44 protein-coding genes and 1 tRNA gene (2 of these 45 only partly in view) are annotated in these 57671 nt (G+C 59.5%); 16 read left to right on the forward strand and 29 right to left on the reverse strand.

Translation table 11 applies throughout. The annotated features are described in order from the left end of the window. From bioC to CAF65_RS12170, 4 genes are all read left to right on the forward strand, one after another. Window positions 1-246, forward strand: the end of a protein-coding gene (gene bioC, locus CAF65_RS12155) for a malonyl-ACP O-methyltransferase BioC (RefSeq protein WP_085716493.1). The gene continues 567 nt to the left of window position 1, outside the view; the window shows 246 of its 813 coding nt (coding positions 568-813); its start codon lies beyond the left edge, outside the window; its stop codon occupies window positions 244-246. After that, window positions 243-923, forward strand: coding sequence for a dethiobiotin synthase (bioD, locus tag CAF65_RS12160; RefSeq protein ID WP_085716494.1), 681 nt, complete (start codon window positions 243-245; stop codon window positions 921-923). Before bioC ends, bioD begins: the two co-directional genes overlap by 4 nt. Window positions 924-1046: 123 nt before the next feature. Next, window positions 1047-1343 carry a pyrroloquinoline quinone biosynthesis protein PqqE gene (locus CAF65_RS12165; RefSeq protein WP_085716495.1) on the forward strand — a complete coding sequence of 99 codons (297 nt, stop codon included), beginning with the start codon at window positions 1047-1049 and terminating at the stop codon, window positions 1341-1343. A 278-nt stretch (window positions 1344-1621) separates the two neighbouring features. Next, window positions 1622-3427: a phenylacyl-CoA dehydrogenase gene (locus CAF65_RS12170; protein ID WP_085716496.1), complete on the forward strand. Its 1806-nt coding sequence runs from the start codon at window positions 1622-1624 to the stop codon at window positions 3425-3427. A 71-nt stretch (window positions 3428-3498) separates the two neighbouring features. Here CAF65_RS12170 and CAF65_RS12175 read toward each other — a convergent pair whose 3' ends face one another. After that, the gene (locus tag CAF65_RS12175; protein WP_085716497.1) at window positions 3499-5238 is read right to left on the reverse strand and encodes a hypothetical protein; all 1740 of its coding nucleotides are present in this window, start codon (window positions 5236-5238) and stop codon (window positions 3499-3501) included. 1107 nt (window positions 5239-6345) lie between these two features. Between CAF65_RS12175 and CAF65_RS12180 the strand changes: the two genes are divergently transcribed. The 4 genes from CAF65_RS12180 (at window position 6346) to CAF65_RS12195 (ending at window position 13764) form a co-directional block, all read left to right on the forward strand. Further along, complete coding sequence (locus CAF65_RS12180; RefSeq protein ID WP_178076681.1) at window positions 6346-8484, forward strand: cytochrome-c peroxidase; 2139 nt, start codon at window positions 6346-6348, stop codon at window positions 8482-8484. 151 nt (window positions 8485-8635) lie between these two features. After that, on the forward strand, window positions 8636-9928 hold the full coding sequence (locus CAF65_RS12185) for a GGDEF domain-containing protein (RefSeq protein ID WP_085716498.1): 1293 nt from the start codon (window positions 8636-8638) through the stop codon (window positions 9926-9928). A gap of 85 nt (window positions 9929-10013) precedes the next feature. Further along, window positions 10014-11810, forward strand: a complete 1797-nt coding sequence (locus CAF65_RS12190) for an acyl-CoA dehydrogenase C-terminal domain-containing protein (protein WP_085716499.1) — start codon at window positions 10014-10016, stop codon at window positions 11808-11810. Window positions 11811-11985: 175 nt separating this feature from the next. Beyond that, window positions 11986-13764, forward strand: a complete 1779-nt coding sequence (locus CAF65_RS12195) for an acyl-CoA dehydrogenase C-terminal domain-containing protein (protein ID WP_085716500.1) — start codon at window positions 11986-11988, stop codon at window positions 13762-13764. A gap of 227 nt (window positions 13765-13991) precedes the next feature. Here the strand turns inward: CAF65_RS12195 and CAF65_RS12200 are convergent, their stop codons facing one another. After that, window positions 13992-14921, reverse strand: coding sequence for a LysR family transcriptional regulator (locus CAF65_RS12200; RefSeq protein ID WP_085716501.1), 930 nt, complete (start codon window positions 14919-14921; stop codon window positions 13992-13994). A 169-nt stretch (window positions 14922-15090) separates the two neighbouring features. On the opposite strand from CAF65_RS12200, the gene CAF65_RS12205 reads away from it, so the two are divergent. Together CAF65_RS12205 and CAF65_RS12210 are read left to right on the forward strand one after the other, a co-directional pair. Continuing rightward, window positions 15091-16374, forward strand: a complete 1284-nt coding sequence (locus CAF65_RS12205) for an aspartate aminotransferase family protein (protein WP_085716502.1) — start codon at window positions 15091-15093, stop codon at window positions 16372-16374. A gap of 205 nt (window positions 16375-16579) precedes the next feature. Continuing rightward, window positions 16580-16738, forward strand: coding sequence for a YqaE/Pmp3 family membrane protein (locus CAF65_RS12210; RefSeq protein WP_003228885.1), 159 nt, complete (start codon window positions 16580-16582; stop codon window positions 16736-16738). A 132-nt stretch (window positions 16739-16870) separates the two neighbouring features. On the opposite strand, the gene CAF65_RS12215 is transcribed toward CAF65_RS12210, so the two are convergent. The 10 genes from CAF65_RS12215 to CAF65_RS12260 all read right to left on the reverse strand — a co-directional run bounded on the left by CAF65_RS12215 (window position 16871) and on the right by CAF65_RS12260 (window position 27774). Continuing rightward, window positions 16871-18697, reverse strand: a complete 1827-nt coding sequence (locus CAF65_RS12215) for a S9 family peptidase (protein WP_085716503.1) — start codon at window positions 18695-18697, stop codon at window positions 16871-16873. Next, window positions 18663-19835 (reverse strand): pyrroloquinoline quinone biosynthesis protein PqqE, encoded by a 1173-nt coding sequence (gene pqqE, locus CAF65_RS12220; RefSeq protein ID WP_085716504.1) that lies wholly within the window; start codon window positions 19833-19835, stop codon window positions 18663-18665. The genes CAF65_RS12215 and pqqE overlap by 35 nt, the downstream gene beginning before the upstream one ends. Beyond that, the gene (gene pqqD / locus CAF65_RS12225; protein WP_007980311.1) at window positions 19807-20082 is read right to left on the reverse strand and encodes a pyrroloquinoline quinone biosynthesis peptide chaperone PqqD; all 276 of its coding nucleotides are present in this window, start codon (window positions 20080-20082) and stop codon (window positions 19807-19809) included. The genes pqqE and pqqD overlap by 29 nt, the downstream gene beginning before the upstream one ends. Next, window positions 20079-20831, reverse strand: coding sequence for a pyrroloquinoline-quinone synthase PqqC (pqqC, locus tag CAF65_RS12230; protein WP_085716505.1), 753 nt, complete (start codon window positions 20829-20831; stop codon window positions 20079-20081). The genes pqqD and pqqC overlap by 4 nt, the downstream gene beginning before the upstream one ends. 127 nt (window positions 20832-20958) lie before the next feature. After that, window positions 20959-21870 carry a pyrroloquinoline quinone biosynthesis protein PqqB gene (gene pqqB / locus CAF65_RS12235; protein WP_085716506.1) on the reverse strand — a complete coding sequence of 304 codons (912 nt, stop codon included), beginning with the start codon at window positions 21868-21870 and terminating at the stop codon, window positions 20959-20961. Window positions 21871-21951: 81 nt separating this feature from the next. Further along, entirely contained in the window at window positions 21952-22026 is a 75-nt protein-coding gene (gene pqqA, locus CAF65_RS12240; RefSeq protein ID WP_003444522.1) for a pyrroloquinoline quinone precursor peptide PqqA, read from the reverse strand. 158 nt (window positions 22027-22184) lie between these two features. Then, window positions 22185-24614 carry a pyrroloquinoline quinone biosynthesis protein PqqF gene (pqqF, locus tag CAF65_RS12245; RefSeq protein ID WP_085716507.1) on the reverse strand — a complete coding sequence of 810 codons (2430 nt, stop codon included), beginning with the start codon at window positions 24612-24614 and terminating at the stop codon, window positions 22185-22187. Window positions 24615-24652: 38 nt separating this feature from the next. After that, entirely contained in the window at window positions 24653-25447 is a 795-nt protein-coding gene (locus tag CAF65_RS12250; RefSeq protein ID WP_085716508.1) for a carbon-nitrogen hydrolase family protein, read from the reverse strand. Between the two features lie 12 nt (window positions 25448-25459). After that, window positions 25460-27142, reverse strand: a complete 1683-nt coding sequence (locus CAF65_RS12255) for an NAD(P)/FAD-dependent oxidoreductase (RefSeq protein WP_085716509.1) — start codon at window positions 27140-27142, stop codon at window positions 25460-25462. A 170-nt stretch (window positions 27143-27312) separates the two neighbouring features. Further along, entirely contained in the window at window positions 27313-27774 is a 462-nt protein-coding gene (locus CAF65_RS12260) for an Lrp/AsnC family transcriptional regulator (RefSeq protein WP_085716510.1), read from the reverse strand. 185 nt (window positions 27775-27959) lie between these two features. Between CAF65_RS12260 and CAF65_RS12265 the strand changes: the two genes are divergently transcribed. Next, a complete protein-coding gene (locus CAF65_RS12265) occupies window positions 27960-30311 on the forward strand; it encodes a glucose/quinate/shikimate family membrane-bound PQQ-dependent dehydrogenase (RefSeq protein WP_085716559.1) in 2352 nt (783 codons plus the stop codon). 165 nt (window positions 30312-30476) lie between these two features. Then, on the forward strand, window positions 30477-31109 hold the full coding sequence (locus CAF65_RS12270) for a peptidase M41 (protein WP_085716560.1): 633 nt from the start codon (window positions 30477-30479) through the stop codon (window positions 31107-31109). Window positions 31110-31242: 133 nt separating this feature from the next. Here the strand turns inward: CAF65_RS12270 and CAF65_RS12275 are convergent. From CAF65_RS12275 to rpsU, 5 genes are all read right to left on the reverse strand, one after another. Continuing rightward, window positions 31243-31319: transfer RNA gene (locus CAF65_RS12275), tRNA-Ile, on the reverse strand. 15 nt (window positions 31320-31334) lie between these two features. After that, the gene (locus CAF65_RS12280) at window positions 31335-35081 is read right to left on the reverse strand and encodes a bifunctional diguanylate cyclase/phosphodiesterase (protein ID WP_085716511.1); all 3747 of its coding nucleotides are present in this window, start codon (window positions 35079-35081) and stop codon (window positions 31335-31337) included. Window positions 35082-35206: 125 nt separating this feature from the next. Continuing rightward, the gene (rpoD, locus tag CAF65_RS12285) at window positions 35207-37054 is read right to left on the reverse strand and encodes an RNA polymerase sigma factor RpoD (RefSeq protein ID WP_085716512.1); all 1848 of its coding nucleotides are present in this window, start codon (window positions 37052-37054) and stop codon (window positions 35207-35209) included. A 67-nt stretch (window positions 37055-37121) separates the two neighbouring features. Continuing rightward, the gene (dnaG, locus tag CAF65_RS12295) at window positions 37122-39089 is read right to left on the reverse strand and encodes a DNA primase (protein WP_085716513.1); all 1968 of its coding nucleotides are present in this window, start codon (window positions 39087-39089) and stop codon (window positions 37122-37124) included. 480 nt (window positions 39090-39569) lie between these two features. Next, window positions 39570-39785 carry a 30S ribosomal protein S21 gene (rpsU, locus tag CAF65_RS12300; RefSeq protein WP_002551877.1) on the reverse strand — a complete coding sequence of 72 codons (216 nt, stop codon included), beginning with the start codon at window positions 39783-39785 and terminating at the stop codon, window positions 39570-39572. 199 nt (window positions 39786-39984) lie between these two features. Here rpsU and tsaD point away from each other — a divergent pair, with 199 nt between their 5' ends. Then, a complete protein-coding gene (gene tsaD, locus CAF65_RS12305; RefSeq protein WP_085716514.1) occupies window positions 39985-41010 on the forward strand; it encodes a tRNA (adenosine(37)-N6)-threonylcarbamoyltransferase complex transferase subunit TsaD in 1026 nt (341 codons plus the stop codon). Window positions 41011-41033: 23 nt separating this feature from the next. Here the strand turns inward: tsaD and plsY are convergent, their stop codons facing one another. After that, on the reverse strand, window positions 41034-41603 hold the full coding sequence (gene plsY, locus CAF65_RS12310) for a glycerol-3-phosphate 1-O-acyltransferase PlsY (RefSeq protein WP_007993197.1): 570 nt from the start codon (window positions 41601-41603) through the stop codon (window positions 41034-41036). Between the two features lie 74 nt (window positions 41604-41677). Here plsY and folB point away from each other — a divergent pair, with 74 nt between their 5' ends. Next, the gene (folB, locus tag CAF65_RS12315) at window positions 41678-42034 is read left to right on the forward strand and encodes a dihydroneopterin aldolase (protein WP_008051601.1); all 357 of its coding nucleotides are present in this window, start codon (window positions 41678-41680) and stop codon (window positions 42032-42034) included. Beyond that, on the forward strand, window positions 42025-42552 hold the full coding sequence (gene folK / locus CAF65_RS12320; protein ID WP_085716515.1) for a 2-amino-4-hydroxy-6-hydroxymethyldihydropteridine diphosphokinase: 528 nt from the start codon (window positions 42025-42027) through the stop codon (window positions 42550-42552). The genes folB and folK overlap by 10 nt, the downstream gene beginning before the upstream one ends. A 103-nt stretch (window positions 42553-42655) precedes the next feature. Here folK and CAF65_RS12325 read toward each other — a convergent pair whose 3' ends face one another. From CAF65_RS12325 to CAF65_RS12375, 11 genes are all read right to left on the reverse strand, one after another. Beyond that, window positions 42656-43885, reverse strand: a complete 1230-nt coding sequence (locus CAF65_RS12325) for a multifunctional CCA addition/repair protein (protein ID WP_085716516.1) — start codon at window positions 43883-43885, stop codon at window positions 42656-42658. Between the two features lie 63 nt (window positions 43886-43948). Continuing rightward, entirely contained in the window at window positions 43949-45511 is a 1563-nt protein-coding gene (locus tag CAF65_RS12330) for a SpoVR family protein (RefSeq protein WP_085716517.1), read from the reverse strand. Further along, on the reverse strand, window positions 45508-46779 hold the full coding sequence (locus CAF65_RS12335) for a YeaH/YhbH family protein (RefSeq protein WP_008017412.1): 1272 nt from the start codon (window positions 46777-46779) through the stop codon (window positions 45508-45510). Before CAF65_RS12335 ends, CAF65_RS12330 begins: the two co-directional genes overlap by 4 nt. Before the next feature lie 204 nt (window positions 46780-46983). Then, entirely contained in the window at window positions 46984-48906 is a 1923-nt protein-coding gene (locus CAF65_RS12340) for a PrkA family serine protein kinase (protein WP_008017413.1), read from the reverse strand. 297 nt (window positions 48907-49203) lie between these two features. Next, the gene (gene glpE, locus CAF65_RS12345) at window positions 49204-49533 is read right to left on the reverse strand and encodes a thiosulfate sulfurtransferase GlpE (protein ID WP_007982657.1); all 330 of its coding nucleotides are present in this window, start codon (window positions 49531-49533) and stop codon (window positions 49204-49206) included. A gap of 33 nt (window positions 49534-49566) precedes the next feature. Further along, window positions 49567-50448, reverse strand: coding sequence for a symmetrical bis(5'-nucleosyl)-tetraphosphatase (locus CAF65_RS12350; protein ID WP_085716518.1), 882 nt, complete (start codon window positions 50446-50448; stop codon window positions 49567-49569). Further along, window positions 50448-50828 carry a Co2+/Mg2+ efflux protein ApaG gene (gene apaG, locus CAF65_RS12355; RefSeq protein WP_085716519.1) on the reverse strand — a complete coding sequence of 127 codons (381 nt, stop codon included), beginning with the start codon at window positions 50826-50828 and terminating at the stop codon, window positions 50448-50450. The genes CAF65_RS12350 and apaG overlap by 1 nt, the downstream gene beginning before the upstream one ends. 115 nt (window positions 50829-50943) lie before the next feature. Continuing rightward, on the reverse strand, window positions 50944-51762 hold the full coding sequence (gene rsmA / locus CAF65_RS12360) for a 16S rRNA (adenine(1518)-N(6)/adenine(1519)-N(6))-dimethyltransferase RsmA (RefSeq protein ID WP_085716520.1): 819 nt from the start codon (window positions 51760-51762) through the stop codon (window positions 50944-50946). After that, window positions 51759-52748, reverse strand: coding sequence for a 4-hydroxythreonine-4-phosphate dehydrogenase PdxA (pdxA, locus tag CAF65_RS12365; protein ID WP_085716521.1), 990 nt, complete (start codon window positions 52746-52748; stop codon window positions 51759-51761). Before pdxA ends, rsmA begins: the two co-directional genes overlap by 4 nt. Next, window positions 52745-54061 carry a peptidylprolyl isomerase SurA gene (surA, locus tag CAF65_RS12370; protein WP_143492098.1) on the reverse strand — a complete coding sequence of 439 codons (1317 nt, stop codon included), beginning with the start codon at window positions 54059-54061 and terminating at the stop codon, window positions 52745-52747. The genes pdxA and surA overlap by 4 nt, the downstream gene beginning before the upstream one ends. After that, window positions 54042-56855, reverse strand: coding sequence for an LPS-assembly protein LptD (locus CAF65_RS12375; RefSeq protein WP_085716523.1), 2814 nt, complete (start codon window positions 56853-56855; stop codon window positions 54042-54044). Before CAF65_RS12375 ends, surA begins: the two co-directional genes overlap by 20 nt. Window positions 56856-56985: 130 nt before the next feature. Between CAF65_RS12375 and CAF65_RS12380 the strand changes: the two genes are divergently transcribed. Continuing rightward, window positions 56986-57671: the 5' portion of an aminoglycoside phosphotransferase family protein gene (locus tag CAF65_RS12380; RefSeq protein ID WP_085716524.1), read on the forward strand. 334 nt of this gene lie beyond the right edge of the window; 686 of the gene's 1020 nt are visible here — the first part of the coding sequence; it begins with the start codon at window positions 56986-56988; the stop codon falls past the right edge of the window.

The raw sequence follows: 57671 nt of genomic DNA on the forward strand, positions 1-57671 counted from the left end.
GGCAGCGGCTTGAGAACTGTCAGTCTGCAAAACCTTGCGCATGTTCTGCATTACCCGGATGTGCGCAGCCTGACCCATGAGCTCAAGGCGCTGGGCGCGCACAACCTCAATCCCGGTCGACCAGGTGGCTTGACCGGCCGGGCGCGGATTTTGGGTTTGATTGAGGCTTACGAGCAGTTTCGTCAGGCCCGGGGCCTGCCGGCGACTTATCAAGTGGTGTACGCCGTTTTGGAGAAATCCTTATGAGCGCAGCCTATTTCATCACCGGCACGGATACCGATGTCGGTAAGACCACGGTCGCTGCGGGGCTGCTGCACGCGGCACGCTCGGCAGGCTTGAGCACGGCGGCGGGCAAGCCGGTCGCTTCCGGTTGCGATGTGACACCCAAAGGCTTGCGCAATGCCGATGCGCTGGCCTTGCTGGCAGAGTGTTCGCTGCCGCTAACCTATGCACAGGTCAATCCGGTGGCCTTCGAACCGGCCATTGCCCCGCACCTGGCTGCGCGGGAGGCGGGCGTGGCGCTGACGGTGCAGTCGCTGCTGGCGCCGATGCGGCAGATTCTGGCCATGCAGGCCGATTTCACTTTGATCGAAGGCGCAGGAGGCTGGCGCGTGCCGCTGGCGGACCAGGACAATCTGTCTGACCTGGCCATTGCTCTGAAGCTTCCGGTCATTCTCGTCGTCGGCGTGCGTCTGGGGTGCATCAGCCATGCATTGCTGACGGCCGAAGCGATTGCCCGGGACGGCCTGCAACTGGCCGGCTGGGTGGCCAACATCATCGATCCGAAGACCTCGCGTCTCGAAGAAAATCTTGCCACTCTCGCCGAGCGCCTGCCAGCGCCGTGCCTGGGGCGTGTACCCAAACTCAAGGCCGTCACGGCCGAAGCGGTGGCCGAGCACTTGCAACTGGACCTGTTGGACTGACGTTTTTGCAATGCGGGCTTTGCCTATGACAAGGCACTGTGCCATTAGTGTTTTTGTCGGGTGTTTTGCCGGCCACTCTGCTTCAATGGCCGCTGTTGATCCTTTGCAAGGACGAGTCCTCCCGTGGAAATCTCAGGAAGCAGCGCTTTTTATGCCGGTCTGAGCACTATTCAGACAGGGCAGAACCGTTTCGATCAAGCCGCCGGGCAGATCGCCAACATGACGATCGAGCGTTCGGTCATCAGCCAGTCCTCCGAGGCGCAGGTCGATCGTCTGCGTTCAGTCGATCGCAGTCAGCAATCGGACCTGGCCAGCAACGTGGTCGAAATGTCTCAAGGCAAATTTCAGACGGAGCTTGGCGTGAAAGTCGCCAAGGCAGCCGATGAAGTGCTTGGAACCCTGATCGATACCTTCGCTTGATTTTTTACTGAATCCGCACCTTCCAGCGCCGCGCCTGTTCGCGGCGTTTTTCTGCGTAAGTCTTTCTTGCTCAACTAATCTTTCCTGTGAGGCGGGCTGCTTCGAAAGCGCGGCGGCGTTGTCGTGTGCCTGTGTGTCCAGACCTGCGATGACGAATGGCAAAAGATCGACGCTTGACAAGATTTGGGCGTAAACGTATGTTTCAAACAACTGTTTGACCGCCACAGCAAATCAACGCGGTCGTTCATTCCCGGTTACATCAGCAGAGGTTTATCGCTATGCCTGACTACAAGGCCCCCTTGCGTGATATTCGCTTCGTACGTGACGAACTGCTCGGCTACGAAGCGCACTATCAGAGCCTGCCGGCTTGTGCGGACGCAACTCCGGACATGGTTGACGCCATTCTCGAAGAGGGCGCCAAGTTTTGTGAGCAGGTGCTGGCTCCGCTGAACCGCGTGGGCGACCTCGAAGGCTGCACCTGGAGCGAATCCGGCGTTAAGACCCCGACTGGCTTCAAAGAAGCCTACAAGCAATTCGTTGAAGGCGGCTGGCCAAGCCTGGCCCATGACGTAGCGCACGGCGGCCAGGGCCTGCCGGAGTCTCTGGGTCTGGCCATCAGTGAAATGGTTGGCGAGTCCAACTGGTCGTGGGGCATGTACCCAGGCCTGTCGCACGGTGCGATGAACACCATCTCCGAGCACGGCACCCCTGAGCAGCAAGAGGCTTACCTGACCAAGCTGGTTTCCGGTGAGTGGACCGGCACCATGTGCCTGACCGAGCCGCACTGTGGCACCGACCTGGGCATGCTGCGCACCAAAGCCGAGCCTCAGGCCGACGGTTCCTACAAGGTTTCCGGCACCAAGATCTTCATCTCGGCCGGTGAACACGACATGGCCGACAACATCGTCCACATCGTACTGGCCCGCCTGCCGGATGCACCGGCTGGCACCAAAGGCATCTCCCTGTTCATCGTGCCGAAGTTCCTGCCGAACGCCGATGGCTCGGTTGGCACGCGTAACGCCGTGTCTTGCGGTTCCCTGGAACACAAGATGGGCATCCACGGCAACGCCACCTGCGTGATGAACTTCGACGGCGCTACCGGTTTCCTGATCGGCCCGGCGAACAAAGGCCTGAACTGCATGTTCACCTTCATGAACACCGCACGTCTGGGTACCGCGCTGCAAGGTCTGGCTCACGCCGAAGTCGGTTTCCAGGGCGGCCTGAAATACGCTCGCGACCGTCTGCAAATGCGCTCACTGACTGGCCCGAAAGCGCCGGACAAAGCCGCTGATCCGATCATCGTTCACCCTGACGTACGCCGCATGTTGTTGACCATGAAGGCATTCGCCGAAGGCAACCGTGCGATGGTTTACTTCACCGCCAAGCAAGTCGACATCGTCAAGTACGGTGTGGACGAAGAAGAGAAGAAGAAAGCCGACGCATTGCTGGCTTTCATGACGCCAATCGCCAAGGCGTTCATGACCGAAGTCGGTTTTGAATCGGCCAACCACGGCGTGCAGATCTATGGCGGCCATGGTTTCATCGCCGAGTGGGGCATGGAACAGAACGTTCGCGACAGCCGCATTTCGATGCTGTACGAAGGCACCACCGGTATCCAGGCACTCGACCTGCTGGGCCGCAAAGTGCTGATGACCCAAGGCGAGGCTCTGAAAGGCTTCACCAAGATCGTCCACAAGTTCTGCCAGACCAACGAAGGCAACGAAGCGGTTCAAGAGTTCATCGCTCCGCTGGCTGCACTGAACAAGGAATGGGGCGAACTGACCATGAAGGTCGGTATGGCCGCCATGAAAGATCGCGAAGAAGTCGGCGCGGCCTCCGTGGACTACCTGATGTACTCCGGTTACGCCTGCCTGGCCTACTTCTGGGCTGATATGGCGCGCCTGGCTGCCGAGAAACTGGCTGCCGGCACTACCGAAGAGGCGTTCTACACCGCCAAGCTGCAGACTGCGCGCTTCTACTTCCAGCGTATCCTGCCGCGTACCCGCACTCACGTCGCAACCATGTTGTCGGGCGCCAACAACCTGATGGACATGAAAGAAGAGAACTTCGACCTGGGCTACTAAGTCTTAATTCAAAAGAACCGCCGCTTCCTCCGGGAGCGGCGGTTTTTTTTTGCGCTGTGTTCAGGCCTTGATCACCATGGCGTCGGGTCCAGGGGGCCTACGCCTGTTGGAGTGCTCGCGCCTTCTCCGTTACGTATGAACGGCAGGTGCCAGAAGTCGTTCGGCACCACCGGATCACCAGGCTTGACGCCTTCCGGAAAGATGAACTCGAACACCGGCGCCACATACTGTCCGGCAATCAGCCCGTTGGCGACGGTCAACCTGCTCGCATTCTGGATGCAACTGTCCACGGCGGTCTGGGACAAGCTTTGCTGTGGAACGCAAAGTGACCGCGCAACGACACGCAAGGTACGTGTCGGCTGGCTGAGAAGCCCGGTGGGAGCCTTGGTTGCACGTATTCTGGCACGTTGTGGCTGAGGACCCGTGTTCTGGGTCGTGATACCACCCGAGGCCCCCAGGCAACTGGTCGGCAGGGTCTGGGCAGGGTTGCATTCACCTGTCATCTCGTACGGTGTGACCCAGCGATTGGTTTGCACGCCCGTCGATGGATTGACATCTATCAGATAAATGTCGACCGGGGTCTTGATGTCGGTGGTGGAGGCTTCAAGGAAAATCCGGTCCTGCGTCTCCTGGGCTACTCCGCTGATGGCCGTTGCTGCCGGGTCAGCCGTGCCGATGCCAAATTCCCCGATAGACAGGTAGCTGGGCTGCGAACCGGGCTGAGTGTAGATCCCGACGTTAGCCTCGATCGTGTGCGCAGAAATGAAGTCCGGGGCCCCCGTTGTCGCGGACTTGAACAGGGTGCCGGACCAACTGATGAAGTCGCCGACTTCGAAGGGGGCCTGTTGTGTCGGGTCGGGGTCCGTCGCGGTGCGTGTAGCATCGCTGAAGCTCTTCATGACGTACTGGCTGCAATAGACCTGCCCCACGGCTGGACCTGAGAGTTCTCCACTGGCTGGAGGCGTTACGCCGGCCTGGCTGAAATTGCGGCAGTTGTTGGTCGTGGTCGGGGTGACCACTTTTGGCCGGTTTTTTTGCGGGCAGAGTGTATCGTCCCCGGAAATCGTACGTGGCACGCACATCGGGTAGCCGGTGGCGGCATGGATGGTCGGGTTGGCATCATCGACGGAGAAGCGTGGGTCGGGGCTTTGGGCGCGGCCAAAACGGCCATTCGGATCGTTGATCTGAATGATCGTGGGTTGCGTCGGGGTTCCGCTGTCAACTTCGAGATTGCCATTGGTGTAGTCGATCCGGGTGATGACACCGCTGCCCACGTTGGCGGATTGCTGGGAGACAAAGATCAGCCCGGCAATCTGCTTGTTGGAGACGGTATTGCCTACCACATGGATCTCGAACGAGGGATAGGCTGCCGGTGATTTCCCGAGCGCCAGGGTTCCACCCCTGACGAAGTCAGCCCAGGTCAAAGTGTTGGCCGGCATCTGCATAACGGTGTTGCAAGGAACGATAATCGTGACGCCGTTCAACTGGACGGTACCCCCAAAGCGGCCCGGGTCACTGGTATTGGGGCAATTCGCATTGGTGGAGTCCAGAGTCATGTTCTGGATAAAGCCGGTAACGTCGAAGCCATGTATCGCATTCGGGTTGGTGAATACCGGGTCGGGTAATGTGGGAGTCGTGAACGGCGAGGGTGCACCCTTGGGAGGTTTGGCCGTTCCACCTTGGGCAAATGCATAACCGCCGGCAACAGCCAGCGCAACGGCGACGACACTGGCAAGCAGTGTATGGCGACCGAATTTGCCGGGGTGCGGTGGTATGCCGAGCGATTTTTCGTGTACTGCAGATGAAGTCATGGTTCTCTCCAATCGTTTCAGGAACAGTTGCCGGTCAATCGACTTGCAGACCCGTTAATGCGCTGAATCCCGCGAAAGAGAAGCGCAGAGGTGAGAGCGTCGAATGGAGGCTCGATCCAGGGAGAGGTGAGGTAGTAGATCATCGACACCCACCCGCGGATGCTTTCAATCTGCGTTGCACAGGCCGGTTCCGGATGCAATCGCAATAGACATTTCCTTGAGCCTGAGGGGCACTTAGCAGTAGTCGTGCCTGATTGGCACAAACGCTTGTCAGCCAGCAAAAATGCGGGCTGCGCTGATGTTGGTGATATGCACAAAGTTATAATTCTGTGATTGTCGCCAAAGTAGGTGGGGATATATGCCCAAGTTTGGAGTGGTGTAAAAAGTTTTAGTAGGTGTGTCCCCAGTAGTAATGGTTGAGAAGTGTTGTCTTTTAATTACGACTAAAGTCGGAGGTGTTCAAGAGGGAGTATTGAAGCAGGTGGTGAGGAGGTCGTCTTGAGTGGGAGGTATAAATAAAAAGGCAATAGCTGGCGCAGTGCAACTTGCGCACGAATGGATTTTATATGTCTGATGGATGTTTTTATTGGCTGGCGATGTAGATTTTCAGGTGTTTTTTAAAGCGCCGTTTACACCGCGGTGTTTGGGTTAGCAAATACTCTGCCAGCTTCAGAAAAAAACCAGTCTGGTGGCGTGGCACCCTTTAAATGCTGGCGTTTATAGGTCGTCGGTGATCGCCTGTCACGGGCTGTTTGGGGAGTGGAACCCAATAATGGGGGAGGTTTAACCAGAACTGAGGAATAGTGCGCAGTTGCTGTTGTTAGTAAGGGTCATTGAATTGGTCTGAATAAAAAAATATTGAAAATTTTTGTTGAATTGTTTTGTTGCAGCTAGAGTTACCTCAAGCGCCACTCGGTGGTGCGAAATATCATTTTTTAAAAAAGTCCTGGGGCGTGAGAGTGCTTTGCCAGTCAGGTCTCGGCTTGCCCGTGCAATTTAAAGTTGATGCGGCTATTCGAACGGGCAACAAGACTCATGACGATGAGTATATCTCGCAACGGGGCAATCACGGAGTTGATGACTCCATACTGAATCGGGAACGCTGTCATGTTTGAGTATTTGAACACGTTGCGAACCACCTGCCTGGCCCGTGCAATGGCGATGGCTCTTTTCGCCACCGGCCTGCCAGGTATGAACGTTTGGGCCGCAGACCCGGTCCAGGTCGTTCCGGCCGTGCCGGATGTGCCCAGCCTGCAGTCTCTGCGCGGCCTGACACCACCCGACCCTTCGGGAACCGAAGGCGGGCGCAAAGTCGACCTGATGACCGACTACGTGCTCAATCGTTCGGCGGCAGTGCTCCTGGGCAAGGCACTGTTCTGGGACATGGAGATCGGCAGCGATGGTTCCACCGCTTGTGCGTCCTGCCACTTTCACGCTGGCGCCGATCACCGCACCACCAACCAGATCAACCCGGGACAGGCGAACACCAATGCGAACGTCTCGTCGATCTTCAACAAACCGTTCACCGCCTCCGACATCCCGGGCGACGTGCCGACCTACACCACCAGGTCCGGTGGCAAGGGCGGTCCGAACTACCTGTTGAAGAAAGGCGATTTCCCGACCCATGTGCTGGCTGATCCGCTGGATCGCAACTCGGCGATTCTTTACTCGACTGACGATGTGATCGGCTCTCAAGGCGTGTTCGACGCCAACTTCGTCAAGCCCCATCAGTCGCGGTTCGACAAGTGCATCCAGCAGCCGGACGGCATCTTCCAGGTGGGTGGCATCAATGTTCGCCGCAGCACCGGACGCAACGCGCCAACGGTGATCAACGCCGCGTTCAACGTGCGTAACTTCTGGGATGGCCGGGCCAATAACGTCTTCAACGGCTTCTCTCCATTCGGCAATCGCGACCCTGACGCCGGGATTTTCGTGACCAGCGATGGCAGTGGTGTGGCGACCAAAGTCAGGCTGGCGCTCAAGGATGCTTCCGCCGCCTCGCAAGCGGTAGGGCCTCCCGGCAGCCCGGTGGAAATGTCCTGCGGCGGTCGAACCTTCGCCGATATTGGCCGACGCATGCTCGACACCATGATGCTCAAGCAGCAGCGGATTTCGTCTACCGATTCGGTACTGGGGCCAGTCTCCGCCCACCGGCCGACCTACCGTGAGCTAATCAAGAACGCGTTCCAGCCGCGCCTGTGGAATGCCACGCAGCAGGTCTCGCTGGGCGGCGCACCCTACACCCAGATGGAAGCGAACTTCCCGCTGTTCTTCGGGCTGGCGATTCAGATGTATGAGTCCACGCTGATCTCGGATCAGGCACCGCTGGATGCCTACTTGCAGGGCGATCATACGGCCATGAACGAACAGCTGGTCCAGGGCATGAACCTGTTCCTGGGCAAGGGCAAATGCATCAGTTGCCACGGCGGTGCGGAATTGACCAACGCCGGCAGCCGTTTGCTGTTCCATCCTCGGGAACGGATCGAACGCATGGTCATGGCCGACAACCTGACCACGCTGTATGACAACGGTTTCTATAACACCGGTGTGCGTCCGACGTCGGAAGACCTGGCAGTCGGTGGCTCGGATGCCTGGGGCAATCCGTTGTCCTTCACTCGTCAGTACAACACCGTACTTCAGGGCGGCCAGATTCCTGACCCGCTGGAAGTTGATGTGTGCACCTTCGAAGTGCCCTTGAGCCCGGCCATCCCTTGCGATCCGACGCTCAAACCCAATGTCGGTTTCCGCGATGCGGTCGATGGTGCCTTCAAGACGCCGACCTTGCGCAACATCGCGCTGACCGGGCCGTATTTCCACAACGGCAGTCGCGCAACGCTGCAACAGGTCATGGAATTCTATAACCGCGGCGGCGACCGGCGTGGCGAGGATGCCAGCAACACCAGTGGCTTCGAGCACCCGGCGGTCAATCAGCACAACGGCTCGAACCTCGATCCGGACATGACCCGGTTGAACCTGACCCCGGATGAAGTGGATGCATTGGTCAAATTCATGGAAGTCGGCCTGACCGACCCTCGGGTAGCGTGGGAGCGGGCGCCGTTTGACCATCCGTCGCTGGTACTGCCCCAGGGCGAAAAGGGTGATGAAAACTCGGTCGGGCAAAAACCGGCCAGTCCGAAGATCACTAGCCGGCAGGCACAGGACGCTGACTTCCAGCTCAAGCCGGTCGGTGCTGAAGGTCGTACTGCGCTGGAAGGACCGCTGCAACCGTTCAATAACGACCTGTAACAGGTTTTGCCCTTGCGTCACTGGTGACCGATGGACGCCAGTGACGCTTTTTTACAAATACCACAGTATTTCACTCAGCAAATCGGGGGTTCTGCCGTTACAGTGGTTGGCATATTGCCATCAATTGATTTGACCGGTCGGAGCTTTACCCTTGCCGCGTTCTTCCGCTGTGCGTTTCAGTCACTTCCTGCCGTCATTGTTGCTGTTGCTGGCGGGGCTTGCGGCTGCATACATCAAGGATCTGAACGTCTTTTTCACCTCGCTGTTCAACGTGCTGCCCACTCTGGTGCTGTTGCTCGGTGGCGCCTATTGCGCGGTATACCGACGTCAGCGTGAACTGTTTCTGATGGTCACGGTGTACATCGCCTACTTCCTGCTCGACACCCAGACTGACTATTACCGCGACAACGGCAAGGTGCGCGACGATGCCGCCGTGGTCTTTCATTTGTGTTGCCTGCTGCTGCCGCTGCTGTTTGGCATCTTCGCGGCATGGCAGGAGCGCACCCATCTGTTCCAGGACATGGTGGCGCGTTTCGCCGTATTGCTGGCGGTCGGCAGCGTGGCGCTGGGACTTGAGCAAAGCTATCCGCACGCGCTGCTGATCTGGCTGTCGGAGATTCGCTGGCCTGCCTTGCATGGTGCCTGGATGAGCCTGATCCAGTTGTCCTATCCGGTGTTCATGGCTGCGTTTGTGCTGCTGGCCTGGCAATACTGGCGTAGCCCGCGACCGCTGCATGCCGCGCAATGGGTGGGGCTGCTCGGGTTGTTCTGGATGTTGCCGAAAACCTTCATCCTGCCGTTCACGCTGAACATCATGTGCAGCCAGGTGATGCTGATGATCGCCGCCGCCGTTGCCCATGAAGCCTATCAAATGGCTTTCCGCGACGAACTGACCGGGCTGCCGGGCCGTCGAGCGCTGAATGAACGCATGCAACGGTTGGGGCGCAACTACGTGTTGGCGATGAGCGACGTCGACCACTTCAAGAAATTCAACGACACCCACGGCCACGATGTCGGCGATCAGGTGCTGCGGCTGGTGGCCAGCAAGCTGGCGAAAATCGGCGGTGGCGGTAAGGCGTATCGCTATGGCGGCGAGGAATTTGCCCTGGTGTTTGCAGGCAAGACCCTCGAAGAGTGCATGCCGCACCTGGAAGTCATCCGCGAGTCCATCGCCACTTACAACATTCAGCTGCGTAATCAGGAAAGTCGCCCGCAGGACGATAATCAGGGGCGCCAGCGGCGTGCCGGTTCCGCTGCGTCGAGCGTATCGGTGACGGTCAGTATCGGCGTTGCCGAACGGATCGATCAACGCACCCCGGAAGAGGTGCTCAAGTCCGCTGACCAGGCGCTCTACAGTGCCAAGGGCGCCGGGCGCAACTGCGTGATGGCGTTCGGGCAGAACCGCCGCGGCGCGGTGCGCATGGAGGCGGCTACGGTTGAGTGATGATGACGCATTCAGCGTCTGGACGGTGATTGTGAGGCGTGGTCGGCGGCAGTAGGTTGAAGAAATCTGCTGACGGAGAATGACCATGCCCGAGTACAAAGCTCCCTTGCGCGACATGCGCTTTCTGATCGACCACGTCTTCGACTTTCACAGTAACTACGCTGCACTGGGGGCCACCGATGCCAGCCCGGACATGGTCAATGCGATCCTCGAAGAAGGCGCGAAGTTCTGCGAAAACGTGCTGTCGCCGCTCAACCGCAGTGGCGATGAAGAAGGCTGCCATTTCGATAATGGCGTGGTGACAACGCCTGCAGGCTTCAAGCAGGCTTTCGCACAGTATGTGGAAGGTGGCTGGCATGGCCTGGCGGCCGATCCAGCGTACGGCGGCCAGGGTTTGCCCAGCTCTCTGGGGCTGGTCATCAGCGAAATGGTGGCTTCCAGCAACACCTCATGGGGCATGTACCCCGGCCTGACCCACGGTGCGATGTCGGCGGTCCACGCCCATGGCACCGAGGAGCAGAAACAGACCTATTTGAAGAAGCTCACCGCTGGCCAATGGACTGGCACCATGTGCCTGACCGAAGCCCATTGCGGCACCGACCTTGGCATCATCAAGACCCGCGCCGTACCTCAGGCCGATGGCAGTTACGCGATCTCCGGCAGCAAGATTTTCATCTCCGCCGGTGAGCACGATATGAGCGATAACATCATTCACCTGGTATTGGCCAAGTTGCCGGATGCACCGGCCGGGACCAAGGGCATTTCGCTGTTCATCGTACCCAAGTTCCTGCCCGATGCCTTGGGTGAAGCAGGCGAGCGCAATGGCGTGTCTTGCGGCTCGATCGAGCACAAAATGGGCATCAAGGCCTCGGCCACCTGCGTACTGAATTTTGATGGGGCCAAGGGTTTCCTGATCGGTGAAGCGAACAAGGGCCTGAACTGCATGTTCACCATGATGAACCACGCGCGGCTGGGCACCGGCATGCAGGGGTTGTGTCTGGGCGAGGCGAGCTTCCAGGGTGCGATCAAGTACGCCAACGAGCGATTGCAGATGCGCTCGCTGACCGGCCCGAAAGCGCCGGAAAAGGCCGCCGACCCGATTATCGTGCACCCTGATGTGCGGCGGATGTTGCTGACGATGAAAGCCTTCAACGAGGGCAATCGCGCGCTGACCTACTTCACCGCGCAGTTGCTCGACATTGCACACCTGAGCCCGGATGAAACGGCGCGTCAGGATGCCGAAGACCTGCTGGCACTCCTCACACCGATCTGCAAAGCCTTCATGACCGACACCGGGCTGGAGGTGACCAACCACGGCATGCAGGTGTTCGGCGGCCACGGGTTCATTCGCGAATGGGGTATGGAGCAGTTGGTACGCGACTGCCGTATCGCGCCGATCTATGAAGGTACCAACGGTATACAGGCGCTGGACTTGCTGGGGCGCAAGGTACTCGGCAGCCAGGGCAAGCTGCTGCGCGGGTTCACCAAAATCGTCCACAAGTTCTGTGTTGATAATGTCGGGCATCCACAACTGGCCGGGTATGTGGCGCAGCTCGATCAACTGAACCGGCAGTGGGGTGAGTTGACGACCAGAGTCGGCATGGCGGCGATGAAAAACCCTGACGAAGTCGGTGCCGCGTCGGTGGATTACCTGATGTACAGCGGTTACATCATCCTCGGCTACCTGTGGTTGCGCATGGCGCTGGTGGCTCAGGCGCAGCTCGATGCTGGTAGCGGCGATGGCGACTTCTGCCGGGGCAAATTGGCGACCAGCGAGTTTTACTTCAAGCGTCTGTTGCCACGCACTGCCGCACATCGGGCAGCCATCGAAGCGGGTAGCGATTGCCTGATGCAACTGCCAGCGGAGATGTTTGCGCTTTAGTCATGTAAATCCGTTACAAAGAAGCTCGCCTTGCGCGGGCTTTTTTGTTGGTGACTAAAAATAACAAAATAGTCATGAGATGACCCTATGTGTCACAAAAGTTGTTGAGGTACACTCCGACCCAACGAAAACACTCTTCCTGTGAATCACCTGTATAGATCTTGCGAGGTTTGCCATGGCTGACTACAAAGCGCCCCTGCGCGATATGCGCTTCGTCCTCAATGAAGTTTTCGAGGTCGCCAAACTATGGGCCGAGCTGCCTGCACTGGCCGAGACCGTCGATGCAGAAACGGTCGAGGCCATCCTGGAAGAAGCCGGCAAAGTCACCAGCAAAAGCATCGCACCGTTGAGCCGTGCCGCTGACGAAGAAGGTTGCCATTGGGTGGACGGTGCCGTCACCACGCCGGCAGGTTTCCCGCAGGCCTATCAGACCTACGCAGAAGGCGGCTGGGTCGGTGTCGGTGGCGATCCATCCTACGGCGGCATGGGCATGCCCAAGGCCGTTTCGGCCCAGGTCGAAGAAATGGTCAACTCCGCCAGCCTGGCGTTCGGTCTGTATCCGATGCTGACCGCCGGCGCGTGCCTGTCGATCAACGCCCACGCCAGCGAAGAGCTCAAAGCCGCGTACCTGCCGAACATGTATGCCGGCATCTGGGCTGGTTCCATGTGCCTGACCGAACCACACGCCGGTACCGACCTGGGGATCATCCGCACCAAGGCCGAGCCTCAGGCCGACGGTTCCTACAAAGTCAGCGGCACCAAGATCTTCATCACCGGTGGCGAACACGACCTGACCGAAAACATCATCCACCTGGTGCTGGCCAAGCTGCCGGACGCACCGGCGGGTCCGAAAGGCATTTCGCTGTTCCTGGTGCCCAAGTTCATGGTCAATGCCGATGGCAGCCTGGGCGCGCGCAACCCTGCGAACTGCGGTTCGATCGAACACAAGATGGGCATCCAGGCGTCCGCCACCTGCGTGATGAACTTCGACGAGGCCGTGGGTTATCTGGTCGGCGAGCCGAACAAGGGCCTGGCGGCGATGTTCACCATGATGAACTATGAGCGACTGGGCGTGGGTATCCAGGGCCTGGCCACTGGCGAGCGCTCGTATCAGAACGCCGTGGAATACGCACGTGATCGGCTGCAAAGCCGTGCGCCAACCGGCGCACAGAACAAGGACAAAGTGGCTGACCCGATCATCGTCCACCCGGACGTGCGTCGCATGCTGCTGACCATGAAAGCCTCGAACGAGGGTGGCCGTGCGTTCTCCACCTACGTGGCGATGCAACTGGACACCGCCAAGTTCAGCGAAGATGCCGCCACCCGCAAGCGCGCGGAAGATCTGGTGGCATTGCTGACCCCGGTGGCCAAGGCGTTCCTGACCGACCTCGGCCTGGAAACCACCGTACACGGCCAACAGATCTTTGGCGGCCACGGTTACATCCGTGAATGGGGCCAGGAGCAACTGGTGCGCGACGTGCGCATTACCCAGATCTATGAAGGCACCAACGGCATCCAGGCACTGGACCTGGTCGGGCGCAAGATTGTCGGCAGCGGCGGGGCGTTCTACAACCTGTTCGCCGACGAGATTCGTCACTTCACGGCAACCGCCAGTACGGATCTCGCCGAGTTCACCAAGCCGCTGAACGACGCCGTGACCACCCTCGATGAACTGACTACGTGGTTGCTGGATCGGGTCAAAACCAATCCGAACGAAATCGGCGCGGCGTCGGTCGAGTATCTGCAGGTGTTCGGCTACGTGGCCTACGCCTACATGTGGGCCCTGATGGCCAAGGCGGCTCTCGGCAAGGAAGCGCAAGACGATTTCTACGCCAGCAAGCTGGGCACGGCGCGGTTCTATTTCGCCCGCCTGTTGCCGCGCATTCACTCGTTGAGCGCGTCGGTGAAGGCCGGTAGCGAATCGTTGTTTCTGCTGGATCCAGGACAATTCTGAGGCAGTAGCATTTTGTAAGCATTCTCTTACATAACGTGCTGCTGTTCTCCCATAGATGCAAATTGGATCCAGAGCTAATCTATTTCACATGGACGTAGCGCAGGAAGCGCAAAGCAACAACACGGACACGTAGGATTCTGCCAGGACGGCGGAATGAAATGGATGTCAGGGAAACAGTCTGCAAAGCCCCGCTTCGGCGGGGTTTTCTTTTGCCCAAAGAAAAGTTTCTAGCTCAGCCCATCCAGGGCCTGCGCGCTGTTCATGCGCACATCCGGGCCATTTATCACCTCTTCCAGCAATGTCCGCAGCAATGCCAGAGAAGTCTGTTGCCGTTGCACATCCCGACACACCAAGCCGACTTTCAGCGGCACTCGCGGTTCGCTCAGGGGTTTCCACAGCAGTTCGTGGTTGCCATGGGTCTTTTGCGAGCGCCCGGGCAGTACCGTCGCCAGGCGCGTGTGCGGCAGGCTGTCGAGGATGCCGGCCATGTTGTTCAGTTCGGCTTGCACCTGTGGGCGACGTCCGAGGCTTGTCAGTTGTGCCTGCCAGATCTGCCTTATTTGAAATTCCTCGCCCAGCAGCAACATCGGCAGCTCGGCAGCCTGACTCATGGACACTTTTTTGAATTCACGCAGCGGATGCTCTGCCGGGATGACCAGGGTCAGTTCATCTTCGTACAGCATCACGCCATGCAAACCAGGCTGGCGGGGTGGCAGGTAGCTGATGCCGATGTCCAGAGAGCCGTTGAGTAGTCGCCGCTCGATTTCCAGGCCGGTCAGTTCATAGATCTGCACCACCAGATGCGGCTGCGCCTTGCGCACTCGCTCGAGCATCTGCGGAACGAGGCTGGTGTGCACGGTCTGCAATACACCGATGGCCAGGGTGCGCAGCGCCTGACCCTTGAAGTTGCCAAGCGCTTCCCGTGCCCGTTGCAGGCCATCGAGCAATGGCAGGGCGTGGTTGTACAGTGTGTGGGCCGCGAGCGTCGGCAACAGGCGTTTGCTACTGCGCTCGAACAGGCTCACATCGAGGTTTTGTTCCAAGTGGCGGATTTGCTGGGACAGTGCCGGCTGGGAAATGGACAGGCGCTCGGCGGCCCGGCCCACGTGGCCTTCTTCATAGACCGCGACGAAATAACGCAGTTGCTTGAAATCCATAAGTATTACTTATTGAAAATGCTGAGAAATCGAAATGGCTGAACACCCCGTCTGAGCCTAGTCTAACCGCATTCACAGGGCTTACAGGGCCATAGAGCGCGATGAATACCGTTTGTTTCGATGGTGTTTACATAGGTAAGGCAAAAAACCTCAAAAGAGGTTTTTTCAGATGAATCTGTTCAGTCTGCGTCGCAGTCCTCCCAGTCTTGATGATCTGGTCATGGACGCCTCCCTGCCATCCCAAGGCGATAACCTTTCCAGCGAGTACTTGATGCCCAGTGTCGAGCGGCCGAAACAGGTATTTGTGCGTGGCCAGGGCTCATGGTTGTGGGACAGCGATGACCGTGCATATCTGGATTTTTCCCAGGGCGGTGGGGCCAACAGCCTTGGCCACAGCCCTTCGGTACTGGTCAACGCAATCACTGCCCAGTCTCAATCGCTGATCAATCCGGGGTTCGGCCTGCATAACCGCGGCATGCTCAGCCTCGCCGAGCATCTGTGTGCCAGCACCGGCAGTGATCAAGCTTACCTGCTCAATACCGGCAGCGAAGCCTGTGAGGCGGCGATCAAACTGGCGCGCAAATGGGGCCAGCAGCATCGCGGCGGCGCATCGCGAATCATTGTGGCCAACAACGGTTGCCACGGCCGGAGCCTGGCGACGATTTCGGCGTCGGACAGTTCGACATTGATCAACCGATTCGAGCCGCAACTGCCGGGCTTCAGCCATGTCCCGTTCAACGACCTTCCGGCCTTGCATGCGGCCGTGGATGAACGGACCGTAGCGATCATGCTCGAGCCGATCCAGAGCGAAGCCGGCGTGATTCCGGCCACCGCACATTACCTCAAGGGTGCTGAACGCCTGTGCCGTGAACTCGGAATTTTGCTGATATTCGACGAAGTGCAAACCGGCATCGGCCGTTGTGGCACCTTGCTCGCGGAACAGTCCTGCGGCGTAACGGCGGATATCGTTGTGCTCGGCAAAGGGTTGGGCGGCGGTGTGCCCTTGGCTGCGCTGCTGGCGCGGGGCAAGGCTTGCTGTTTCGACATTGGCGAAGTGACGGGTACTCATCACGGCAATGCGTTGATGACCGCCGCGGGGCTTTCGGTACTCGCTACGGTGCAGGACAAGGCTTTCCTCAAGCACGTCTCGGAAACCGGTCAACACCTGCGTGAAGGCTTGGGGCGTTTGGCCCATCGTTACGATCACGGCGAGTTGCGCGGACAGGGGCTGCTTTGGGGGCTGACGCTGTCGGACGATTGCGCTGACGCGGTAGTCAAGGCCGCGCTGTACGAAGGCTTGCTGCTCAATGCCCCGCAACCCGACTGCCTGCGTTTTACCCCGGCGTTGAATGTCAGCAACGCCAACATCGATGAAATGCTCCTGCGCCTGGCGCGCGCCTTCTCCCGAGTACGCACCGCGCAATTGCAGTGCCGCAAAGGGATTGCCGTCTGATCCAACGCGCCTTGCACAACTTCCAGAACCGTCTCGCGGTAAAACGCACGCCTCACGCCTGATTCTTTTCGCGTGGGGCGTTTTTTTATTTGCCAATTTCAATGAAGGGAAGTAGTTCGGGAGCAGAAGGACTGAACCCTGACAAACGGCACAGGTCGATTGGCTGTAGGGTTCGAACAAGCCCACCCCAATCAGGAGCTGCCCCATGGACTTTATTCGCATCATCATCGCCATCCTGTTGCCGCCGCTCGGTGTGTTTCTGCAAGTAGGATTCGGCGGAGCGTTCTGGCTGAATATTCTGCTGACGTTGTGCGGTTATATTCCAGGGATCGTGCATGCGGTTTACATCATCGCCAAGCGCTGAGTTTTTGCGGCGCCAGGTAGATCGCTTTCGCGAGCAGGCTCGCTCCCACAGGGTTTTGCGTAAACCCTAGACTCTGTGGGAGCGAGCCTGCTCGCGAAGGGCGCGCCACAATTCATGTCTGTGGCGCCAATGTCAGTGCGCCAATTCCATCACCCGCTTGTAAAACAACCACTCCTGCTCCAGCGCATGGGCCTGGTTACCGGCCTTGCGAAAGCCGTGGCGTTCGTCGGCGTAATAATGCGCTTCGACCAGGATGCCGTTGTCCTGCAGCGCCGTGACCATGTCGCGGGTCTGTTGCGGGACGACCACGGCATCCAGCTCTCCCTGAAAGAAGATCATCGGCACGCGGATGTTGCTCGCATGCAGCAGCGGCGTGCGGGCCGCATAGCGTTCGGCATCCAGCTGCGGATCGCCGATCAGCCAGTCCAGATAGTCGCTTTCGAATTTATGGGTCGCACGCCCCAGCGCCACCGGGTCGCTGACCCCATACAGACTGGTGCCAGCGCGGAACACGTTGTGAAAGGCCAAGGCGCAAAGGGTGGTGTAGCCGCCGGCGCTGCCGCCGCGGATGAAGGTCTTGTCGGCGTCGATCAGGCCGCGTTCGTTGAGGTAACCGACCACGGCGCAGGCGTCTTGCACATCGACATCGCCCCAACTCAGGTGCAGTGCCTGGCGATAGGCCCGGCCATAACCGCTGCTGCCGCGATAGTTGAGGTCGGCTACGGCGAAGCCCCGCTGGGCCCAGAACTGGATACGCGGATCAAGCATCGGGTAGCACGCCGACGTCGGTCCGCCATGGATGAACACCACCAATGGCGGTTTTACATCGCCGGTCATCGCCGGGTAGAAGAAGCCGTGCGCCTCACCTGAGCCACTTGGGTAGCGCAAGGTTTGCGGGCGGCTGATCTGTTCGGGAGGAAGTGGTGCGATGCCGCCGGCCAATACATTCACTTGCCGGTTCTGGCGGTCGATGGCGATGACGGCGGTTGAACTGACGGGGGACGCCGCGATGCAATAGATGAACTGCTCATCCATGGCGAGATGGCGGAAGCGGCTGTAGTCGCCGGTGAAGTCGGCGCTGGAGTCGCCGCCTATGCCCAATCGACCAAACCCGCCTTCGGTCCAACTGGCCAGATAACTTTCTTCGTTCAGCGGCAGCCAGGTGCAGCCGCCGAGTTGCCAGGGCGCGGGACCATGGTCGGCGGTGGCACTTGGCAAGGGGCTCAGGTCTTTACCGGACTCCCTCCATGGCTGCCAGTAACCGGCGCGATCCGTCAGGCAATACAAGCGACCACCGGCATCAAACCGTGGTTGTTGCACAGACTCTTGAGCGCCGTCACCCGCCACACAACGAGCCTCGGCAAACCCGCCATTGGCATGGCGCTCGGCAACCATCAAACGGGTTGCAGTCCACGGCTGATCCGGGTGACTCCATTCGATCCAGGCCAGGCGCCGGGCATCCGGGCTCAGCGTCGGCGCGGCGTAGAAATCAGCACCCTCGGCCAGCAGATGACGTACGCCATCGTACAGATCGATTGCCACCAGCCGGTGTTGATCGCGATGCTCCTCGACCGCCAGCACCTGCCCTTGCGCAAACTGCAGATCGCCGTAACGGCACACGCCAGACGTCAGCCTTTCGGGCGCTTCACCTTGCAGTGTTTGCCGATACAACTGCTGGTCGGCCTCGTTGACAAAAACGACACCGTCGTCTGTCAGACAAAACGCTCCACCGCCATATTCGTACACACGACTGCGCACGCTGAAGCCCGGTGGCGTCAGGCATTTCGCTGCGCCGTCATGCCAATGCCAGATCCGGCACGCCGCGTCTTCGGGGCGGTACTCGTTCCAGAACAGGCCCTGTCGACCAACCTGCAGCTCGGCAAAGTCGATACCGGCCGCGACGGCTTTGGCAGCGCTGAGAGGTTCAGCTCTTGGCGATGAGGCGTGAGTTTCGTTCATTGCGAAAGGCCAGTTGGTCAATGGTCTGGGTCGTGTGTTCGGCTTCTTCGCGAGCCTTGAGGATCACGCCGTGTTGTGGCGACTTGCTGCACACCGGGTCGGCGTTGCTGGCGTCACCCGTGAGCATGAACGCCTGGCAGCGGCAGCCGCCGAAGTCTTTTTCTTTCTCGTCACAGGAGCGGCACGGTTCGGGCATCCAGTCATAACCGCGAAAGCGGTTGAAGCCGAACGAGTCGTACCAGATGTGTTGCATGCTGTGGTCGCGCACGTTGGGAAACTGTACCGGCATCTGTCGGGCACCGTGACAGGGCAGGGCGGTTCCGTCTGGCGTGACCGTCAGAAAAATACTGCCCCAGCCATTCATGCAGGCTTTCGGACGTTCTTCGTAATAGTCCGGGGTGACGAAAATCAGCTTGCACGGGTGCCCTTCGGCTTCCAGTTTGGCGCGGTATTCATTGGTGATGCGTTCGGCGCGCACCAGTTGTTCCTTGGTCGGCAACAGCCCGACGCGATTGAGCTGCGCCCAGCCGTAGAACTGGCAAGTGGCGAGCTCGACAAAGTCCGCCTCAAGGGCGATGCACAGCTCGATGATGCGGTCGATCTGGTCGATGTTGTGCCGATGGGTGACGAAGTTCAGCACCATCGGATAGCCGTGGGCCTTCACCGCCCGAGCCATTTCCAGCTTCTGCGCAAAGGCTTTTTTCGAACCGGCCAGCAGATTGTTCACCTGCTCGTCGCTGGCCTGGAAACTGATCTGGATGTGATCGAGGCCGGCCTTCTTGAAATCGCTGATTTTCTGCTCGGTCAGGCCGATGCCGGAGGTGATCAGGTTGGTGTAGAAGCCCAGTTTGCGGGCTTCGGCAATCAGTTCGGCGAGGTCCTGGCGCACCAGCGGTTCGCCACCGGAAAAGCCCAGTTGCGCCGCGCCCATTTCCCGTGCTTCGCGGAACACCTTGATCCACTGTTCGGTGCTCAGTTCCTGGCCTTGCTCGGCGAAATCCAGCGGATTGGAACAGTAGGGGCATTGCAGCGGGCAGCGGTAGGTCAGCTCGGCCAGCAGCCACAGCGGCAGGCCGACTTCAGGTTTGGGCGGCACTTGCACCGATGAATCAGGCAAGTTCGATCCAGTGCTGCGCACGGGCAACCTCCATGAATTGCTCGATGTCGTCACCAAGCTCGGGCACGCCGGGGAACTGTTGCTCGAGTTCGGCGATGATCGCCGCGACATCCCGTTCTCCGTCAATCAAACCACCGATCAGCGCGGCACTTTCGTTGAGCTTTATCATGCCTTCCGGGTACAGCAGCACATGGCCTTTTTGCGCCGGTTCGTACTGGAAGCGGTAGCCGGGGCGCCAGGTCGGGGTCTTGCTGCGATCGAAACTCATAAGGTGATTCCTTTGTGCCAGACCCGCTCCCCGGTCACGCTGTGATACGGCGGGCGTTTCAGTTCGTAGGCCATGCTCATGGCATCGAGCATGCTCCAAAGAATGTCCAGTTTGAACTGGAGAATTTCCAGCATGCGCTCCTGGCCCTCCCGAGTTGTGTAGTGCTGCAAGGTGATCGCCAGACCGTGCTCGACATCACGCCGTGCCTGGCCAAGGCGCGTGCGGAAATATTCGTAGCCGGTCGGATCGATCCACGGGTAATGCTGTGGCCAGCTGTCCAGGCGCGACTGGTGAATCTGCGGGGCGAACAGTTCGGTCAGCGAGCTGCTGGCGGCTTCCTGCCAACGGGCGCGACGGGCGAAGTTGACGTAGGCGTCCACGGCGAAGCGCACGCCGGGGAGCACCAGCTCCTGGGAACGCAACTGATCCGGGTCGAGACCCACGGCCTGGCCCAGGCGCAGCCAGGCTTCGATGCCGCCGTCTTCACCGGGCGCACCGTCGTGGTCAAGCAGGCGCTGAATCCACTCGCGGCGAATCTCGCGCTCCGGGCAATTAGCCAGAATGGCCGCGTCCTTCAGGGGAATGTTCACCTGATAGTAGAAACGGTTGGCGACCCAGCCCTGGATCTGCTCACGGCTCGCCCGGCCTTCGTACATCGCCACGTGGTAGGGGTGATGGATGTGGTAATAGGCGCCTTTGGCGCGCAGGGCCGCTTCGAATTCGGCGGGGGACATCGGGGTGTTGGTCATCGCGGTTCTCCGGTGCACAACCGTTGGAATCTTCGGTGTCTGGGCGGGCGCCTTCGCGAGCAGGCTCGCTCCCACAGAGTTACGCGGTCAACTGTGGGAGCGAGCCTGCTCGCGAAGGGGGTATCCGCTACAGCACAATACTCATGCCGTCATACGCCACTTCAACCTGGCGCCTATCCAGTTCCGCCCGCTCCGGTGAATCCTCATCGAGAATCGGGTTGGTGTTGTTGATGTGGATAAGCACCTTGCGCTGTTCGGGCAGTTGCTCAAGCACTTCGAGCATGCCGCCGGGGCCGTTTTGCGCCAGATGGCCCATCTCCCGGCCGGTGCGGGTGCCGACGCCACGACGCTGCATTTCATCGTCATCCCACAAGGTACCGTCGACCAACAGGCAATCGCTGCCGGCCATGATCTCCAGCAGCGGCGCATCCACCTTGCCCAGTCCCGGCGCATAGAACAGCTTGCCGCCGGTGCCCCGGTCTTCGACGATCAGACCGATGTTGTCACCCGGATGGGGGTCGAAGCGGTGTGGCGAGTATGGCGGCGCGGCGCTGCGCAAAGGCAGTGGGGTGAAGCGCAGGTTCGGGCAGGCGGGGATGGTGAAGCTTTGATCGAGTTCGATGCGGTTCCAGTTCAGCCCGCCGTTCCAGTGAGTCAGCATGGTGAACAGTGGAAAACCGCTGCTCAGGTCTTCGTGGACCATGTCGGTGCACCAGACCTGATGCGGGCACCCTTCACGTAGCATGAGCAGGCCGGTGGTGTGGTCGATCTGGCTGTCCATCAGGATGATCGCGCCGATCCCGGTATCGCGCAGGGCACGGCCCGGCTGCATCGGGGCGAAGCTCTGGAGTTGGGCGCGGATGTCCGGGGAGGTGTTGCACAGCACCCAGTTCACGCCGTCATCGGAAATCGCGATGGACGATTGCGTCCGCGCGCTGGCCCGCAGGCTGCCGTCACGAAAGCCTGCACAGTTCACGCAGTTGCAGTTCCACTGGGGAAAACCGCCGCCGGCAGCGGAACCTAGAATCTGGACAAACATGGGCGCTCCATCATTTCAACGCTGAAAATAAAACGCCTCGGATAACCGAGGCGTTGTGCTGCACATCTGCCAAAGCAGAGATTAGCGGCTGGCGAAGTACATGGTGACTTCAAAGCCGATACGCAGGTCGGTGTAAGCAGGTTTGGTCCAGGCCATAAGTCGAACTCCTTCAGGTAGGGTGGGATAGCGCTATCTATAGATATAGTCCACCTCAAGTCAGAGATGTTCCAGATAGTTAGGTTGCTATGTTACTCAAAAAATCAAAGAAATTGCCCGTGAAACTTTGAGAAAGCTCCTTGCAGCCCCGGTAATGATCATTTTGCCGCTTGCCATGGCTCACCCGGGCTGGCTGCACTGGCAAGGCAGCGCCAGCCGCCCTCGGCCTGATTCAGACGTCGGGCCATAGCCAGTAGAGCAGCCCGGTCGATTTGCACAATGGACTGGGGCAATTGCGTCAGATATTCCGACGAGCGGCCGGCCAGCTTGCCCTGCCAGAGCAATTCGGCCGCTTGAGCGGTAGTGAGCGCAGCGCTGGAAAACTGATCCCCCAGAGCCTGGCGTTGAGCATTGAAGGTGCCGTCGTCGAGCGTCTGGATCAGGTCCGGCAATTGATTCAGGAATTGCTCGATGTGTTGCAGCAACTCCATTGGCATAACGCTTGGCGATTGCACACCGAACAGCAGCCCGGTCTGCCCGTGGATCTGCCGCAGGGCGATGAACACCGCATAACCCAATTGCAACTCCACCCGCAGGCGCTGATAGAACGGCGTCTGGGAGAGGTGAGCGAGCAAACGCCACGCGGCTTCGTCGGCTATCGCCTGGGTGGCTGTCGGACAGAACAGCAGCAGCGCGTGTTCGCTGGAGGTGGTATCGACATGGCTCCACAGACGTTGTGAATGGATCGAAGCGGGTGGCGTCAGCTGATTGTCCGGCGTGCCGGGTACGCGGCTCAACGCCAGACCCATGGCCGCTTGAGTCTGAGCCGATAACCCGATGGCCAGCCCATCCCAGCGCGCACTCGACCAGAGTTGCTGCAAGTCATCCGAGTTCGCAGTGTGCTCAAGGCAGTAATCGGGCAATGCCTTGAGCAGTTGCCGAATCGGTATTGGCGCCACGCACGTCGGTTCAGCTTGTGAGACCACGGCATCAGGTTGTGTCAGTTCTTTCAGCGCATGCTCCAGGACGATGGGCATCGGCTCTTGTAGCCCGCTCAACTTCAGTAGCCATTCGTTGCCCGAGGCACTGAAGGCAAAATCCACACCGGCCTGACGCGCGTCTTCGCGCAACGGTTGCAGGCTGTTTTCCAGTTGTGATTGAAGGTGGCTGCCGGGAGCCGAGCCCAGACGCCAACGCAGATAAATCGCACCTTCAACAGCGTTATCCGGGAATGCCTGGCTGAATTGCATCGGTGAACGTTCACGGCGGCTGCGCGAGCGGTCCTGGGCGAACGTGCGCAGGCCGCGGTGGGCACTGGTCTGGCCACGAATCAATCCGGCATTGGGTGCCGGTGCTTCGGAGCGCAAGAACGGGTTGGGTGTCGGCAATTGCCAAGGGCCGTTGAAGTTATCCACAGCGCCGATTTGTTTGAGGATCTGTTTGAGAGCTGTAACACCCGGTTCGGATAGCCCGACTTCGCGTTGTTCGCTGTCCAGTCGGGCCAGTTGCAAGGCGCTGCTGACTTGCTGCTGGCGCTGGAGCAGGGTGGCGTACTCTTCGCGCAATGGGCGCCAGTCTTGTTCGGCAAAGAAACCAAGCCAGTCCATCAGGCGTTCGCGGATGCCTGTTGCCGGGGACGCGGCAGGCAGGGTGAATTCGATATGCAGCAAGGCTTGACCGGCGAACTGGTACAGCGGCTGGGCCTTCAGGTGATCGGCCAGCCCGCGTTCGCGCAGGTCCGCCAACAAGCTGCCGGGTTTTGCCATGTTCAGCCAGTGGCACAGGAACGCCAGCGCTTCGGCAGAAAATTCGGGCAGTGCTTCAAGGGCAAACAGCAGATCCAGGCGCCGCTCGCCAGCTTGTTGATAACTGTTGGCCGAGGCATCCATCAGTGGCGTCGGGGCCTGTTGAGTGACTGTTTCGCCTTTGGCAATGACGCTGCCGAAGGCTTCGGCCATCGTCTTCAATTCATCGAGGCTCTGCGGCCCGACCAGGCTCAAGGTCATTTGTCCGGTCTGGTAAAACCGCTGATAAAAGTCCTGCAGCGCCTGCTGAAACTCGGGTTGTTGCAGCGGCAGACTGTCACGATTGCCGGCATGAAAACCCCGCAATGGGTGAGCCTCGCCAAGCCTGCTGAACAAAGAAAACTGTTGCTGCGCTGCGGCATCCTGCGACCAGGCGACAAATTCCGCCTGCAACACTTCGCGTTCCCGCTGCTGGTCGTCCGGATTCATACGCGGATGAGCGAGCATGTCTGACAGACGCTCCAGCCCACCGGCAAATGCCTGGGGCGGCAGTTCGAAAAAGTAGTCCGTGGTGCGTTCGCTGGTTCGCGCATTCACTTGCCCGCCATGACTCTGGACGTAGGCCATCAACCCTTGCCCAGCAGGAAAACGCTCAGTCCCCAGAAACAGCAAATGCTCAAGAAAATGCGCAAGGCCGGGCCACGCCAGCGGCACATCATGGCTGCCCGCAGCGACCCGCAACGCTGCTGCGCCGCGTTTCAGAGTCGGGGCATGACGCAGGGTCACCCGCAGGCCGTTGGCCAGGGTTTCAGTGTGGGGGCGAAGGGGATTCAGCGCGGGCATGGGCACTTCCAGAACAGTGAAGTGCCAATGCTAGCGGATTAGGGGGCGTTCAGGTCGCCGTAAAGCTCGGGACGACGATCGATCAGGTAGCGATTGGCGGCACGGGAGTCGAGCATCAACTGCCGATCCAGCTCACCGACAATCAGTGCTTCATCCAGCCCGGCCTGAGCGATACGGCTGCCGTCCGGCGCGGCGATGCTGCTTTGGCCGCAGTAATGGATGTCGCCTTCATGGCCGCAGTAGTTGGCGTAAGCCACATAGCATTGGTTTTCGAAGGCGCGGGAGCGCACGGTGACATCGGCGACGAAATCGAACGGAATCATGTTCGCGGTCGGCACCAGGATCAGCTCGGCACCGGCCAAGGCCAGGCGTCGGGCGTTTTCCGGAAATTCCAAGTCGTAGCAGATCAGGAAACCGAGCTTCCAGCCATTGAGCTCAATGATAGGAAACTCGTCGGAACCTGCGCTGAACATCGAGTGATCGAGATCGCCGAACAAGTGCGTCTTGCGGTAGTTGCACAGGCGCTCGCCATTTGCGTCGATCAACTGCACGGCGTTGTAGATCTGCCCGTCGGCGGTGCGCTCCGGGTAGCCATACAAGATGGCGATCCCGGCAGCCTTGGCAATGCGCGCGATCTGCTGCGCCGACTCACCGTTGTAAACCTCCGCGAGCACGCTGACGGCATCGACACCGATGTTGTAGCCGGTCAGGAACATCTCCGGCAGCACCAGCAGGTCCGCACCTTTGGCTTCCAGCGCAAGCTGCTGCAAGCGTTGCAGGTTGCCGGCGACGTCCAGAGGCAGCGGCGGACATTGGTAAAGGGCTACGCGCATTTCGGATTCCTCTTACTCGGGCAGGGCGATCGGACCGATTTCGTTGAACACATCTCCTGGACCCGGATTTTCGGCGTGAGTTGCACCGCCGAAGTGTTTCATGATGCCCCAGACCGCGTTGAGCGAGGTCTGCACAGCGCCTTCAACCCAGGCCGGCGTCCACGAAACGTCGTCGCCGGCAATGAAGATCCCGCGCTGCTCGGGCGGCATGTCGTCCTGCATGAAGTGCGCGTACATGCGTTGGTTGTAGCGGTAGTGACCGGGCAGGGCGCCTTTGAATGCACCAAGGAAATGCGGGTCGGCTTCCCAGGACACGGTAATCGGATCGCCGATGATCCGCGCTGCGATGTCGACTTTCGGGTAGATCTTTTTCAATGCATCCAACGCCAGTTTCACGCGTTTTTCCACAGGGTGCGGGAGCATTTTCAGCGCGTCGCTCATCCACGAGTACGACAGGCAAATCACCCCCGGCTTGTCGTCGCCGTTGTCGAACAGGTAGGTGCCGCGGGTCAGGCGATCGGTGAGGGTCATGCTCATCAGGTCGCGACCGGTTTCCGGATCCTTGTCCTTCCAGAACGGCCGGTCGACCATCACGAAGGTCTTCGACGACTGCATGTAGCGGGTACGGTCCAAAGCCATCCACATCTTTTGCGAGAACAGGGTTTCGTCGCATTCGATCTGAGTGGTCAGCAACCAGCTTTGGCAGGTGGTCAGCACTGCGGCGTATTCGCGGGTGTCGCCGTTGTTGTCGGTGACCGCAAAACGGCCATCCGGTGCGTGGGCGATTTTCTTCACCCCGGAGCGTGGAGCGCCATTGTGCAACGACTTGAGACTGGTGCCTTGCGGCCAATGCACGCAGCGTTCCGGTACATGGCGCCAGATGCCTTGCGGGACTTGTTCCACGCCACCGACCACCAAATGCTGGTGATCGTCACAGTTGGTCATCACCACGCGGAAGATTTCCAGCATCGAGTTCGGGAAATCGGAGTCCCAGCCGCCTGTGCCGAAGCCGACCTGACCGAACACTTCGCGGTGATGGAACGACAACTTGGCGAAGGCTTTGGAGGTGGCGACGAAGTCGTAGAAGGTGCGGTCGTCCCACAGCGGAACGAGGGTGTTCCACAACTCCTTGAGGCGCGGCACGTCGCGGTCGCGGATTGCTTGCTGGATATCAGAGAATTGTGAACCGGCCTCCAGGGCATCGGCCCAGGCGTCAGCCACTTCCTGAAAGAGTGCAGGAAGATCCGCCAGTTTCTGTGCGTAATGGGTTTTGCCTTCCAGATCGATGACGGTGCTGCCGGAAGCAGGTGTCAGCGGGTTGGGGAAGGGTTTGGTCTCAAGACCCAGCTTGTCGACGTAGTGATAGAACGCGGTGGACGACACCGGAAAACGCATGCCACCCAACTCCGCGACAATGCCATCGGTGCCGTTGAACACCTGGGAGCGCAGGCGGCCGCCCAGCTTCGAGGCCTCATAGACCACCGGTTTCAGGCCAAGCTTCATCAGTTCGTATGCGGCCACCAGCCCCGCGATACCGGCGCCGACAATCGCCACCTCGGTGCCGTGATTATGCTCGGGAATGCTGCCCAGGCCAGCCGGGTGTTCGATCCAGTCGTCGAAGGCGAAGGGAAAGTCCGGGCCGAAAATGGTGACTGGTTTTTTACCGTCTGCAGGATGGCGATTGTTCTTGTTCATGGCTGACCTTACTGGCGACCCGACGCGGAATGCGCATCTGAGTATAGGAAAAGATGCCAGCCATTCTAGAGAGCACAGAACACGTTAATAAGACGCAAAGTGTCGTCGTTTTGTAATTTTACTGGTCAATATGACGATGATGATGTGCATACTGTCCACTGTGGGAGTATTCAAACCGGCTGCCCTCGATCAATCTTGCTACTCAAGATGATCGAAGTCGTGGTCTTCTCCACCCCATCCACACTGCCAATCTGATCCAGCAACTGATCCAGCTGCTCCGGCGAATCGGTGCGCAACCACGCGACATAATCAAATTCGCCACTTACTGCACACAGCTGCTGCACCTGCGCCATCGCGCTCAGGCGTCGCAACACCTCCTTGCCGGAACGCGGCTGCACAGTGATCCCGACATACGCCTGCAACCCGCCATCCACCACCCGCTGTCCGAGGCGCACGCCGTAACCGGTGATCACTTTGGCCTTTTCCAGCCGGACCAGGCGCGAGGTGACCGTGGTGCGAGCGATGCCCAGTTGCCGGGCCAGCATGGCCACGCTCTCGCGGGCGTTGATCTGCAGGGCGGCAATCAACTGGCGGTCGATTTCATCGAGAACGGGTGGGCGAGTGTCAGGCAAAGGCTTATCTCCAGCGGTATGGATCAGTGCGCAAGCATGTTACAGGCAGATTCTGCATGACGCTCGCGACGGATCCCTGATCTGGTCCCGGTACCGTTCATGACATTTCTGTCTGCGACAAATTGCCATAAGTAACTAGTTAGTACATGATTTCGCCCTTGTCACAAATGGGGAAAATTTCCGACATGAACAATTCTGGGGCTGCCGCCGGCAGCAAATGGTTGATGGCGGGGCTGGGTGTGCTGATTGCGCTGATCGGGCTCGGCCTGGCTGGTGGCGGTGGCTATCTGATCGCGCTCGGCGGTAGCTGGTATTTCCTGCTGATGGGCCTGGCGATGCTGGTGTCCGGGTTGATGATCGCCCGGTGCAAGCCGCTCGGCGCATGGCTGTATGGTGGGGCGTTGATCCTCACGGCAAGCTGGGCGGTATGGGATGCCGGTCTCGAATACTGGCCGCTGGTCTCGCGAGTACTGACGTTCGCCGTGATCGGTCTGGTTGTGGCGCTGATCTATCCGACCCTGGTCCGTGCTTCGGGCGCGATCGGCGGGCGTGGTGCTTACGGTCTGGCCGGCATTCTGGGCGTGGGAGTCGTTGCGACAATGGCCTACATGTTCGTCCCGACCCACGTGGTCAAGGCCACCGTTGAGCCTGCGGTAACGCCGGTCGCGCCGGGCACCGAGCAGAAAGACTGGGCTCACTGGGGCAACACCACCGCCGGCAATCGCTTTGCTGCGCTGGACCAGATCAACAAAGGCAACATCGACAAATTGCAGGTCGCCTGGACCTTCCGCACCGGTGACATCCCGCAAAGCACCGGCGCCGGTGCCGAAGACCAGAACACCCCGCTGCAAATCGGTGACACGGTCTACACCTGTACTGCCTACGGCAAAGTCTTCGCCCTGGATGCCGACACCGGCGCCCAGCGCTGGAAGTTCGACCCGCAAGGCACCGCGCCCAACTGGCAGCGTTGCCGTGGCCTGGGCTACTCCGAAACCCCGGCTTCTTCGGACAATCAGCCAACTGCCTGTACGAAACGTCTGTTTCTGCCGACCGGCGATGCGCGCCTGATCGCCATCAATGCCGGCACCGGCAAGCCCTGCGAAGAGTTCGGCAACCACGGTACTGTCGACCTGACCACCGACATGGGTGAAGTGAAGCCCGGTTACTACCAGCAGACCTCGACCCCATTGGTTGCAGGGGACGTGGTGATCGTCGGTGGCCGCGTGGCCGACAACTACTCCACAGGCGAGCCGCCGGGCGTAGTTCGTGCCTACGACGTGCGCAGCGGTGAGCTGGTATGGGCATGGGATCCGGGCAATCCGAACACCACCAAGCGTCCGCCGGCCGGTGAGACTTACACCCGTGGCACGCCGAACGTCTGGTCGGCCATGTCCTACGACGCCAGGCTCGGTCTGGTGTACCTGCCGACCGGCAACGCGACGCCAGACTTCTTCGGCGGTCAACGTACCGGTTTCGACGACAAGTGGAGTTCGTCCATCGTCGCCATCGACGTAAAAACCGGCCAGGTACGCTGGCACTTCCAGACCACCCACCACGATCTGTGGGACTTCGACCTGCCGGCGCAACCGCTGCTGTACGACGTGCCGGACGACAAGGGCGGCACCCAGCCAGCCTTGGCGCAAGTCACCAAGCAGGGCGAGATCTTCCTGCTCAACCGCGAGACCGGCGTGCCGATTGCCCGCGTCGAGGAACGCCCGGTGCCGCAAGGCAAGGTTCCCGGCGAGCGTTATTCGCCCACCCAGCCGTTCTCGGTCGACATGCCGTCAATCGGTAACAAGACCCTGACCGAATCCGACATGTGGGGCGCCACACCGTTCGACCAGTTGATGTGCCGCATCCAGTTCAAAGGCATGCGCCACGAAGGCGTCTACACCCCACCGGGCATGGACCGCGCCCTGCAATTCCCGGGCTCGTTGGGCGGCATGAACTGGGGCAGTGTCTCGGTCGATCCGAACACGAACTACATGTTCGTCAACGACATGCGCCTGGGTCTGGCCAACTACATGATCCCGCGCGACAAGATCGGCGCTGGGGCCAGCGGCATCGAAATGGGCGTGGTACCGCAGGAAGGCACGCCATTCGGCGCAATGCGCGAGCGTTTCCTCTCGGCGGTCGGCATTCCGTGCCAGAAACCACCGTTCGGCACCCTGTCAGCCATCGACCTCAAGACCCACAAACTGATGTGGCAAGTCCCGGTCGGTACCGTGCAGGACACCGGCCCGCTCGGCATCCGCATGCACCTGCCGATCCCGATCGGCATGCCGACCCTCGGCGCGTCACTCTCCACCCAGTCGGGCCTGCTGTTCTTCGCCGGCACCCAGGACTTCTACCTGCGCGCCTTTGATACCGGCAACGGCAACGAAATCTGGAAGTCGCGTTTGCCGGTGGGCAGCCAGTCCGGGCCGATGACCTACGTTTCGCCGAAAACCGGCAAGCAGTACATCCTGCTGACGGTAGGCGGTGCGCGTCAGTCGACCGATCGTGGGGATTATGTGATTGCCTATGCTTTGCCGTAGGAGCGAGCTTGCTCGCGAAGGTCGTGAACGATACGCGTGCTGACTGCTTGGACGCGATGCTTTCGAGCCCTTCGCGGCAGGCTTCCACAAAGCGCGGGGCATCAGGATGGACAGCGACCATCACTCGTAGTCGAATGCGAGAACGAAGGTTCCGAGGCAATGGATATGACGAGGAAGATGCCCCCCGCAGTACGCGATCATGCTCTGCAGATCGCCCATCACGAAATGGGCCACTACGTCGTGGCCCGCGCCCTGGGGTTTGAAACGGGCGGCGTGACCCTGACGGTGACCATGGATTTGCGGCATCAGGGAGGGGCCTGCATTACGCTGGTGCGCCCGATTACATCGATAGAAGCGATGAAAGAGCATCTGGAAGCCCGGATGATGGTGCTCCTGGCTGGCGCAATGGCGCAGACACTGCCTTCAAAACCTTCAGCCGCGAAACGCGTCGACAAGCCGAAAGCCACAGCCATCCTCAAAGGTGAGCAAGGGGCGGAACAGGACTACGCAAAAATCAGGGAGCTTCAGCATCTGCTGCGCAACATCGTCTATCCGGATACAGACCCCGCGTCGTCGGGCAGTATCACGACCGAGATGAAAGCGATCAATGACCGCCTGTGGATGCGGACGCAGGAAATCGTCGAGGCGCTATCCGAGACCATTACTGAACTGGGAGAGACGCTGGTAGACCGCATGGTCCTTGTGGAGCAGTGGGGCCGACCGGCGGATACCTATGAGGTCGTGTTGACGCGAGAAATGCTTGAGCGGTTGGAGATGAGTCAGGCCCGCCCCCTGTAGGAGTGAGCCCAAATAGAAGATTCGGAGTTTGCCTACAAGGTCCTTAGGCGTCATCTGATAAAGCGACGCCTGAAGTAATCGAAACTAAACGTCAGGCGAAAAAAAAGCCGCGTAAAAACGCGGCTTTCTTGATTGGTGGGCCCACACGGACTTGAACCGTGGACCAAAGGATTATGAGTCCTCTGCTCTAACCAACTGAGCTATAGGCCCTCAGTAGGCCGCGGATTATAACGACGGTTTCGCGACTGTGCCATCCGAAAAAGCCATTACGGTTGTACGAAGAAACGTCGCGGCATATTCGTCCGGGGGTAGTGGCGGGCTGACAATGTAGCCCTGGATTTGCTCGCAACCCTCGGCGGCGAGGAATTGCTGTTGCGCCTGGGTCTCGACGCCTTCGGCAATCACGGTGAATTGCATGCTGCGTCCGAGCGCGATGATGGCGCTTACGATCGCCGCATCGTGGGGATCGTCCGGCAGGCCGCGGACGAAGGATTGGTCGATCTTGAGGATGTCCAGCGGCAGTCGCTTGAGGTAACTCAGGGACGAGTAACCGGTGCCGAAGTCATCGATGGCCAGTTGCACGCCCAGATGTTTGAGTTGATGCAGCACCGCCAGCGCTTCTTCGGCCTGGCTCATGATGAAGTTTTCGGTGATTTCCAGTTGCAGGAAACCCGGGTTGAGGCGGTTGTCCTTGAGCAACTGTTCGATACGGCCCAGCAGGTTGGGTTGGCGCAATTGGGCGCCGGCAAGGTTGACCGAGAGCGGGCCGGGACTTTCGTACAACCGGTGCCATTCGGCCATCTGCCGGCAGGCGGTTTCCAGGACCCAGTCGCCGATTTGCAGGATCATGCCGTTCTCTTCAGCCAGCGGGATGAAGTGTTCCGGCGGCACGTCGCCAAAGGTCGGATGGCGCCAGCGGATCAGGGCTTCGGCGCCGACCAGGCTGTAGTCTTCGAGGCTGATTTTCGGTTGGTAGCACAGGTGCAATTCGTTGCGTTCGATGGCGCGGCGCAGTTCGTGCTCCAGTGCCACGCGTTCGCTGGCCTGAGCGGTGAGGTCGCGGGTGTAGCTTTCGACACGGTTGCGGCCTTTGGCCTTGGAACTGTACATCGCGGCGTCGGCGTTCTTGATCAGTGTGGCAACGTCGCAGCCATCCTTCGGATAGAGGCTGGTGCCGATGCTGGCGCTGATGAAAAACTCGTGTTCACCGGCCTGGAACGGCGCGGTGAAACAATTGAGCAACTTGGTGGCGAGGTGGTCGGCATCACTGGGTTGTTGCAGGCCCGGCAGCAGGATTATGAACTCGTCACCGCCCAGGCGCGCCACGGTATCGATGTCACGCAACTGCTCCTTGAGACGTACGGCAATGCCCTTGAGCAGCAGGTCGCCGACCGGGTGGCCCAGGCTGTCATTGATGTGCTTGAAGCGGTCGAGGTCAAGGAACAACACGGCACCCTGGCCACCATTTTCCTTTTGGCTATTGAGCGCGGTGAGCAAGCGGCTTTCAAACAAAGTGCGGTTGGGCAGGCCAGTCAGCGGATCGTGATGCGCTTGATAGTCGAGTTTGGCCTGGGCGTGTTTGAGGCTGGAAATATCGGCGAACACCGCAACAAAGTGGGTGATGAATTTTTCGCGGTTGCGTACGGCGCTGATGGTCAGCCAGCTCGGGTAGAGCTCGCCGTTCTTGCGTCGGTTGGATATCTCGCCTTGCCAGTGACCCTCGGCAGTCAATTGATGCCACATGGCCGCGTAAAACGCGCTGTCGTGCAGACCCGAGGCGAGCAGGCGTGGCGTATGACCCAGGGCTTCGCTCTCGCTGTAGCCGGTGATTTCAGTGAACGCACGATTGACCGCGCTGATGTGTTGCTGGGTATCGGTGATCAATACGCCTTCGGCGGTGCTCTCGAACACGGTTGCAGCCTGTTGCAGTTTTTCCTGCATCAGGTGTCGCTCGGTGATGTCCCGGGCGATGGTCAGCATACAGTCGTCATCGCCAATCGGCAGTGGGCGACTGGACACTTCGCAGAGACGGATCTGCCCGTCACTGCGGCGGATATGGCAGCTGAAGTCGCGGACGAAACCGTCCCGGTGCAACAGATCAAGCATTTGTTTGCGTTCGTTAAGGTTGACCCAGATGCCGAGCTCCAGCGCTGAACGATCCACCGACATAGCGCTGTTGAACCCGGTAATGCGGCTGAAGCCGTCGTTGACCTCCAGCAGCAAGCCATCGCTTTGCCGCGACAGCAGCAAGCCGTCGGGGGAGGCGTGGAAGGCTTTGGCGAATTTTTCTTCGGAGGTTTGCAGTTGTTGCTGGGTTTCCTTGAGCTGGGTGATGTCCCGCACCACGACCACCAGCGCCGATGTCATGTCGAGGTTAAACGGTTCGGCGGAGATCAGGCCGGTAAACACGTGGCCATTGCTGCGACGAAAAGGCATTTCCAGGTTGCGGATGCTGCCGGCCTGCAAGCGTTGCAACAGGCCCGGCCCAACGCCGGGTATTCCCCAGATGTTCAGGTCGGTGGCGGTGTGGCCAATAACGTCCTCGGCCTTGAGGCCGATCTGTTCTTCGAACGCTTCGTTGACTTCCAGCAGGCAACCGTCGCTCAGGCGCGCGATCACCAGAATGTCCGGGCATTGCTGGAACACCGAAGCGAATTTCTGTTCTGACAGGCGCAGCGCTTCTTCGGTGCGCTTGGCGTCGGTGATGTCGATCATCAACCCGCGCAACACCGGCTCATGTCCGTGTTCGATCAGGCTGACGATATCGCGCACCCAAAGACAGCGGCCGTCGGCGGTGATCACCCGGTAATCGAGGCGGTGATCGCGCCCGGCCAGTATTTCGTGGTCGCAGAAGTTCTGGGCGCGGGTCAGGTCGGCGGGGTGAATGATGTTGCGCCAGAAGCCCGGAATCAGCCAATGGGACAGGGGATAACCAAGAAGGTCTTCGGCGTGGGGCGATACATAGCTGTAGGTGTAGTCGGTGACATTTGCTTCCCAGGCGATGGCCGACAGGCTCTCCACCAGGCCTCTGTAGTGGTACTCGCTGCTGCGCAGTTCCTGTTCAAGATCGACCCGGCGGGCGATTTCCGAACTCAGGCGGCGGTTGATGCGGATAACCGTCGCCAGCACGATGGTCAGCAGCAGCAACCCGGGCAGGCCATAGATCAACAGGTCATTCCAGAACGTTCGATGATCGAGGACGTTGCCGACCCAATGCTCCTGAATGGCGCTGATTTCGGCGGGGCTCATGTCCGCCAGGACTTTGTCGAGAATACCTACAAGCATTGTGTTGTTGCGAGGTACCGCCATGGCCAGTTGGTAGCGATACGGGGTTTCACCGCTGACATACAACCCATCGAGCCTGAGCTGGCGCAGGCTCCAGACACTGGACGCCAGATCGCCCACCACGGCGTCCACTGCGTCGGTGGCCAGTGCCTGCAACGCCGAACTGACGTTGGGCATCGCCACCAGGTTCAGGTCGGGGTGGTGGGTGCGCAGCAGTTCGTGGGGGGCGTAGTTTTCCACCACAGCTATTTTCAGGCCGTACAGTTCTTTCAGGTTATGTGGCTGGGGGCCCCCCACATGGGCCAGGATGACAATCGGAAAGTCCAGATAGGGGCGGGTGAACGACAGGTATTTCTGGCGTTCCGGGGTCGACATGATGCCTGGCAGCAGGTCAAGCTTGCCTTTTTTGGCTTGTTCCAGGACAGCAGTCCAGCTCACCGGCTCGATGGGCGTGAGCCGGGTTGCCAGCCTTTTGCGGATGATCTCGATGTAATCCGCGGCAAGGCCCTGGTAGCGGCCCTCATCGTCGCGAAACTCGAAGGGCGGCCACGACGCATCGACACCCAGGCGCAAGTCCGGGTGAGCCGCCAGCCAGCTACGTTCATCGTCAGTTAGAGTCAGCGCGCCAGCCGTTGCGGTCCAGGTCATCAGCGACAGCAAAAAAAGCACGGTCGGCAGTCTGGGCATAACGGTCTCGTTATGGCTCTGGGGAATGTTTCGAGTGTAGACGGGCTACGGAGTGGAGGGGGGAAGTGCGGAGATATTAATCTGCCATAAAACAAAACCCCCGGCCTGGGCCGGGGGTTCTGGTATCACTCGTCGAGGAAGGAGCGCAGATGCTCGCTTCTCGTCGGGTGGCGCAGCTTGCGCAGCGCCTTGGCTTCGATTTGACGAATCCGCTCACGGGTCACGTCGAACTGCTTGCCAACCTCTTCGAGAGTGTGGTCGGTATTCATGTCGATACCGAAACGCATGCGCAGTACCTTGGCTTCACGGGCAGTGAGGCCGGACAGCACTTCGCGAGTCGCTTCCTTAAGGCTCTCAACGGTTGCAACATCGATTGGCGACTGCATGGTCGAGTCTTCGATGAAGTCACCCAGATGGGAGTCTTCGTCATCACCGATCGGGGTTTCCATGGAGATCGGCTCTTTTGCGATCTTCAATACCTTGCGGATCTTGTCCTCAGGCATTTCCATGCGTTCGCCCAGCTCTTCCGGGGTCGGTTCGCGACCCATTTCCTGCAGCATCTGGCGGGAAATACGGTTGAGTTTGTTGATCGTCTCGATCATGTGCACCGGAATACGAATGGTGCGGGCCTGGTCGGCGATCGAGCGAGTGATCGCCTGACGGATCCACCAGGTGGCATAAGTCGAGAATTTGTAGCCGCGACGGTATTCGAACTTGTCTACCGCTTTCATCAAGCCAATGTTGCCTTCCTGGATCAGATCGAGGAATTGCAGGCCACGGTTGGTGTACTTCTTGGCGATCGAGATCACCAGACGCAAGTTGGCTTCAACCATCTCTTTCTTCGCGCGGCGGGCCTTGGCCTCACCGATCGACATGCGACGGTTGATGTCCTTGATTTCGACGATGGTCAAACCGGTTTCGATTTCCAGCGCGGTCAGCTTCTGCTGGCAACGGACGATGTCCGGCTGCAGGCGGCCAATGGCTTCAGCATATTTACCTTTGCCTTTGGCCAGGGTATCACTCCAGCTCTCGTCGACTTCGTTGCCCGGGAACTGGCGCAGGAAGTCCGCACGCGGCATGCGCGCATCACGAACGCAGAGCTGCATGATTGCGCGCTCTTGCTGACGCAGGCGATCCAGGGCGCTGCGAACACGCTCGACCAGGGCTTCGAATTGCTTCGGCACCAGTTTGATCGGCATGAACAGATCGGCCAGGGCCAGCAACTCGGCAATCGCTGCCTTGTTGTGACGACCGTGCTTTTTCAGCGCCTTGCGGGTGATTTCCATCTGATCGGCCACAGCGCCAAAACGCTGGGCGGCGATGATCGGATCCGGACCGCTTTCGGCTTCTTCTTCGTCATCCGAAGTTTCGGCGTCTTCGTCGTCGTCCGAGTCATCCGCTTTTGCGGCCTTTTCGTCAATCGGCGGCGGCACTTCTGCCGCAGGCGGTGCAATGCCGTCGTCCGGGTCGATATAACCGCTCAGGACGTCGGACAGGCGACCACCTTCGGTGGTGACGCGGGTGTACTCGGAGAGAATATGATCAACCGTGCCAGGGAAGTGCGCGATTGCGCTCATCACTTCACGGATGCCCTCTTCAATACGCTTGGCGATTTCGATTTCGCCTTCACGTGTGAGGAGCTCCACCGTACCCATTTCGCGCATGTACATGCGCACCGGGTCGGTAGTGCGACCAATGTCGGTCTCGACCGCAGCCAACGCTGCAGCGGCCTCTTCGGCTGCGGCTTCATCGGTATCGGCGTCGGCCAGCATAAGGGAATCCTTATCTGGCGCAACCTCGAATACGTTGATCCCCATGTCATTGATCATGCGGATGATGTCTTCCACCTGTTCCGGATCTGAAATATCCTCCGGCAGGTGGTCGTTGACCTCCGCGTAAGTCAGGTAGCCCTGCTCACGACCAAGTGTGATCAACTCTTTGATACGAGACTGCTGTTGCGCTTTTCCGGACATAACACCCTATCCACTGAAGGTCTTGGCGGGCAAAAAACAAGCCGAGGATTATACCTGAGCTATGACCTCACGCGCCAGTTGAGGTCGGGTTTGATGCGGAAACATTGCGACTCAAGAGGTCGCGCAGTTGATTTTTCTCTTCGCTGGTCAATTCGCTTTGACGCGCTTTTCTAAGAAGTTGTTCCAGGTTTCGCTCGCGTTGACGGGCTGACAAGCTAGTAATGGTGTCGAAAAACTGTTGTTCAAGGTTGTCTCCATCAATCAGCCACTCCTTTTCCGCCAGGGCCTTGAGCAGGCGGCCTTGTTCTGTGCCGTGCCAGCGCGCAATCAGTTGAATTGAGTTTAGCTTGGGATTCTTCTGTACGGCTTCGAGTAGCGCCACCAGCAATTGTGTGTTGGTGTGGTCCTCGGCGGCGAAGTGCCCGGCATCCTCGACTTTTTCGGCCAGTTGCGGGTGATGCAGCAGCGTGCGCAAGGCGGCGAGGGTCGGTGGTTCTACGGCGGCGGGCACCCGTGGCGCGCGGGGTTGATCGCGATCACCGCCCCGTTTGCCATTCTTGTCCCACGGTTTCTTGTCCCATTTCTTGCCTCCTGCACCGGGTTTCTTCGGCGTCCATTCCTGCTGCGGCACATACATTTCCTGTGCCTGCGGCTGATGATAGTCGCTGTAATCGGGCATTGCGTCGTAATCGATGCCTGGGTCGTAGGCCGGCGGCGCTTCTTGCGGGGCGCTTTGTGCCAGCTGGCTCACCGCTTCGCCGCTCAGGCCGGTGATTTCGCTCAGGCGCTGACGCATCAAGGTGCGCAGGTTGGCGCCCGGGACTTTGTCGATCAACGGCGCGGCGAGGGTAGCCATGTGGGCCTTGCCCTCAAGCGAGCGCGGGTCGGCTTCTTCTGTCAGTTGCTGGAAGAAGTAATCGGCCAGAGGCTGCGCGTGCTGGTTGATGCGTGCGCGGAAGGCATCGGTGCCTTCGGAGCGGACCAGGGTGTCCGGGTCTTCGCCCTCGGGCAGGAACAGAAAGCGTGCACGACGACCGTCCTGCAAGCTTGAAAGTGTCGCCTCCAGTGCCCGCCATGCAGCATTACGACCGGCCTGATCGCCGTCGAAACAGAACAATACGCTGGGCACGACGCGAAACAGTCGCTTGAGGTGTTCCTCGCTGGTGGCGGTGCCCAGGGTCGCGACGGCATTGCGCAGGCCTTGCTGGGCCAGGGCAATGACGTCCATGTAACCCTCGACGACGATGATCTCGTCGAGATTGCGGTTGGTCTTGCGCGCCTCGTACAGGCCGTAGAGTTCCTGGCCTTTATGGAAAACCGGGGTTTCCGGGGAGTTCAGATACTTCGGCTTGTCGTCGCCCAATACCCGGCCGCCAAAGGCGATGACGCGCCCGCGACTGTCGCGGATCGGGAACATTACGCGGTCACGGAAGCGGTCGTAACGTTTACCGCTTTCGGCGTTTTCGATCAGCAGGCCGGCATCAATCATGGCTTTTTGTTGCAGGGTATCGCTGCTCAAGTGTTTGAACAGGTTATCCCAGCCAGGCGGAGCAAAGCCGAGGCCGAAGTCCCGGGCGATTTCGCCAGTCAGCCCGCGACCTTTCAGGTAATCCACGGCGGCCTTGCGCGATGGGTGGCTTTTCAGGGCCTGTCGATAAAAGTCGGCAGCGGCACTGAGTAGCGGATACAGCGGCGAATCGGTTGGCTGTCGCGGTTTGTGCGGCCGGCCGCTTTCTTCGCGGGGGACTTCCATGCCGGCGGCTTTGGCCAGTTCTTCGACGGCCTGGACGAAATCCAGGTTGTCGTGGTCCATGATGAAGCCGAGGGCGTTGCCGCCAGCGCCGCAGCCGAAACAGTAATAGAACTGCTTGTCGGGGCTGACGCTGAACGATGGAGTCTTTTCTTTGTGAAACGGGCAGCAGGCGGTGTGGTTCTTGCCCGCCTTTTTCAGTTGCAGGCGCGAGCTGACCACGTCGACGATGTCGGTGCGGTTCAGAAGGTCGTCAATGAAGCTCTGGGGAATTAGCCCGGCCATGGCGTTCTCGTCATCTGCGCTGAAAGGAACCCGAAACGTACGGCGACCATACGCGGTCATTGTTTGAGGCGCGCAAAGTGTGCGGCTCGACCAGTGTCGTCTGCGTAATCGCTGTCGGGAAGTGTATCTGCCGAAAATTCACTGACGTTAATGCCAATCAGTATTCGACTGTTTGAATGTGTTGCGCTGAATCCGCTGCGGCCAATCATAGGCCTCGGATAGCTTATCATCTGGCACGCAAGCAGGTGCCTTGGGCTGATCGTCGTGAGAGGAATCAGTGGGTGTGCTCGTCAGTAGCCTTGAAAGGCTCGTCAGAAAAGACGTGCACCGCTGGCAAAAGAGCCAGGTCTGACGCGGTGAAGCAGATTTGTCTCGGTCGCGTCTGCGGCTTTGACGGTGAAGCATCAAGCGTTTTACGCAAATGCCATAAGCCCGGCTGAGGGCCGGGCTTGGCAGAAGCTTGCTACGATCGTCTGTGTATTAGTACAGACGAACGGCGCGGCGCTGTTCGCGCTGAACTTTCTTGGCGTGACGCTTAACAGCAGCTGCTGCTTTGCGCTTACGCTCAGAAGTTGGCTTCTCGTAAAATTCGCGGCTACGAACTTCAGCCAGTACACCGGCTTTTTCGCAGGAGCGCTTGAAACGACGCAGAGCTACGTCGAAGGGTTCGTTCTCTTTTACTTTGACGGCTGGCATCCAGAGCTACCTTCATTCATTACCGGGGTCAACATCCTCGCGGCAAAAGAGCACTTGAAGACGTCGGTTTTTAAGGGTTGCGGATGTTAACCCCTCAACGCTCGGAATGCAAAGCCTCTGATCGAAAACCGCTGGTCGGGGCATCACGCGACGACTATTATGCGCGCCTTCGAATTCAGCCTAAACAAGGCGCAAACCCATGCTAGTACTGGGATTAGAAACCTCCTGCGACGAAACCGGTGTCGCACTTTACGACAGTGAGCGCGGCCTGCTGGCCGATGCGCTGTTCAGTCAGATCGACCTGCACCGCGCCTATGGCGGCGTAGTGCCTGAGCTGGCTTCGCGCGATCACGTCAAACGCATGCTGCCCTTGATTCGTCAGGTGTTGGCCGAGGCCGACTGCGTGCCGACCGAGATCGATGCGATCGCCTACACCGCGGGTCCTGGCCTGGTGGGCGCGTTGCTGGTAGGGGCTTCCTGTGCTCAGGCGCTGGCCTTTGCCTGGGGCATTCCGGCCCTCGGCGTGCATCACATGGAAGGCCACTTGCTGGCGCCGATGCTGGAGTCGCAACCGCCGGAGTTTCCGTTCGTCGCTTTGTTAGTGTCAGGTGGCCATACGCAACTGGTTCAGGTCGACGGAATCGGTCAGTACACACTCCTGGGCGAGACCCTGGATGACGCTGCCGGCGAAGCCTTCGACAAGACGGCCAAGATGATGGGCCTCAATTATCCGGGCGGACCGGAGATCGCTCGCCTTGCGGAGCAGGGCGTTGCAGGACGTTTCATCTTCCCGCGTCCGATGTGCGACCGCCCTGGCGTTGATTTCAGCTTCAGTGGCCTGAAAACCTTTGCGTTGAATACCTGGCAGCAGTGCGTCAGCGCCGGGGGCGACGGCGAGCAAGCCCGTTGCGACATCGCGCTGGCGTTCCAGCAGGCCGTGGTGGAGACTTTGACCATCAAGTGCAAGCGTGCCCTGAAAGCCGCTGGCATGAAGCGCCTGGTGATCGCTGGCGGTGTCAGTGCCAACAAGGCGTTGCGCACTTCTCTGGAGAAAATGCTCGGCGACATGAAGGGCGATGTGTTCTATGCCCGTCCGCAGTTCTGCACCGACAACGGCGCGATGATCGCTTTTGCTGGCTGTCAGCGCTTGCAGGCCGGTCAGCAGGAAAGTCTGGCGATCAGCGTGCAGGCGCGTTGGCCGATGGAACAATTGTCGGCGTTGTGATGAGTGGCGCGCATGCCCGGCAACTAAAAATGCCGTTCGCGCCCGGCAAACAGGTCGCGTAGATTGCCGCGATGACGCCAGACGATCAGCCCGGTGAGCGTGCTCATGGGCAGCAGGGCCGCCGGTTCTTGCCAGGCCAGCAAAGGCAGGGTCAGCGGCGTGGCGATCAGGGCGGCCAGGGAGCTGGTGCGGGTCAGGTAGAACGTCAAGAGCCAGGCGCAGACCGCCAGAAGGGCTGCGGGCGGGTACAGTCCCAGCAACATGCCGGCAGCGGTGGCGACACCCTTGCCGCCGCGAAAGCGGAAGTACAACGGAAACAGGTGGCCGATGACGGCATAGACGCCGATCCAGGCCTGCTCCTGCTGCGAAAGGCCCGCAAGACGCGCAATCAGTACCGGCAGCAGGCCTTTGCAAAGGTCGCCGAGCAGGGTCAGGATGGCGAGTTTCTTGCCGGCCAGGCGCAACATGTTGGTGGCGCCGGCATTGCCCGAGCCACTCATTCGCGGATCGGGGTTACCGGTCAGGCGGCTGAGCAAAATGGCGAAGGACAGAGAGCCGAGCAGGTAGGCGAGGATCGCCAATAACCAAAACATGCTAACTATTCCGGGCGAGGAAGCCCTGATTCTAACGGCGCATTGCGCCCTTGTCGTGTAGCGGAGAGAAGTGCTTGGACAGAGTGTTTATCGAGGGCCTGGAAGTCGACACGGTGATTGGTGCCTACGACTGGGAACGAGGCATCCGACAGTGCTTGCGTCTAGATCTGAGCTTCGCCTGGGATAATCGCCCGGCCGCAGCCGGTGATGACCTGACCCTGGCGCTCGACTACGCCAGTGTTTCCTCGCGCATCCAGGCATTTGCCGAGCAGGCGCAATTCCAGCTGGTCGAGACCTTTGCCGAGCGTCTGGTTGAAGTGTTGATGAGCGAATTCAAAATCACCTGGATGCGCCTGAAACTGACCAAGCCCGGCGCCGTCCCGGCTGCCACTGGCGGTGTGGGCGTGGAGATCGAGCGCGGATGTCGCTGACTCAGGTATACCTCGGGCTCGGTAGCAATATCGAGCGTGAAACCCATTTGCGGGCGGGGCTCGATGCGTTGGCGGCGTTCCTTGTCGATATCCGCTGTTCGGCGGTTTTCGAAAGTCAGCCGGTGGGTATCAAGAGCGGGCCGTTCTTCAATTTCGTGGTGTCGGCGTATACCGATCTGCCGCTCATGGAGCTGGATCGCCGGTTGAAGTTCATTGAGGCCGATAACGGCCGATATGCACCGGATCGCCGAGGTTTGCCCCTGGATATCGACGTATTGCTGTTCGGTGATCTGGCGGGCAACTTCGATGGCCTGATCTTGCCGCGGGCAGAAATTCTGAAAAATGCTTTTGTTCTGTGGCCGTTGTCGTTGATAGCGCCGGACCGCGTGCACCCGGGTGTAGGAAAAAGTTTCGCCACGTTGTGGGCTGAATCGCAGATCGATCAGGTGCTGGCGCCGGTGGCTTTCGAATGGCACGGTGAGCAACTGACGCCTTCAGATTTGATGTGGGCCGACTGACGCCTTCGCGGGCAAGTCGGATCGCCGCGCCGCCGCTCCCACAAGTGTTGCGCTGAACCTTGTGGGAGCGGGCTTGCTCCGGGCGGCGCTCCGACGAAGCTTTTCAGGTCGATGTACTTTCCTTGTAAGCCTTCAGCGCCTTCAGTCGCTCGCGCTTGATCGCCTCCCCCAGCTCCGGTCCCTTGAAGCCTTTCTCCAGCAACGGCTGAACCGCCACGCTGCGAGCAGCGGTTGCCGCGCCGCGCAAATAATCCGCTTGTGGATAATTTCTTTCTTCCAGTCCTTTGCGTCCACGCGCATCCATCTCGCATGCCGCGATGAACTCCTCGAACCGCTGTGGCCGACGGTAAACGTCGAAGCTTTGCAGCAACTCCAGCAATGTCGATGGCTTCAGCTCAAGGGCGCGATGCCCGTGGGTGTGATACTCGCCCACCAGCACGGCCAGTTCCTGGCAGTCTCTGGGCACCTTGAAGCGTTCATTGACCGCTTTTATCAGCTTCAGCCCCTTGAACTCGTGGGCAATGTGTTGCGGCCATTCCTCCTCCGGCGTCAGGCCCTTGCCCAGGTCGTGCAGTAGGCAGGCCCAGCGCACGGTCAGCGGCTGTTTGTGTATGGCGGCTTGCTGCAAAACGCTCAGGGTGTGTACGCCTGTATCGATTTCCGGGTGGTGGGCTGGTGGTTGCGGTACGCCAAACAGTGAGTCGACCTCTGGCATCAGTACCTTGAGGGCGTCGCATGCGCGCAAAACCTCAATAAACACCTGTGGCTGATCTTCCATCAGGGCGCGGGAAACTTCCTTCCAACTGCGCTCCGGGGTTAGCGCCTCAAGCTCGCCTGACTCGCTGAGCTGGCGCATCAGTTCCAGGGTTTCCGGGGCGACGGTAAAGCCCAGTGCGGCATACCGCGCCGCAAAGCGGGCAACGCGCAGGACCCGGAGCGGATCTTCGGCAAATGCCGGGGAAACATGGCGCAGCAGGCGCGCTTCGAGATCGCGCTGGCCGTGGTACGGGTCAGTCAGGTTCTGCTGATCGTCTTCGGCCATGGCGTTAATGGTCAGGTCGCGACGGATCAAGTCTTCTTCGAGGGTGACTTCAGGGCTGGCGTGAAAAGTGAACCCGCCGTAGCCGCGTCCGCTTTTGCGCTCGGTGCGGGCGAGGGCGTATTCCTCACCGCTTTTAGGATGAAGAAACACCGGGAAATCCGCACCTACCGGACGGAAACCCTTGGCGAGCATTTCTTCGGTAGTGGCGCCGACCACTACCCAGTCGATATCAGTGACCGGTTTGCCCAGCAAGCGATCGCGTACCGCGCCGCCGACTTTATAGATCCGCATAAAAAACCTCCGTTAGCTCGACAGGATAACCGTTGCGTCGGGCTTTCGGAGGCCGAAACAGTATCAAAGATGAATGACAGCCAGGTCCAGGCGGCCGTAATCGCCTTCGCTGTGCTCGCTTCTGGGGGGGACGTGATGGGTTTTCATTACCTGGTCTCCTTGCAGGGTCTCCAGGTGAATGTCGAAGCCCCACAGGCGGTGCAGATGCTTGAGCACTTCCTCGGTGGACTCTCCCAGCGGTTTGCGGTCGTGTTGCTGGTGACGCAGGGTCAGGGAGCGATCACCGCGCCGGTCGATGCTGTAGATCTGCACGTTGGGTTCGCGATTGCCCAGGTTGTACTGAGCTGCGAGGGTTTCACGGATGATGCGGTAGCCGCCTTCGTCGTGAATGGCGGGCACCAGCAGGTCGTCCTTCTGGTCGTCATCGAGAATGCTGAACAGCTTCAGGTCACGGATCACCTTGGGTGACAGGTACTGCAGGATGAAACTCTCATCCTTGAAGCTGCTCATGGCAAACTTGATGGTCGACAGCCAGTCGGAGCCGGCTATTTCCGGGAACCAGCGGCGATCCTCTTCCGTAGGGTGTTCGCACATGCGACGGATGTCGCGGTACATGGCAAAACCCAGGGCGTACGGATTGATACCGCTGTAGTAGGGGCTATCGAAGCCCGGCTGGAATACCACGCTGGTGTGGGACGTCAGGAACTCCATCATGAAGCCGTCGGTGACCAGGCCCTCGTCGTACAGGTCGTTCATCAGGGTGTAGTGCCAAAACGTGGCCCAACCTTCATTCATCACTTGGGTTTGACGCTGTGGATAAAAATACTGGGCGATCTTGCGCACGATGCGCACGATTTCCCGCTGCCATGGCTCCAGCAGTGGCGCATGTTTTTCGATGAAGTACAGGATGTTTTCCTGAGGTTCGGCGGGGAAGCGTGCGTTGTCCTTTTCGCTGAACTTGTCCGCGCCCTTGGGAATGGTTCGCCAAAGATCGTTGATCTGTTTCTGCAAATGCTCTTCCCGGTCCTTTTGCCGACGACGCTCTTCTTCCGCGGAGATCGGATACGGGCGTTTGTAGCGGTCGACACCATAGTTCATCAGTGCATGGCAGGAGTCGAGCAAGTCCTCGACCGCGTCGATACCGTGGCGCTCTTCGCATTGCATGATGTACTGCTTGGCAAACACCAGGTAATCGATGATCGAGCTGGCGTCGGTCCAGGTGCGGAACAGGTAATTGCCTTTGAAAAAGCTGTTGTGCCCGTAGCAGGCATGGGCCACCACCAGCGCCTGCATGCAGATGGTGTTTTCTTCCATCAGGTAGGCGATGCACGGGTCGGAGTTGATCACGATCTCGTACGCCAGCCCCATCTGGCCGCGAGTGTAGGATTTTTCAGTGCTGAGGAAATGTTTGCCGTAGGACCAGTGGTGATAACCCAGCGGCATACCGACGGAGGCATAGGCGTCCATCATCTGTTCGGCGGTGATTACTTCGATCTGGTTAGGGTACGTATCGAGGGCGTAGCCGGCCGCAATACGACTGATTTCGCGGTCATACGCCTGAATCAGCTCGAACGTCCATTCGGAGCCGGTGGAAATGGGTTGGCGCTTCTGCTCTTTGGCGGTCATGTCACTAACCTGCGCTGGAAGAGTTCACGGAAGACCGGATAGATATCCCCGGCCGAGACCAGTTGTTGCTGGGCAAACGTGTCGGAAAAGGCTTCGGCGATGCGCTCGTATTCGAACCACAGGGCCTGGTGTTCGCGAGGGGTGATCTCAACGTAAGTGTAGTACTGCACGAATGGCATGATCTGGTTGATCAGTATGTCGCGGCAGATCGGAGAGTCATCGTTCCAGTTGTCGCCGTCGGAGGCCTGGGCGGCGTAGATGTTCCACTCGTTGCTCGGATAGCGCTCGGCCATGATCTCCTGCATCAGTTTCAAGGCGCTGGAGACGATGGTGCCGCCGGTTTCCCGGGAGTAGAAAAACTCCTCTTCATCCACTTCGCGGGCGCTGGTGTGATGGCGGATAAACACCACATCGATCTTTTCGTAGTTACGTTTGAGGAACAGGTACAGCAGGATAAAGAAGCGCTTGGCGATGTCCTTGGTCGCCTGGGTCATCGAGCCGGACACGTCCATCAGGCAGAACATCACGGCCTTGGAGCTGGGGTTCGGTTGCTTGATGAGCAGGTTGTACTTGAGGTCGAATGTGTCGAGAAAGGGTATGCGGTGAATACGTGCGCTGAGTTTTTCGATTTCGGCTTCTATTTCCTGAATATCGCCGAAGTTGTCCGGTTCTTCCTGCTTGAGTCGCAGAAGTTCTTCTTTGGCTTCGCGCAGTTTTGCCCGACTGCTGCCGGACAGGGCAATTCGCCGGGCGTGGGCTGAACGCAGGGTGCGGATGATGTTGATCCGCGACGGGTTGCCCTCGTTGCTGATCCCGGCACGTACGGTCTTGAAGGTATCGGTGCCGGTCAGGTTGCGCTTGACCAGGTTTGGCAGTTCGAGATCCTCGAACATGAACTCGAGGAATTCTTCCTGGGTGATCTGGAAGACGAACTCGTCCATTCCTTCACCGGAATTGCCCGCCTTGCCAGGGCCTCGACCACCACCGCCTCCCGGTGGGCGGGCGATATGTTCGCCGCTGGTGAACTCCTTGTTTCCCGGGTGCACGATCGTCTGCTTGCCACCGCGACCGTGGTGAAGCACTGGTTCGTCGATGTCGCGGCCGGGAATGCTGATTTGTTCGCCGTGTTCCATATCGGTAATGGAGCGCCGGCTGACCGCCTCTTCGACAGCCTTTTTAATGTGATCACGGTAGCGCCGCAGAAAGCGCTGGCGGTTCACCGTGCTCTTGTTCTTGCCATTGAGACGTCGGTCGATCACATAGCTCATGACTGCTCCTTAGAAGCTGTCCTGAAAGGGGCGAGCGGTTATGCAGCATCGGACCGGTGCCAAGGGATGTTCACGCTCCCCCAAGCGCTTTTGGATGCTGCCTGTACCTCGCTACCGACTTTCGAACACCTTCCAGAGGTCTGTGTAACAGAAAACACGTACACAGACCTCTGGCTGACGACAACCGGTCTGACCGGCAGCGGGTTACTGTGATTTTCTGACCCGCAGGTACCACTCGGACAGCAGTCGTACCTGTTTGTCGGTGTAGCCGCGCTCGACCATCCGTGTGACGAAGTCGTTGTGCTTCTGCTGGTCTTCTTTGCTGGCCTTGGCATTGAAGCTGATGACCGGCAGCAGGTCCTCGGTGTTGGAGAACATTTTCTTCTCGATGACCACCCGCAGTTTTTCGTAGCTGAGCCAGGTCGGATTCTTGCCATTGTTGTTGGCCCGGGCACGCAGGACGAAGTTGACGATTTCGTTGCGGAAATCCTTCGGATTGCTGATGCCGGCCGGTTTTTCGATTTTCTCCAGTTCTTCGTTCAAGGCTACGCGGTTGAGGATTTCGCCGGTTTCCGGGTCGCGGTATTCCTGGTCCTGGATCCAGAAGTCGGCGTACAGCACATAACGATCGAAGATGTTCTGGCCGTACTCGCTGTAGGACTCGAGGTAGGCGGTCTGGATCTCCTTGCCGATGAATTCGATATAGCGCGGTGCCAGGTACTCCTTGAGGAAGCGCAGGTAGCGTTCGCGGGTCTCCGCCTGGAACTGTTCCTGTTCGATCTGTTGTTCCAGCACGTAGAGCAGATGCACCGGGTTGGCCGCAATTTCGTGCGGATCGAAGTTGAACACCTTCGACAGGATCTTGAACGCGAAACGGGTCGATAGACCGTTCATGCCTTCGTCGACACCTGCATTGTCGCGGTATTCCTGGATCGACTTGGCTTTCGGATCGGTATCCTTGAGGTTCTCGCCGTCGTACACGCGCATCTTCGAGTAGATGTTGGAGTTTTCCGGCTCCTTGAGGCGCGAGAGCACGGTGAACTGGGCCAGCATCTTCAGGGTGTCGGGCGCGCAATGGGCCTTGGCCAGCGAGCTGTTGAACAGCAGCTTGTCGTAGATCTTCACTTCGTCACTGACCCGCAGGCAGTATGGCACTTTGACGATGTAGATCCGGTCGATGAAGGCTTCATTGTTCTTGTTGTTGCGGAAGGTGTGCCACTCCGATTCGTTGGAGTGCGCCAGCAGGATCCCGGTGAACGGAATCGCACCGAGGCCTTCGGTACTGTTGTAGTTGCCTTCCTGAGTGGCGGTCAGCAATGGGTGCAGCACCTTGATCGGTGCCTTGAACATTTCGACGAATTCCATCAGGCCCTGGTTGGACCGGCACAGTGCGCCCGAATAGCTGTAGGCGTCGGCGTCGTTTTGCGGGAACTCTTCCAGTTTGCGGATATCGACCTTGCCCACCAGGGCCGAGATGTCCTGGTTGTTTTCGTCGCCTGGTTCGGTCTTGGCCACGGCAATCTGGTTGAGGATCGACGGGTAGAGTTTCACCACGCGGAACTGACTGATGTCGCCACCGAATTCGGCCAGGCGCTTGGTCGCCCATGGTGACATGATGGTGTTGAGGTAGCGCCGTGGAATGCCAAAGTCTTCCTCGAGGATCGCTCCATCTTCAGTGGAGTTGAACAGACCCAGGGGCGACTCGAAAACCGGCGAGCCCTTGATCGCATAGAAGGGCACTTTTTCCATCAGTTGCTTGAGCTTTTCGGCCAGGGACGATTTACCACCACCGACGGGACCGAGCAGGTAAAGGATCTGCTTCTTCTCTTCCAGGCCCTGAGCGGCGTGGCGGAAATACGACACGATCTGGTCGATGCATTCTTCCATCCCGTGGAAGTCTTCAAAGGCCGGATAACGGCGGATCACCTTGTTGGAGAAGATGCGTGACAGTCTCGAGTTGGTCGAGGTGTCGAGCAGCTCCGGTTCTCCGATGGCCAGCAATAGACGCTCGGCGGCGGAGGCATAGGCGCTGCGGTCTTGTTTGCACAGCTCAAGATACTCTTGCAGCGAGAGTTCTTCCTGGCGTGTGGACTCGAAGCGTTGTTGGAAGTGGCTAAAGATACTCATGACGTCACCTCGCTCGATACGTGGAGCCGACGCCGGATCACTCAGTCGATGCTGGCAGCAACCGAACAGGCGATTGCTGTTTACCCCCCAGAACTCTCCCGGAGCAGACGACTCCGAAAGCTACTCCCGATGACCCGTGCGCCGGTGTACCGGCTCTCCCCTGTTTTGGATGGCCTGGGCTTAAGGATAGTTGGGAATTCGGGAGATAAAGGCGAGATACGTAATTAGTTGTGGCAGACCGTTCGTCTGCCACCGCGCCAGCCCGCAGAAGCCGGGGCCTGCAACGTTACAAAAAAATTATTCGGAGGTGCCTTGCGCCGTTTCCGCAGGATAGGTCGTACGCCACAACTCGAATCCGCCATCCATGCTGTAGACGTCGGAGAAGCCCTGGCTGATCAGGTAGGCGGCCGCGCCCTGGCTGGAATTGCCGTGGTAGCAGACCACTACGGTCGGTGCGTCGAGGTCGGCACCCTGGATGAAAGCATGCAGGGAATGATTGTCCAGATGCTTCGAGCCTGCGATGTGCAGGGCGGCAAAAGTGGCCGGGTCGCGGACGTCGACCACTACTGCGCCTTGTTCGCGCAGGGCTTGGGCCTGTTCGGGGGGGATACGTTTGAATTCGCTCATGGCGGGCTCCTGTGGCTCGGCAGAATGGGCAGTCTAGCGCGGGGCGCTGGCTGGCGATGATTGGGGAATGGATGAGGCGACTGGCGGCACGGCGTGACCGTGTTCGTCGCATTTGCAGGACAGGCGCTCAAGGCTGTCGACGTTCATCAGGGTCAGGGCGCCGCCCCAGACGCAACCGGTGTCGAGGGCCGAGATACCCGGTTCGTCGCACTTGCCTTCCAGTGCTGCCCAGTGACCGAAGAGGATTTTCACACCCTTGGTCTTGCGTTCCTTGTGCTGGAACCAGGGCTTGTAGCCGGGCGGTGCAGTACCGAGGCCTTCCTTGCTCTTGAGATCGAGTTTGCCTTCGGCGGTGCAAAAACGCATGCGAGTGAAATAGTTGGTGATCACCCGCAGGCGCGTGACGCCTTTGAGGTCGTTGTCCCATTTCGCCGGATCGTTGCCGTACATGCCATCGAGGTAGGGCGGCAACAGGTTGTCGTCACGCAAGGCAGTCTCGACTTCGGCGGCACATTTCAAGGCTTTGCGCAGCGACCACTGGGGTGGAATGCCGGCATGGACCAGTGCAACGTTGCGCTGTTCGTCGTAGTGCATGAGCTTTTGCTGACGCAGCCATTCGAGCAGCTCGGGGCTATCCGGCGCTTCGATGATCTCACGCAGGGTATCGGCCTTCTTCAGGCGTTCGATGTTGCGTCCGGCCGCCAGCAGGTGCAGGTCGTGGTTGCCGAGCACGCACACCAGCGATTCGCGGATGCTATAGAGGAAGCGCAGGGTTTCCAGAGACTGCGGGCCGCGGTTGACCAGGTCGCCCACCAGCCACAAGCGATCCCGTTGTGGGTCGAACGCCACTTGTTTGAGCAGGCATTGCAGGGCTTGAAGGCAGCCTTGCAGGTCACCGACCGCGTACGTTGCCATCAGTGCAGGGCTCCAGGCACCGCCAGGCGGAAGGGCGCGATGATGGCATCGAAATGTTTACCGTCGTCGGAAAGCATCTGATAGGTGCCTTGCATGGTGCCGACCTTGGTGCTCATGACCGTGCCGCTGCTGTAGGTGTGACTCTTGCCGGGATCGATCAACGGCTGCTCTCCTACCACACCTGCACCGCGCACTTCTTCGACATGCCCGTCACCATCGGTGATGACCCAGTGCCGTGAAAGCAGTTTGGCCGGTATCAGGCCATTGTTTTGCACGGTGATGGTGTAGGCGAAGGCAAAGCGGTCGTGCTCAGGTTGCGATTGTTCTGCCAGATAGCGGGTGACGACGCTGACGTCGACCTGATAACGAGGATCGGACATGCAAGGGGCCTTAAAAACGAAGCGGGACGCGGGGCATAGCTGATGGAGTTCAGTCTAGGCCAAGTATCGGGTAGTAGACCAGAGTGGCGTCCTACCCGATAGCGCTCATCGCCTGTCAGTCAGCGGCAGGCTTTTGTGGCGCTTGTTCGCTGAGCTTGTCGGCCAGGCGTACGAAGGCGGCCAGGTCGAGTTGCTCAGGACGCAGGCTGCCATCGACGCCAGCGGCTTCGATTTCGGCGTTACTCAGCAGCTGCTTGAGGGTGTTGCGCAGGGTCTTGCGGCGCTGGTTGAACGCTTCGCGCACGACGCGCTCCAGCAGACGGTGATCCTTGGCCGGGTGCGGCAGTACCGCGTGGGGCACCAGGCGCACGATGGCCGAGTCGACTTTCGGCGGCGGGTTGAACGCGCCCGGGCCGACATTGAACAGGTGCTCGACCCGGCAGTGGTACTGAACCATGATCGACAGGCGGCCCCAGTCACCACCACCCGGGCCGGCAGCCAGGCGCTCGACCACTTCCTTTTGCAGCATGAAATGCATGTCGCGGATCAGGTGCGAGTTGTGCAAAAGGTGAAAAATCAGTGGCGTGGAGATGTTGTACGGCAGGTTGCCGACCACTCGCAGGCTGCCTGGCGCGGCATTCAGGCTGTTGAAGTCGAACTTCAGTGCATCGCCCTGATGCAGGTTGAAGTTGCTCTTGCCGGCAAACTGCTGGTTGAGGATCGGGATCAGGTCCTTGTCCAGTTCCACCACGTCGAGTTGGGCGCCGCTGCTGAGCAGGCCCTGGGTCAGTGCGCCCTGGCCCGGGCCGATCTCCAGCAGGCGGTCTTCTGCCTTGGCATGTATGGAGCGCAGGATGCGGTCGATAACGCCGGCATCGTGCAGGAAATTCTGGCCAAAGCGTTTGCGCGCCTTGTGCTGGTATTGCTCGGTCATAAACGGGTCTCGGCCATCTGGTAGGCGGTTTCCAGGGCGACTTGCAGGCTGCCGGTGTCAATCTTGCCGCTGCCGGCCAGGTCCAGGGCGGTGCCGTGGTCGACCGAAGTGCGGATGATCGGCAAGCCGAGGGTCACGTTGACTGCCGCGCCGAAGCCTTTGTACTTCAGCACCGGCAGGCCCTGGTCATGGTACATCGCCAGCACCGCATCGCAGTGCTCCAGATATTTGGGGGTAAACAGAGTGTCGGCGGGCAGGGGGCCTCGAAGGTCCATGCCCTCGCCGCGCAAGCGCTCTAATGTGGGTTCGATGATATCGATTTCTTCATGGCCCAGGTGTCCGCCTTCACCGGCGTGGGGGTTGAGCCCGCAGACCAGGATGCGTGGCCGGGCGATGCCGAATTTGTTTTGCAGGTCGGCGTGCAGGATTCGTGTGACGCGCTCCAGGCGCTCCGGCGTGATTGCATCGGCAATCTCGCGAAGGGGCAGGTGAGTGGTCACCAGGGCCACGCGCAAACCGCGTGTGGCCAGCATCATCACCACTTGCGCGGTGTGGGTCAGGTCGGCGAGGAATTCCGTGTGCCCGGAGAAGGCGATACCGGATTCGTTGATCACGCCTTTGTGCACCGGCGCGGTGATCATACCGGCAAAATCCCCGCTCAAGCATCCCTGGCCGGCCCGGGTCAGGGTTTCCAGAACAAAGGCAGCGTTGGCCTTGTCCAGTTGCCCGGCAGTGACCTTGGCATTGAGCGGTGTATCCCAGACATACAGGCTGTTGGCTGGCGCGGGTGCATCCGGCCAGTTGTCCGGCGTGACCGGCAGCAAATCGACAGCCACACCCAGTTGCGCGGCCCGCTCAATGAGCAGGTCGCGGCTGGTAATGGCAATCAGGGGGTGGGGCTGGGCTTGCGAGGCGAGCAGCAGGCACAGGTCGGGACCTATGCCGGCTGGTTCACCGGGTGTCAGCGCGAAACGTTGCGGTTTCACTGCGCGGCCTGGTCGGCGCCAGGGAGTTTGATTTCCACGTACGCTTCGTCACGGATCTGACGCAGCCAGGTTTGCAGCTCTTCGTCGTATTTGCGGTTACGCAAAACGGTCATTGCTTGCTGCTCCCGAGCCTGTGAGGTGCTGTCGGTGGCGCGACGACCAAGAACTTCCAGGACGTGCCAGCCGTATTGAGTCTGGAACGGCTTGGACAGTTGACCTTGCGGGGTCCTGGCCATCACTGCGCGGAACTCGGGCACCAGCGCGTTCGGGTCGATCCAGTTCAGGTCGCCGCCATTGAGGGCAGAACCCGGGTCTTCCGAGTAGCTTTTCGCCAGCTCGCCGAAGTCTTCGCCAGCCTCGATACGGCTGTAGAGCGACTCGGCCAGGGCCTTGGTTTTCGCTTCGTCGCGGATCGGGCTTGGTTTGACCAGGATGTGGCGCACATGCACTTCATCGCGCATCTGGGTCTCGCCGCCACGCTTGTCGAGGATCTTCAGGATGATGAAGCCGCCCGGTGTGCGCATTGGCTGGGTGACGTCACCCACCGGCATGGTGCTCAACAGGCGATCGAACGGCGGTGGCAATTGAGCGGCTTTGCGCCAGCCCATGTCACCACCTTCCAGAGCGGTTTCGCTGGCGGACTTGGCGATTGCCAACTGGCCGAAGTCAGCGCCTTGCTTGAGCTGCTGGTAAACCGCATCGGCCTGTTTGGCTGCATTCTGAATCGCGTCGGAGTTGGCGCTTTCCGGCGTAGGAATCAGGATGTTGGCCAGGTGGAACTCTTCGGACAGCTGCATTTTGCCCAGGTCAGATGCCAGGAAGTTCTTCACTTCCTGCTCGGAGACCTGAATGCGTTCGGCAACCCGACGCTGGCGTACCCGGCTGATGACCATTTCGCGGCGAATCTGCTCACGTGCGTCGTCATAGGACAGGCCGTCGCGAGTCAGGGCGGCGCGGAATTGCTCGACCGACATGTTGTTGCGCTGGGCAATGGTGCCGACCGCCTGGTTCAACTCTTCATCGGTAATGCGGATGCCGGAGCGCTCGCCGATCTGCAATTGCAGGTTTTCGACGATCAGGCGCTCAAGTACCTGCTGCTCCAGCACGCTGGCCGGCGGCACGGCGGAACCACGCTTGGCAATGGTTTGCTGAACTTCATGAACGCGGCGGTCCAGTTGGCTCTGCATGACCACGTCGTTGTCGACGATGGCCACCACTTTATCGATGGATTGTACGGCGGCGCTGGCCGCCGTACTCAGGAACAGCGCGCCCAGCATCAGCGGGCGCAGACAATCAGAAAGCTTGGTCTTCACGTTCACGATAACCTTGAATGCCTTTGTCGAGGAAGCTCTCTGCCTTGGCGCCGGTGAGGCCGCCGAGTCCCTTCAGAACAATTTGGAGGAAGACGCCATGGTCGCCTTTTTCGTTTTGCGGTGCTTCCTGGCTGAACTCGTCGTAATCAACGAAGTAACGGTTGATCAGGCGCAGTTTCCAGCAGCAACTGTCGTACTCGAAACCACCGAAGGCTTCCAGGGTACGGCTGCGGTTGTAGTCATACTGCCAGCGGCTGATAGCGCTCCATTGCGGCACGATCGGCCAGATGACCGAGAAGTCGTGCTGTTTGATCTTGTAGTAATCCTTCACGTAGCCAGGCTGGCCAGGGGTGCCGTAGTCACCACCACCCACGGTCCACTTACCGGTGTTCTGGTCGTAACGGATCTGGTCATTGCGATAGCGATAGCCGACGTTGACGATCTTGTTCGGGTTGTCTTCAGGCTGGTAGTGGAACATCGCGCTGCCCGAACGAGGGCTGCGGCTGTCCGGGTCCCAGTTGTAGTCGGCCGTGGTACGCCAGTCGCGGTTCCAGCGATATTCGTATTCCAGGGCGTAAGGCGAAACGTTGGCCTGCGTATCCTGGCGGGTTTTCGGATCTATGCCTGGCAACTGAACTTCGCGGTCCTTGAAGTACAAGGCCTGGCCGACACTGATACGTTGACGCTGGAAACCGTTGTCTTCGATCCAGCGGCTGGTCACGCCCAGGGACAGTTTGTTCTCGTCGCCGACACGGTCGGAGCCGGAGAAGCGGTTGTCACGGAACAGCGACGCATAGTTGAAGGTGTATTCGCTGGTATCGAATACCGGGATGTCTACCTGGTCGACTTCAGGCACGTACAGGTAGAACAGGCGCGGCTCGAGGGTCTGGCGGTAGTTCTTGCCGAAATACTGGGTATTGCGATCGAAGTACAGGCCGCTGTCGATGCTGGCGATCGGCACACCGCGGTTCTGGTTGCTGTCAAAATCACCATTGAGATTTTTAGTCCCGGTTGCAGCTGCGGCTTGATTTTGCTGCGCGACTTGACTTTTACCCAGACCGTCCAGATCCAGTTGGTACTGGGTGTACTGGTACTTGAGTGTTGGCTTCAGGAATCCGTAGGTCCAGTTCAGTGGCAGGCTGACAGCCGGTGCCAGGTTGAGCCGATCGCCATTGGCGCGTGCCAGGCCTACAACGTTGTTATCAAGACGTGGCGACACATTGCCGTCTTCGTCGGTGTAGCTGCCGTTATGCAGATTGCGGTCAAACCGTACGAGTTCGCTGCTGTACGTGAGGTCCAGGCCTTCCGGATGGTAAGGCAGCATACCGTCGAGGGTTAGCTGCGGCAGGCGGTCGTACGGCGTAATGTTCGACACGGTCGCCAGTTGGTATGCCTGGGCGTTCACGCGAGCGGTATAGCTGTCGCCGCGATAGGTGACGGAACCCTGCTGGTTCACGTAGTCGTTGCTTTTCACGCCAATCTGGTCGGTCTGCAGATCCTGGAAGTAATACGGATCGCTGATCTTGGTGTAGTCGACTTGCGTGAGCACTCGCGAATCGAGACCACCCTTGTGCTGCCAGTTGTACATGTAGCGGGTTTTTTCGGCGTCGGTCTGCTTGTCGCGATCGTTGCTCTCGTCGTTGAGGTAAGCCGCACCGAACTGGCCTTCGCTGGATTTGGTCAGGTAGCGGAATTCGCCTTCCATCAACAAGCCGTGCTTTTCCATGTAGCGCGGGTACAGCGTGGCATCGTAGTTCGGCGCCAGGTTGAAGTAGTACGGGGTGACCAGCATGAAGCCAGTATCGCTGCCGGTGCCGATGCTCGGCGGCAGGAAGCCGGACTGGCGACGGTCGTCGATCGGGAAATAGATGTACGGCGTGTACAGGACCGGAATGTCCTTGACCCGCAGCGTCACGTTGGTCGCCGTACCGAAACCGGTGGCCGGGTTCAGGGTGATGTTGTTGCCCTTGAGCTGCCAGGCGTTGCTGTTCGGTTCGCACGTGGTGTACGTGCCATCCTTGAGGCGGATGATCGCGTTCTCGGCACGCTTGGCGTACAGCGCATTACCGCGGATGCGCGATTTGTGCATCACATATTCGGCGTTGTCGACCTTGGCTTCACCGGTGTCGAGCTGCACGTCGGCGTGGTCGCCGACGATCAGGGCGCCGTTGTCGCGAATGCGCACGTTGCCGTTCAGGTCGCCACGGCTCTCGGCCTGGTACAGGTTGGCTTCGTCGGCTTCGACCTGCATGCTGCCCTGACGCATGACAACGTCGCCGGCCAGGGTCGCAACCTGCTCATCCTGCTTATAGCGGGAGGCTTTTGCGCCGATAAAGGTTGGAGCGTCACTTTTATTCGTCTTGTCATCCATGCCAGGACGAATCGGTTCGATATAGGAACCAGAGCAATAAGGACCGGTTTCGGCCAATTGTGCGGCGGTGAGTTGCTCGCGGGGAACCCAATCGAGGTGACTGTAGTCTGCGCTACGCGACTTCAGGCCACGGCCTTTGGATTCGGTGACCAGCACCGGCTTGGCGCCGGCGTCTTCGCTGGAGCCGTTCTCGGCCGGGGCTTCGCCGGTAGCGGAGACTGCGCTGCCCTCATGGACGGGGCGCGGTGGCAATGCAGCTGCCGGCGTCTTTGGTGCACAGTCCCAGGAACCCGAAGCAGAGACTGAGCAGTCATACTGTTCCGCAGCGACCACGTAGGAAGTGGCAAGGGGTTGCAGCGCCAGCAAACTGCCGGTAACCAACAACGGAAATTTTTTACGAAACGCGGGGGATTTCAATGCCATCTTATTAGTCCGGGCTTCCTGCGTGCCATCTGCCCGCGGTGTGGGCCGCACGCCTCTCGATGGTCTGAAAAAGATGCTGGATAATAAAGCATGACCCGCTTGACGGCTAGCGCCGTCGGAGACCCTTGCAATGCCTGATCAAGATGTACGCTTGCAACACCTGAAAGTTTGGCTCGATGAGCAATTGACAACCCTTTTTACCGAGCAGAGTTGGGGCGCCGTCCCCCCGGCCACATTGACTGTGGCCAGTAGCGACGCGAGTTTTCGGCGGTATTTCCGTTGGGAAGGCGATGGTAAAAGTTTCATCGTGATGGACGCGCCGCCGCCGCAGGAAAACTGCAAACCCTTCGTGGATATCGCCTTTTTGCTGGCGAAATCCGGAATAAATGTGCCGAAAATTTATGCCGAAGACCTCGAGCGCGGTTTTCTTTTGCTCAATGACCTGGGCAGCAAGACCTATCTGGACGTCATCGACAGCGAAAACGCCGACGATTTGTTCGAGGATGCCCTGCAAGCGTTGATGGCTTTCCAGCAGTTGCCGATGGTTGCGCCGCTGCCGAGCTATGACGTGGCATTGCTGCGTCGCGAACTGGAACTGTTCCCCGAGTGGTACGTGAAGCGCGAGTTGGGCATCGAGCTCGATGCGGCGCAGCAGGTACTCTGGCAGCAGGTCAGCGAACTGTTGATCGACAGCGCCCTGGCACAACCCAAAGTCCTGGTGCATCGCGACTACATGCCGCGCAACCTGATGCTCAGCGAGCCCAATCCCGGTGTGCTGGATTTCCAGGATGCGGTGTACGGCCCGGTGACCTACGA

Origin of the sequence: Pseudomonas sp. B28(2017) (genome assembly GCF_002113025.1) — a bacterium.
Classification (GTDB): Bacteria; Pseudomonadota; Gammaproteobacteria; order Pseudomonadales; family Pseudomonadaceae; genus Aquipseudomonas.

Excerpts from the sequence above, each read along its gene's own strand:
- CAF65_RS12325 (WP_085716516.1), bottom strand. The coding sequence starts at position 43,885 with ATGCGGATCTATAAAGTCGGCGGCGCGGTACGCGATCGCTTGCTGGGC.
- CAF65_RS12340 (WP_008017413.1), bottom strand. The coding sequence starts at position 48,906 with ATGAGTATCTTTAGCCACTTCCAACAACGCTTCGAGTCCACACGCCAG.
- plsY (WP_007993197.1), bottom strand. The coding sequence starts at position 41,603 with ATGTTTTGGTTATTGGCGATCCTCGCCTACCTGCTCGGCTCTCTGTCC.
- rsmA (WP_085716520.1), bottom strand. The coding sequence starts at position 51,762 with ATGACCGAGCAATACCAGCACAAGGCGCGCAAACGCTTTGGCCAGAAT.
- bioD (WP_085716494.1), top strand. The coding sequence starts at position 243 with ATGAGCGCAGCCTATTTCATCACCGGCACGGATACCGATGTCGGTAAG.
- CAF65_RS12250 (WP_085716508.1), bottom strand. The coding sequence starts at position 25,447 with ATGCGCGTAGCCCTTTACCAATGTCCGCCGCTGCCTCTGGACGTCGCC.
- CAF65_RS12265 (WP_085716559.1), top strand. The coding sequence starts at position 27,960 with ATGAACAATTCTGGGGCTGCCGCCGGCAGCAAATGGTTGATGGCGGGG.
- apaG (WP_085716519.1), bottom strand. The coding sequence starts at position 50,828 with ATGTCCGATCCTCGTTATCAGGTCGACGTCAGCGTCGTCACCCGCTAT.
- CAF65_RS12180 (WP_178076681.1), top strand. The coding sequence starts at position 6,346 with ATGTTTGAGTATTTGAACACGTTGCGAACCACCTGCCTGGCCCGTGCA.
- dnaG (WP_085716513.1), bottom strand. The coding sequence starts at position 39,089 with ATGGCCGGGCTAATTCCCCAGAGCTTCATTGACGACCTTCTGAACCGC.
- pqqC (WP_085716505.1), bottom strand. The coding sequence starts at position 20,831 with ATGACCAACACCCCGATGTCCCCCGCCGAATTCGAAGCGGCCCTGCGC.
- folK (WP_085716515.1), top strand. The coding sequence starts at position 42,025 with ATGTCGCTGACTCAGGTATACCTCGGGCTCGGTAGCAATATCGAGCGT.
- CAF65_RS12205 (WP_085716502.1), top strand. The coding sequence starts at position 15,091 with ATGAATCTGTTCAGTCTGCGTCGCAGTCCTCCCAGTCTTGATGATCTG.
- CAF65_RS12255 (WP_085716509.1), bottom strand. The coding sequence starts at position 27,142 with ATGAACAAGAACAATCGCCATCCTGCAGACGGTAAAAAACCAGTCACC.
- CAF65_RS12375 (WP_085716523.1), bottom strand. The coding sequence starts at position 56,855 with ATGGCATTGAAATCCCCCGCGTTTCGTAAAAAATTTCCGTTGTTGGTT.
- pqqF (WP_085716507.1), bottom strand. The coding sequence starts at position 24,614 with ATGCCCGCGCTGAATCCCCTTCGCCCCCACACTGAAACCCTGGCCAAC.
- CAF65_RS12210 (WP_003228885.1), top strand. The coding sequence starts at position 16,580 with ATGGACTTTATTCGCATCATCATCGCCATCCTGTTGCCGCCGCTCGGT.
- CAF65_RS12330 (WP_085716517.1), bottom strand. The coding sequence starts at position 45,511 with ATGACCGCCAAAGAGCAGAAGCGCCAACCCATTTCCACCGGCTCCGAA.
- tsaD (WP_085716514.1), top strand. The coding sequence starts at position 39,985 with ATGCTAGTACTGGGATTAGAAACCTCCTGCGACGAAACCGGTGTCGCA.
- CAF65_RS12335 (WP_008017412.1), bottom strand. The coding sequence starts at position 46,779 with ATGAGCTATGTGATCGACCGACGTCTCAATGGCAAGAACAAGAGCACG.
- CAF65_RS12200 (WP_085716501.1), bottom strand. The coding sequence starts at position 14,921 with ATGGATTTCAAGCAACTGCGTTATTTCGTCGCGGTCTATGAAGAAGGC.
- CAF65_RS12170 (WP_085716496.1), top strand. The coding sequence starts at position 1,622 with ATGCCTGACTACAAGGCCCCCTTGCGTGATATTCGCTTCGTACGTGAC.
- glpE (WP_007982657.1), bottom strand. The coding sequence starts at position 49,533 with ATGAGCGAATTCAAACGTATCCCCCCCGAACAGGCCCAAGCCCTGCGC.
- CAF65_RS12195 (WP_085716500.1), top strand. The coding sequence starts at position 11,986 with ATGGCTGACTACAAAGCGCCCCTGCGCGATATGCGCTTCGTCCTCAAT.
- CAF65_RS12175 (WP_085716497.1), bottom strand. The coding sequence starts at position 5,238 with ATGACTTCATCTGCAGTACACGAAAAATCGCTCGGCATACCACCGCAC.
- pqqD (WP_007980311.1), bottom strand. The coding sequence starts at position 20,082 with ATGAGTTTCGATCGCAGCAAGACCCCGACCTGGCGCCCCGGCTACCGC.
- CAF65_RS12215 (WP_085716503.1), bottom strand. The coding sequence starts at position 18,697 with ATGAACGAAACTCACGCCTCATCGCCAAGAGCTGAACCTCTCAGCGCT.
- CAF65_RS12270 (WP_085716560.1), top strand. The coding sequence starts at position 30,477 with ATGACGAGGAAGATGCCCCCCGCAGTACGCGATCATGCTCTGCAGATC.
- rpoD (WP_085716512.1), bottom strand. The coding sequence starts at position 37,054 with ATGTCCGGAAAAGCGCAACAGCAGTCTCGTATCAAAGAGTTGATCACA.
- rpsU (WP_002551877.1), bottom strand. The coding sequence starts at position 39,785 with ATGCCAGCCGTCAAAGTAAAAGAGAACGAACCCTTCGACGTAGCTCTG.
- CAF65_RS12190 (WP_085716499.1), top strand. The coding sequence starts at position 10,014 with ATGCCCGAGTACAAAGCTCCCTTGCGCGACATGCGCTTTCTGATCGAC.
- CAF65_RS12280 (WP_085716511.1), bottom strand. The coding sequence starts at position 35,081 with ATGCCCAGACTGCCGACCGTGCTTTTTTTGCTGTCGCTGATGACCTGG.
- CAF65_RS12350 (WP_085716518.1), bottom strand. The coding sequence starts at position 50,448 with ATGGCAACGTACGCGGTCGGTGACCTGCAAGGCTGCCTTCAAGCCCTG.
- pqqB (WP_085716506.1), bottom strand. The coding sequence starts at position 21,870 with ATGTTTGTCCAGATTCTAGGTTCCGCTGCCGGCGGCGGTTTTCCCCAG.